We start from the raw sequence: 57,671 nt of genomic DNA on the forward strand, positions 1-57,671 counted from the left end.
ATCTTTATTCTATCTGATTTTATTAGTCTAAAAGAATCCTTGTCTAGCTCTTCTCATAAGAACGGAGATGATACCTAAGAACGCCTCAAATTCCCTTTTACAATTTCGATCCTTCTGAAATACATGTAAAAGCTTTATGAAAAAAATTCTGATCACAGGTGGAGCCGGATATATTGGCTCCCATATGAATAAATATCTCCATAAATTAGGTGTGGATACGGTAGTATTCGATAATCTTTCCAATGGTCATGAGAAAGCAGTCAAGTGGGGAAAGTTTTTCAAAGGAGATCTACTAAATAAAGCGGACCTGGAGCGTGTATTTACCGAACACGAATTCGAAGCCGTCATTCATTTTGCAGCATTAGCATATGTGGGAGAATCAGTTACAGATCCTCAAAAATATTATATTAATAATGTAATGGGCACTCTCCAACTTTTGGAAGCTATGCGAAATCATGGGGTCAAATATTTTATATTCTCTTCTACCTGCGCTACGTATGGTGCTGTTACAGAAGTTCCAATCTTAGAAACTACTCCGCAAGATCCGATCAATCCTTATGGGCAGTCCAAGCTAATGATCGAAAAAATTTTGGCGGACTATTCGCACGCATACGACTTAAAGTTTGTAGCACTTCGTTATTTTAATGCTTCCGGTTCCGATTTGGATATTGGGGAAGAGCATGATCCAGAGACACATCTACTTCCTATAGTGATTGAAAAAGCATTAGGAAAAAGAGATTCACTTACAGTGAACGGAAATGATTACGATACCCAAGACGGGACTGCAGTTCGAGATTATATTCATGTAATGGATTTGGCCCAGGCTCATCATCTCGGATTGGAATATCTAAAAAAAGGTGGGGCATCGGATTTCTTCAATCTGGGAACAGGGCAAGGATTTTCTATTTTGGAGATTATCAAAACGGTGGAGAAGGTTTCTCGCGTGCAGATACCTTACAAAATCGGTCCCAGAAGAGAAGGGGATCCTGCTAAATTGATCGCAGACAATACCAAAGCCAAAAAGGTTTTGGGTTGGGATCCTAAATTTGCAAAAATAGAAGATATAGTTTTTAGCGCCTGGGAGTTTCACAAAAACCATTCTCATTAAAAAGAAAAGGCTTCTTCCCCGATTAGAGAAGAAGCCTAAAAGATCGGTTAATAGTGATTACATTTCCGGAGTTTCGTTTTCTTCTATAATGGACCAAGCACCAGTAATCTTATTCAGTTTATATTTATAAGTTAACTGCTTACCGCAGGTGCTTATACTTCTGTTCAGACTACGAGTCCTTAATACAGTTCCATTCAGTTTCAAATCTATATCCAAAGCAGTTCCGAAACAATTCGAGTTATACAATTCCACTGTGAACTCATGCTCTGAACCAACGCTCATTGCATTATTCAAATTTATCTCAGGTCCTGTATAAACATCAGCTTCCGGATTTGTAGAGAAGAATTCTTGTCCATCCATTAGGAAACGAACCTTATCATCCACTTTTCCAAGTTTTGCAGTAAATACTTGCGGATTTTCTGAATAAGTTGCTTCACAATCTCTTTGGTCATAGACTGTAGTGTAACTCATTTTAGCTACAGATCTATCTTTCAGATAGTTCAATGTATATGCGATAGGAACCCCAGGGTTTGCTGCGGAATAGTTTGCGGCTTCCGGATTTGCTAAGAAATTACGGATAGCTTGGTACATACTTCCTGGCGTAGCGGAATCAGCAGCGCTGATGGGAGCCAGAGCTAAACCTGCATTTCCACCTCTTACAAAGTAAGCAATTCTAGTTCTGTCTAAAACTTGCTCATGAGTTACGGAAACTTCTCCGCCTATTGGAGGAACCGGAGAAACAGCTGAAAGAATTCCTGGATCCCAAGCTACTTCTAATGCTGTTTTAACTTGGAGAGCTGTGTATTCTGATTCCAAAAGGAAATAAACCGCTCTACCATAAGATACTTTAGAAACGTATAATGGAGGGTTGTTTGCAGAAATCTGACCTTCCGGATCTTGGAAGTTTGCTCCATCTCTAAATACGGAAGTGGAAAGTGTAGGATCTTCGAAGTTTACGTCGTAGAACTTTTGAGTGAACTTCATTAAAATATAGTTCTTTTTGCCAAGATTGTCTATTCCAAGGCTGACCTTTAGGCCGACATCAGAGAAACGAGCATCCAATCCAAGATTGAATAAAAGGTGATTTTCATTATAAACTTGCTCTACGCTAAAGGAAGCATCTGCTGCAGTTCCTACAACATCTGTAGATAGAATATCTTGGATCCCTTGTTGGATATTAGATGCACTAACCTGAGGCAATTCCTTAGAGTAGATCGCGTTTGGAGAAAGTTTCAGACCAGTTAGGAAAATTTTGCCGCCTGATCTTGGAATAGTAACTGGAGTATAACCTCCTGCTTCTAAAAACTTACCTTGCAATACCGCGCCTGGATAAAGCACCTCAGAACCTTGGTTCAGGATTGCTCTGTCCACAAGACTTCTTACTTCGGAAGCTCCCCACTTAGTAGTGGTACAGGCATAATGGCCAGTTTTAGAATCAGGGACTGGGATACCTGCTGGAAAAGGAGAAATTGCTTCCTTACTGGAAGAAGAAAGAGCCTGCCCATAAGAAGGTTCTGTATATAATGAGCCTGCATCCGCAATTTTAACTGCTCCAGGACCTGTTTCGTCTACATGTTTAGAAGAGCCTGAGCTTCCTAAAAGACCAAGTAAACCGCTTAAGTTGGATTGATTTGGGGAACAACTCGCTAAGTATCCAGCGGCTAAAACCACTGCCACAGAAGGTTTGATCCAATTTTTCACTATCTTCATTTCTTTCAAAATACCTTGTTTCTACTTCGAACACCTACAGATATATCTGCCCAAATTCTTGTAGCAAGCGCTAAAATAAATTCATGATATTTTTGTTTATTATTAAAACATAATATATAAGAAGAATGCAGAACGGAATGTAAGTCTTCTTTATATAAAGTAAGAGAAGGCCGGAAATATAAGTAAAAATTAAGCGCTTATTTTTCTGGCCAATTTTAAGGGAAATTTGAAGTAGAAGATGAGTTAAAAAAGAAGAAGGTTAAGTAAAAGCGGACCTTCTGCCTGCAAAGCAGACAAGGAAGATCCGCGAAAGTATATTATTATTTTATAAAGGTTAAGAAATGCTCCACTTCTTTTTTGGAACCAACTACGAATGTGGTTCTTTCATGTAGTTCTTCTGGTTCCAGATCCAGGATCCTTTTACCTTCAACAGTAACTGCCATTCCACCAGCTTGTTCTGCAATCAAAGCCATAGGTGCAACTTCATATAAAAGTCTAAGTTTTCCCTTAGGATATTTAGAAGATTTAGTATCGTTTGGATATAGGAAGATCCCACCTTTCAGTAGGTTTCTATGGAAGTCTGCAACAAGAGAGCCAATATAACGTAGAGATTGAGGTTTACGTCCGCCTTCGATAGATTTGATATTTCGGATATAATTTTTGACTTCATCCGACCAATAATCATAATTACCTTCGTTGATAGAATATATCCCGCCAGACTCAGGCATTTTCATTTCTGGGTGAGATAGAATAAATTCTCCGCAAGATGGATCTAATGTAAAACCAGAGACACCTTTTCCAACACAAAGAACAAGCATGGTAGAAGATCCGTAAACGATATATCCTGCAGCTCTTTGTTTAGATCCTTTTTGTAAAAGATCTTCTTTGGTTCCTGGAGTTCCTTGTGGAGAAGTTCTTAAATGGACTGAAAAAATAGTACCGATAGAAACGTTTGCATCAATATTAGAAGAACCATCCAGAGGATCTATAGCGATCGTATATTTTCCGATCTTATAACCTGTTGGGATTGTAATAACATCTTCCTGTTCTTCACTTCCCATTACACATAAGTGGCCACAACGAGTAAGTGTATGAGTGAAAATTTTGTCCGCGTATTCATCCAGTTTCATAACTGTTTCGCCCTGGACATTCGTTTGGTCTGTTGCCCCTAAAATATTTTCTAAAAGACCAGCTTTTCTAACTTCTCTAGAAACAATTTTTGCGGCGTATACGAGATGGCTCATGAGTGCCGTAAAATCCCCGGTAGCTTGGGGAAGTTTGAGTTGTTCCTCGATTAAATATTGGGAAAGACTCATTAATTGGGTAGGGTGGGCGCTCACGGCTTATTCTCCTTTTAGCTTTTAAGCTATACCGGATATAAAATCGCTCCTGGGCAGGTTGACAAGCCTGAAAAAATTGGTTTTTAGAGGGATATCCGGTCGATATTTCTAAAAGAGATGGAAACAGCGAATCAGAAAGAGCCTATCCCGGATGTGTTTGAAGAGTTTACAAACCAGTTCTTACGTGATGTTAAAAATTCACTCAGCACTGAAATGGTTCTGACTCATTTTTATTTCCAGGATCTTTCCCAGTATTTCAAACTACTTGGAGAACAAAAATCAGGCGAAATTGTAGAAGAATTAAAATCAGTTATCCAAGCCCATCTTCGCCCGTACGATAAATTATATGTTTTGAATTCCAGGTCCTTCTTAACTTTTTGCCCTGATTGCAGATTGGATATTGTAAAAAGTAGATTCGACGAAGTGATTTTCCAAGTAAACCATCTGATCATAGATTACGAGATCCGCTTTTTAGAGATCACAGAACCTCTGGATTCTTTCCAGCCGGTTTACGAAAAACTTCTAAAAGCACATTTCTAAAAAAAAACTCTATCGTGAAAATGAACGGTTGTACCGTAAATCAAAACGTAGTGGGGGAGAAGATGAAAGATAGAGCGAAACAATTTAAGGCAACCCTGGAACGTTATATTAGCTACAGGGGAATTGATATCATCCTCACTCTAAAAGACGGAACCGTAATTGAGCTAGATAAAAACAGAAAAATGAAAGGTGACGTGGTCATCAAAAACGGCGATTTCGGAATCGAAGCCGAAATTGAAATTTCCTCCATCCAAAAAGCGGATTTTTTTGCTGCTTAAATCAATCTTTAGTTCTTGTCTGACCTAATTTTCTAGACTACAATTCTTCCCCGCGAGCGGAGGAATTATGGAAGCAATAGGATTGATCTTCGTGGCCGGTTTTGTCGGAACCATTTGTATGTCCCTTTCCATGTGGTCCATTCATTACGCAGGATCTGTAAATGCAGATATGATCCGAGCCGTAGGAAGTTTTTTCACAAAGGATATGAGTAAGGCCCTAATTCCAGGGATAATCACTCATGTTATAGTTGGGGTACTATTTGCATTTCCGTATGCATTCCTGATCAGCCTGGCTCCTCATATTTTGATCGCTTCTATTGTAACAGGAGGGGCAGTGGGATTCTTCCACGGATATTTGGTAGGATTCCTTTTAGTGGTACTCGTAGCCAGAAATCACCCTTTAGAACAGTTTAGAGAGGCGGGGATCAGTGTTGCTGCTGCTCACGTCTTCGGACATTTGGTTTACGGAGTTGGACTTGGAGTCATACTTGGTTTATACGGGTATAACTGGACCTCCATTTTGGCCATATAAGGTCATTTTGGGGTTTTATAGGTTTCAGGCCAGAAAATCGGCCAAATGACCTTGACTTCCAACCCAGTCAACAGAAATTAGTAAATACGGGGTACTTTGTCCCCAGACTCCGGACCTTTGCAATTTGCAGTGGTCGGTATCGTTTTTTTGCGATATTGTTTATCCGGTCCTAAAACAATCCAAACAGGAGAACTCCACCGAATGGTAGGAATCATTGTAAAGGAAGGCGAGTCCATCGAATCCGCTCTCAAACGTTTTAAGAGAGATTGCGCTAACGCCGGAATCATGAGCGAGATCAAAAGACGTGAATTCTACGAAAAGCCTAGCATCAAAAAGAAAAAGGCTTTAGAATCCGCAAAACGCAAATTAGAAAAGAAAAAACGTCTCTTCTCCCGTAAAGACCGCGGTTAATCCCCGGTCTTAGGTTCCTAAGAGATAGGGGAACGGGCATGTCCCTGCAATTAAAAATTAATACCGACCTGAAAGAGGCCATGAAAGCAAAACAGGAGCCTCTTCTCTCCACTTTACGCCTACTCAAGGCTGACATCCAATACGAGCTTACGAAAAACGGAGCCCAGGAATTGAGCGATGAACAAGTCATCGTTTTGATAAAACGGAGCTATGTAAAACGTACTGATGCAATTCAGATGTACGAAAAAGCAAATCGTAATGATCTCGCGGATAAAGAAAAAGGTGAAGCTGAAGTTTTAAAATCATATCTTCCACCTGATGTGCCTGAAGATCAAATCGTTGCCGCTGTAGAAAAATTCGTCATAGAACTCGGAGCTTCCGGGCCCAAAGACATAGGAAAGGTTATGGGAAAAGTTATGGCAGAGTTTAAAGGCGCGAACATAGACGGATCAAAGGTTTCTGCGATCGTAAAATCTAAACTTTCCTAAGCGGGTTACCTTGCAGTTCCAAAGGGAATTTATCGACCGTATTCGTAGGGAAGTTCCCATCGAAAGTTTTATCAGTCGATTTGTACCCTTACAAAAAAGAGGGAGAAATATGGTGGGCCTATGTCCATTCCACCAAGAAAAATCTCCTTCTTTTAACGTTTCAATAGATAAACAATTCTATCATTGTTTTGGGTGTAAAGCATCCGGAGATCTATTCCAATTCGTAATGAGTTACGAAAGAGTAGATTTCCAAAGAGCGAAAGAAATTCTTTCTGAGTATTCAGGAATTCCAATCCAGGAAAAAGCAAAAGAAGAAATAGAAAGAACGGAAACTTTATACAAAGTAAATAAGAAGGCTCTACTTTTCTTTCAAGAAAATCTGCGAGGACCACAGGGGCTTGCAGCAAGAGAATATTTGAATTCCAGAGATCTTGGAGATGAGATCCAAAAATCTTTCCAACTTGGCTATGCTCCAGGTGGATTTAATCATTTAACCGGAAAAGTTTTTAATACTAAAGAAGAAATCAAGGCTGCTCTAGAAGTGGGCCTTATCCGCGAATCTGAAAAAGGAAAAGAACCTTATGATTTTTTCAGAGACCGGATCATGTTCCCAGTTTTTGATCTTTCTGGCAGAGTAATCGCATTTTCAGGAAGAATTTTAGGCCCAGGAAAAGAGTCTAAATATGTGAACAGTCCAGCTTCTTCCATATTTGATAAAGGAAGAACATTTTATCATCTTCACCAGGCAAAAGAATCCATCCAGAAATCCAGAACCTCAATTTTAGTGGAGGGATATTTGGATGTGATCGGTCTCGTAGATAAGGGCTTGGAAAATACAGTCGCGTGTATGGGAACGGCTGTGACTGAAAATCATATCCGGACCATGAAAAAATTCTCGGACAAATTCCTTCTGGTTTTGGACGGAGACTCTGCGGGTAGAAAGGGTGCACTTCATGCAGCGGAACTTTGCCTTAAGGAGGGCCTGGATTGTTTTGTTATATTATTGCCGGAAGGAAAGGATCCTTTCGATCTTTCTAAAGAATTGAATCGCCAAGAATTGCATAAACTTTTGGAAAACCAAATCCCTGCTTCTTCCTTTGTCGTAGAAGAACTTTTGGATAAGGCGGATTCTCGAGCTCTTCCTGAAAAGAAGAGAAGGGCATTGGATAATCTTTACCAATTCCTGAAAGGATTCAATAGGGACTCCGATAAGGAGTTTTTCTTAGGTCTCGGGGCGAGAAGGCTCGGGATCAGTATGGATGCAGTTTTACGAGATTATAAGGGTGGAGGAGCCAAGTTTGCCTCTCCAGGGTCCGATAATAGTAAGGATAAATCCGCCAAACGTGTATCAGGCCCGAATCCTGCGGAAAAATGCGAAAGAGAGGTCATAGCCTTACTCGTTAAGGCTAATCATTTATTCCGTTTTTCCGAAGAATTATCCGGGTTGGAATTCTTAGACTCTAAAAGTGCGTTTTTATGGGACTTTATATATACGAGATACGCAAGCGAGGAAGAAGTTTCTCCCGCGTCTGTTATTTCTTCAGAGATCCCAAACGAATTTAAGGAATCCATAGCTCCTTTTCTGATCTCAGAAGCGGATATGAGTCCTGAAGATTCCGTGAAGGTGTTTAAAGGATTACTAAATCAACAGAAACTTTTCGTGATCGATAAGAGAATGGAAGAGTTGGATTCGGGCTCACCAATGGATGATCCCGAACATTTTACTAAACTGGCATATTATAAGACCGAGAAATCTAAATTATTGGAATTCATCCGTAATGAAAACTCGGGCGTAAGATAGATAGGGGACCGCAGAATGGAAAATCTACAGAGCATGCCGGAAGTGCAGAAGATCATCGCGATAGGAAAAGCAAATAGCGAAATTTCCTACGACGAGATCAATGAGATACTTCCGGATAAGATCTTAAACTCAGAGAAGATTGATGATGTATTCACTCTTCTTCATGAGATGGGAATAGAGATCGTAGAAGAATATACTAGGAAATCTTTGGAGCCGGCTACTTCTATCCTGCCTAAAGATGATCCGGCTCTTCCGGTCAAACCAGCACGCAAAAAGAAAGAAACTGCTTCTTCTGCAGGTGGTTCAGAAGACCCAATCCGTCTTTACCTAAAAGAGATCGGAAAGGTAAATTTGATCTCAGGAGAAACGGAAGTATTCCTCGCTAAAAAAATTGAGAAGGGCGAGAAGATCATAGAGGAAACCATTTTAGGTTCTTCTATCCTTAGAGCGAACTTCATCAAACTTCTTCCTAAGATCCGTAGTAAAAAGACTAAGGTGTATGATCTTGTTAGAGTAGACAAGATGTACGCGATGAACGCGGAAGAAGCTAAAAAGTTAGAAGAACTTTTTTTCAAAAACATCTCTGTCATCCAAGAACAGGAAAAAGTTTTACAAGAAGCTCAATCCAGGATCCGCAAATATTCTGAGAACTCTAAAAAGTTCAAAGAGTTCAAAGAGAAAATTGATATTTCTAAAGGTATCATTGATACCGCTGTTAGGGAACTTGGAGTTTCTCAAAAAGAGATCCAGAAAATTTCCCAAAAGATCAAATCTATGGTCTTCAGGATCAAGGAGATTGATCGTCACTTCTTAAAGATCAAAGCTCAATACGGTTACGACGTTAAAGATATCAAAGCATTTAACCGTTTCATCGAGAAGAATGAAAAGTTAGAAGATATTGAAAAGATGATGGGAGTCTCTATAGACGAGGTTCGCGAAGTCATCAAAGATATTCGTAATAATGAGCGTAAACTTCGCCGCATGGAACAGGAAGCTGGTTCTTCTGTCCAAGAGATCAAGGACTGGGGCGAAAAGATCATCAAAGGTGAGAGAGAGATCGCTCAAGCCAAAAAGGAACTTGTAAAAGCAAACCTAAGACTTGTGGTTTCAATCGCAAAACGTTATGCAAACCGAGGAATGCATTTCTTCGATTTGATCCAAGAAGGGAATATTGGCCTTATCAAGGCTGTAGACAAATTCGAGTATAAGAAAGGATATAAATTCTCCACTTATGCGACTTGGTGGATCCGTCAGGCAATCACCCGTGCCATTTCAGACCAAGCAAGAACGATCCGAGTTCCAGTTCACATGATTGAACAAGTGAATAAGGTAATTCGTGAAACTCGTTTGTTTGTTCAAGAATTTGGTAGAGATCCTTCCAATGAAGAAATTGCAGAACGTTTAGGCTGGCCTGTTCAAAAAGTAAAAGCAGTTAAAAACGTTGCAAGAGAGCCAATCTCTTTAGAGATCCCGGTTGGTTCCGAAGAAGATTCTGAACTCGGAGACTTTATCGAGGATAAGGATGTAGAATCTCCAGTGAACTCTGCAGCTTCGAGCATTCTTGCAGAACAGATCAGACAAGTTTTACATACTCTTCCTGCAAGGGAACAGAAAGTAATTCGTATGCGTTTCGGTCTGGATGATGGTTATCCTCAAACCTTGGAAGAGGTTGGTTATCAATTTAAGGTAACCAGGGAAAGGATCCGTCAGATCGAAGCAAAAGCACTTCGAAGACTACGTCACCCTTCTCGATCTAAAAAACTGAGAGACTATATCGATTAAGAGACACAGAGCGGAAAAAAGCCTCAGAGGTTTTTGCGCACAGAGACACAAAGTCACGGAGTGATTTAATTAAAATAAATCCTCTGCGTCTCCGTGCCTCTGTGTGAGACAACGCTGTGTCTCTTTTAAACTCTGTGTCTTATTTACCGTCGTAAGTAGAACGCAGAGATTCGATTAACTCTAATGCTTCTGCTTCTTTTTCCTTCCTAAAAGCCTCTTTCCAACCTAATTGTTTAGCCAAAATTTTAGAGACTGGTGTTGCTAATTTTGCTGAAAGTTTCAGATCTAAGAATTGTATTCTGAATCTTCTCGCAAGGACGTCAGTGACTGTGAGTGCGAATTCTTCTTTTGCGAACCATTCCACTTCTTCTTGGAAATATTCCACACCTTTAAAGAGAGGAGTTGGTTTTTTGCCTAGGATGATGAAAACTTCTCCGCCATAAAAGTTTTGGAGACGTTTTGCAGAAGTTTCACTTACCTTATACATTTTCTGGATCTCTTTGTATAAGTTTTCGGAATATCCTACTTTTCCCGGGAATGCGTATTTTGCAGTTCTGCTTGTTCCGAAGTCTTCTAATCCGCCTTCTTTCAAAACTCTATCGATCAGGTCCTCAGACATTTTTCTGTAAGTAGACCATTTTCCTCCTCCCATAGTGATGAGTCCGGAAGAAGAGACTAAGATCACTTCTTCTCTGGAAATACTTTTTGTATCTTGGTTCCCTTCTGGTGAGATGAGAGGTCTGATCCCTGAGAATACTGAGATGATTTCTTTTCTTTGAAGCGGTTTTGCTAAATAATCAGAACCTGTTTGTAGTAGGAACTCCACTTCTGATTCTAATGGAAGTGGATCTTGGCTTACTTCGTGGATCGGAGTATCTGTGGTTCCTAAGATTATATGGTCTTCCCAAGGAATGATAAATACAACTCGCCCGTCTTTTGTTTTAGGAATGATGAGTGCAGTATTACAAGGAATGGTTTCTTTTTTGAAAACTAAATGAATTCCTTGGCTCGGAGAAAGTACACGGTAGGTTCTTGGATCGTCCTTTAAACGAATATCGTCCACCCAAGGTCCGGTTGCGTTCACTACAACTTTCGCTTTTACATTATAGGTTTCTCCACTTAAGAGGTCCTTTACTTTTCCACCGGTAATTTTGCCGTCCTTCTTCTGGAAAGATAGAAGTTCAGTTTGGTTCAGTACTAGAGCGCCTTCTTTAGAAGCGGCACGAGCTAAATTTACGTTCAGTCTTGCGTCATTGAATTGAGAATCGTAATATAAAATCCCGCCTGTTAATCCCTTGGTCTGGAGAGCAGGAAAATCTTTTTCTACTTCTTCTTTGGAAACTCTTTTGTGAGAAGGTAGATTTCCTTTCCATGCGAGAATATCGTACATAGTCATTCCGATACTGTAATACGGTTTTTCGTATAGTTTGTATGTGGGAAGAATGAATGGAAGTGGTTTGACCAGGTGAGGCGCATTGTCCAAAAGTCTTTGTCTTTCTGTGAGTGCCTCGTGAATTAGTTTGAAATGGAATTGGGCGAGATAACGAACCCCTCCATGTATTAGTTTTGTGGAACGTGAAGAAGTTCCAGAAGCAAAATCTGATTTTTCTAAAAGTGCAACTTTTAGTCCACGGAGGCTCGCGTCCAGGGCAGCTCCGGCTCCAGTGGCTCCACCCCCCAAAATCAAGAGGTCGAATTGTTCTTCTTTTAATTTTTCAAACCGGCTTTTGCGATCGTGTTTTTGCATGTACAAGGTCTTCCTGCTTTACAGGCTGATTTCGGTGGGTGAAATTGCAATAAAAGAGCCAAATGGAACCTAAAAAACAAATCGAATTGATACGACGCGGGATTGTCGACCTGATCAGCGAAGAGGAACTTACCTCCAAACTTACCAAAAAAAAGTCCTTAAAAATCAAAGCCGGTTTCGACCCGACAGCTCCAGACCTTCACCTGGGGCATTTCGTTTTACTCAGAAAATTGAGACATTTCCAGGACCTGGGTCACGAGGTGAATTTCCTTCTGGGAGATTTTACTGCGATGATCGGCGATCCTACGGGCAAATCAGAAACCAGAAAAAGACTCTCTAAAGAAGAAGTTCTCAAAAATTCAGAAACCTATCAAAGCCAAGTTTTCAAGGTTTTAGATAAGGAGAAGACCAAGATTGTATATAATTCCCGCTGGTGTTCCGGGATGAATTTTGAAGATGTTCTGGTGCTTACTTCTAAATACAGCGTCGCCCAAATTTTAGAAAGAGATGATTTCAGCAAAAGATATAAAGGCGGACAACCAATCTCTCTGATTGAGTTCCTCTATCCACTTGTACAAGGTTACGACTCTGTAGAAATGGAAGCAGATGTAGAACTCGGTGGAACAGACCAAAAATTCAATCTTCTCGTAGGAAGAGAATTACAGAGAGAATACGGAAAAGAGGCACAATGTGTGATCACACTGCCTCTTTTGGTTGGTTTGGACGGGGTCAAAAAAATGTCCAAATCCCTCGGAAATTACGTGGGGATTACAGAAGAACCAATAGACATGTTCGGAAAACTAATGTCCATCTCAGACGAATTGATGTGGAATTATTTCGAATTATTGACTGATCTTCCTATGGAATCCGTTTCTGATCGCAAAAAAGGTATCCAATCAGGGGAATTACATCCTAAAGAAGTCAAAACGGAACTTGCAAAATTAATAATGGACCAGTTCTCTTCCTCGAATGCTAATTCAGAAGCAATCGAAGAATGGAATAAGGTCCATAATCCAAAAGCAAGAGCCATCCCGGAGAATATTCCGGAAACAAAATTAGGTCCTGAATTTTTCCAAGAATCTGAAACTCCACAGCTGATCTGGGTCCTCGCCAAACTGGGATTCGTTCCATCTGCCTCTGAAGCGAGAAGGTTGATCAAGTCCGGGGGGATTTATGTCGACGAAGAGAAACTTTCGGATGAAAAATTTACTGTAACTAAAAACGCAGAATACTTGATTCGCCAAGGCAAAAAAGGAAAATTCATCCGTCTGGTCAGTTGACCGAAATCAGAACATGCTCAGCGAAGAAGAATCTACAGTACTTTCTAAGACGATTAAGGAAATCCAGGACAACGAAGTAGAATCCGAAGTCCTGGAAAAAAAATTTCGTCAGATCCGGATCGGTTCCTCCGTATTCTTTTTCCTGATCTTAAGTATCACCACTATTTTTGCTTTAGCAAGAAGGCTAGATTCTCTCCAAAACACAGTCCAAAAACAAAATGAAGTCATCTCAGTTCTTTCAGAAGACATTACAAGTTTAAGATTAGAAGAACAACAAAGAGAAGAAGAAGTACTTCGTTTTAAGTCTTCGATCTTGGATGACGTTCCCGACGGCGATCTAAGTGAAGAGGTTAATAAAAACTTAAACTCCCTGCAAGCTATCATTCCTAAACCCGGTACCGGCAAAAACATAAGCAGAGGAAATCCGAATTTTAAGGAAATCTCTCTTACATTCGATTTAGGAACCGGAGAAGACCTTCAAATACTTTATGAATTTATGATGAGGTTCCCGATCAAGGTTACCCTATTCGTTTCTAATGAAAATCCTGCTAAAAAAGGTGGATCTTTATTCTCCAAAACCAATTTAGTTTATCTCAAAAAATTAGCAGCATTAGATGGAAGGGTAGTTTTTGGAAATCATACATGGAGCCATTTTAATTTACCTAGAAGTTTGAAAGAGCCTTCTCTAAGAAAAAGAGCACTTCTAAGTTATGTGGCTGATGAGATCCCAGATTTTAATCTTCTTTTAGAAGAATTAACTTCTGTAGAAGATAAATTTAAGACAATTACTGGGCTTACTCTTACTAAATATTATAGATTGCCTTATGGAGCAGTAGACCAGATCATCTTAGATGTATATGCCACCCAAGGTTATGAAAACCATATTTTTTGGAGCAATAATACAGTAGGTTCTTTAGATGTTCCTGACTTCGTTTATAAGAAATACATCACTAAAAAAGATACTGCTACTGGAAAAACAAAACTAGTTCAAAATCCTCATTATAAAACAAAAGAAGAGATGTTGGATTTTTTATATCGTTGGGAAGCTGCTGACAAAAATGGAATGAATGGTGCAATCATCTTGATGCACTTGGGTTCGCCTAGGCAATCTGAAAAATTGATCTATATTCTTCCTGATTTTATCCAGGCGATGTTAAACAAAGGTTATAAATTTACAACTGTTCCGGAAGTATTAAACGAAAAGCAGGATTGACCCCGCTCTTCGTTTAGTTCTTACTTCTTCTTTTTACCTTTATTATTTGTTAAGACAGGTTCAGGCTCACTCGCAAATTCAGGACTTGGGAAATACACCGGTTTTACTACCTGCTTTTTACCAAAGATCCTTTCCAATAATCCATTAAACCAATTCTGGAAATTATAAAGGTGAAGGTAGAATACAGGCACCATTAGAAGAGTGATAATACTTGCAAATGCGAGCCCCCAACCAAAAGCCAATGCCATCGGAACTAAAAATGGATCGTAACCTCCGATACCGTATGCGGTAGGTAAAAGTCCAAGCACTGTGGTTACAGTAGTTAAGGTCACAGCTCTTAGTCTTAAGTTTCCAGTATCTATTAAGATTTCCTTAATGTTCTTATTTGGATTTTCTCTACGAAGGGTATTCGCAAAGTCTACAAGTACAATTGAGTCGTTTACTACAACTCCCGCAAGACCAACAATTCCAAGCATAGCTAAGAATCCAAAAGATTCTCCATGACTTACGAATGCTAAGATCACTCCAATAAAGGAGAAGGGGATTGCGCTTCCGATAACAAGAGGTTGCATCAAAGATCCAAATTGGGATGCGATGATGATATACATGATGAGAAGTGCCATCAAGAATAGAAATCCTAAAGAACCCATAGACTCCTCTGTATCTTTATTCTCTCCACCGAAGCGAACAATATAGCCTGGATACTTATCTATGATTTTTTCTTGTTCCGCTAATAATTTAGCAGAGGCATTTGCTTCTCTGGAGTTGGCTTGTTTTCCGCCAGCTAAGTTTGCCGTAACAGTAAGTAAACGTTTTCCATCCAAATGATTGATATTGGAAACACCTGGAAGTTTTTGCATCGTTACCAATCGAGAAACTGGGATCATCTTTCCGATAGAATTTGAAACATACACTTGATTCAAACTATCCACAGATTTTCTGTATGATTCAGGAAAGCGGACTTTTACTTCTACTTCTTCGTCGGTTCTTTTGATCTTGGTTGCAACAGTTCCTTGGAACGCAGTATTGATCGCTTGTGCAACTCTGAATACTGAAACTCCAGCAGTGGAAGCAAGTGATTCGCTGACTTTGATTCTGACTTCGTCTTTACCTTCATTGAAGTCGTCGGCAATATCAGTGACTCCTTTTACTTTTCCGAGCACTGTCTTGTATTCAGCTGCAATTTTGAGAAGAGTATCATAATTATCTCCTCTGATCTCAATCGCCACAGGTTTTCCTACAGGAGGTCCTCCAGAAACTTTTTCGTATTCTAGAGCGATCAGTTTTCCTCTAAGAGATTCAAATTCTTCTGGGATTACTGTAGGTTCAGGAATATCACAAGGGTTTTTAGTTTCTTCTGCTTCTTTTTGGATCTTCTCCTCTTCTATCTTGCGAGAAGTTTCATTGAGTAACCAAAGAGTTTTCCTTCTAAGTTTTTGGATGATATCGTCAGTTTTATGGCATTTTTTACGGTTTTCTTCCGCGGTCAAATAAGCCATTACCATTCCGTAATGTTTCCCTCTTTTAGTAAAAGGATCATTCGGATTTGCTTGGATAATTCCTACACGAGTTGCATAATTCTCTAGATCTTCCTGAGGAACTTTTGCGATCTCCTTTTCAATCACTTCTAAATAACGATAGGTCTCATTCAAACTTGCACCGGTTTTTGCAGTCACCTTTACATAAAATTGGTCTACTGAACCTGGGAATAATTTGAATTTAGAAAATAATATCTGGATGATAAAACTTACGATCAATAAGGCAACAATTCCGCCTGTCATTTTCCATGGATTGTTTAACGCAAATCGGAGTGCAGGAACATATTTAGTATTTCTAAATTTAGAAAACCATCCAGATTCTTCTTTGATCTCTCCTGCCTTTACTCCACCTTTATTAATATCGTACAAGTGGTTTGGAAGAATAAAAAATGCTTCTGCAAGAGATGCGCAGAGAGCGATAATTACAACAAGTGGAATACTAAATACAAACTTACCGAAAATTCCTGGCATGAATAGAAGAGGAGCAAACGCTGCGATTGTTGTAGTAACAGTTGCGGTAACTGGAGAAACCACTTCTAAGGTTCCCTTTAAAGTGGCCTCATAAGGAGGAAGTCCCTCTTCGATATATCTATATACGTTCTCGCATATAATGATAGCATCATCCACAAGGATACCTACGACCAAGACGAGTCCAAACATCGAGATCAGGTTTAAGGTCAACCCGAACTGATCCATTATGAAGAATGTAGCCCCAAAAGATACGGGGATCCCGAGAGCGGTCATAAGAGCCACTCTCCATCCTAAAAAGAAGAATAGAGATCCGGTTACTAAGATCATTCCGAATGCAGCATTTGAGATTAAAACGTTTAATCTGCGTCTGATATATTTAGAAAGATCATTTACGAATGCGTATTGGAATTCCGGAGAACCTTGGCGGAATTTTTCTACAGTAGATTTTACACTGTCTACTACTTTGATCGCATCTGCACTCTGTCTTTTTAGAACAGTTAGAGCTACAGTTTTAGTTCCATTTACATTCTCTATATAATCAGCTTCTCTTAAACCCTCGGTAACTCTCGCAACATCTTGGATACGGATTGCATTTCCGATCTCGTTTCCTCTAACATGTACTTTGGAAATTTCTTCAGGGGTGTCGAATTCTCCGATTGTCCTAAGGATAATCTCCTTATCTATACCTGTTACATTCCCACCTGGAACGTTTACGTTACGATTTCTTAATGCGCCTATTACATCCTGGCCAGTCAGATAAAAACCGAATAGACTATTCGGTAGAATATCCACTTGCATTTCGGTTTCTCTCCAACCTCTACGAGAAACCTTGGCCACTCCTGAAATATCTAAAAGTGCCTGTTCTACTATTTTTGCTTGTGCGCGTAATTTTTTCTCTGCTTCGACTGATCCATCATCTTCTTTTAATGTGATTGAAACTTCGATTACTGGAGTTCTTGCAGTTGTGATCTCCGTTACAATTGGATCTTCTACTTCTTCTGGAAGATCTTCTACCCGGTCTATGGCAGATTTGATATCATCCACCACCTTTTGGGTATCCTTCGTATCAGGATCTAATGTGATTACGATCCCGGATCTACCTTCGATAGAAGCGGATCTATATTCTTTGATCCCATCCACTTCTTTGATCGCCTTTTCAAGTGGGTTAGTGACTAACTTTTCTACCTCTTGGGGAGAAGCACCCAGATATAAAGTAGAGATAGAAACTATATCGAAGTTGATATTTGGGAATGCTTCTCTGTTCATCTTAACTGCAAGAAAACTTCCGGCAAGAATGATCAGAACAGTGAGTAGGTTTACGAAGATACTTTTCGAGAGGAAATATTCGATGATACTTTTCATAGGGGTATTCTGCTTAATGGGTTAGGGGAGAAGTTTTTTAGTCCAGGATAGGACCGCTTAATTCCATGGAATCATTGAACCCGAACATTTTTGTACTCTTTAATCTATCTACGTACAAAACTCCGTGCAAGTGATCACATTCATGTTGGTATACGATTGCGGAATATCCCTCGATTGTTTCTTCGTGAGAGTTTCCTTTTTCATCCATCCATTTCATTTGGATCTTATTAGGTCTTTCTACAAAACCCCTCATACCCGGAACGGAAAGACAACCTTCCCAGTTACCGTCTACTGAATCAGTAATTGGTTTGATCTCTGGATTAATAAGTATCCTTTCCGGAACTCTAGATGGACTATCATCTTCCGGGTCGGAACCTACTACCACGATCTTCTTCATGATACCGATCTGAGGAGCAGCAAGGCCCACGCCGTCTGCATGTCTCATTGTATCGAACATATCCCGGATCAATTTTTTGAACTCTTTGGTTCCCAGCTCGTCGGGATGAACATCATCGCTGGTTTTTCTTAGGAGGGGATCGCCGATTTTGAGAATTTTACGCACTGACATTTTTCAGAACCTTGTCCTAGAGCTATCCTTCACCGGTTTTTGCCCACCAGATTTTAAGAATGGTTCTAGGATTTTAGACAGCATTCCAGTGGTCGGTTCTGAAAATCTTGGATTTTGAGCTTCCCATCTAAATACCGAAGTTCCGACAGAAATGTTCTGTAATATTTCCGCCTGGGTTTCCAAAGGACCGACGGTCCTAGGGAGAAGTAAACCTATAGGGCATTTCGCCTTTTGGGAATATAGATCTTCTTTTTCCAATCCGTTCCAAAGCTTTTCTAAACCAAATGGGTCCAAAAAGAACTTAGGGATCTGGGTCAAATTTCTCAAAAACCAATCCGTTTTTTCTAAAATGGAAGCAGAGTATCCAGATACTGGCAAAGGATTGGGGAAAATCAGAAATGCTAAAAGTATTTTGTCGTTAGGTTGGGTGAGAAGTGGCCATATCAATCTCGCGGAAAATCCTTCCGCAATTAGAATTTGTTTCTTCTTTCTCTTCCTCAGAAAATCCAAAATATCTTCATTTGAAAATCCTGAAAATTTCTCAGGACCTTCTGCCACAGTAAGATAATAATCGGAAGAAAGTTCTGGGGTGAAGGACCTGTCAAAAGAATGTAAGGGGTCCCGAAGCCAAAGCACTTCGTCTTTTTTGGGATTTCCCCGGCTTGTAAAAGTCCAATGATTCTCTCGCATTAGTCTTGACAGTGATTATGAATGGAAACTATCTATTAGGTTCGGCGTTGGTGTGTGGAGACGAGGGGAATCGAACCCCCGACCTTTTGAATGCCATTCAAATGCTCTCCCAACTGAGCTACATCCCCTCTGATTCCAATATGGTCTCGTTGGGCGCACTGTCAATATATATTATTTTAGGAGCAATCGGATGAGCGATTCCGTCGAGGAGCTACAGAAAAAAATAAAAATCCAAAACGATATCATCAAAGGTTATGAAAAAGTTTTGAGATTGAACGAGCAAGAGTTGGAAAACGCGGATGAGATCATTCGTATGTACGAAACTATCATTCAATATTCCGGACAAGAATTAAAAGATGTTAAAGAAGCTTTCGATGCAACTTCAGTAGTGACTAACTTATCTAGAGATGAATTGATTTCCGCAATGAATCGTATCAAAGAACTTGAGCACGCTAATAAAAGACTGAGGGAAGAATCCCTTAAATTCCAATCCTAATTTTCCGACCTTGACCCAGATAAAAAAACAGGAGACCCTACTCAGAAGTCGAAGTGACGGTTCCTTCTTTTTAGAAGAAGGTTTGGGGGTCTCCTCTATCTTTGATAGTTTTTTGAGAGAGGCAATCGCACTCACTCACGCTGACTTAGGTGGAATATTTTCTACAACAGAGTCTTCTAATATACGACAAATCTCCGGTCGTAATGAAAGAGAACTCATCGAAGCTGCACATTGGGCATTCTCTCAATCAGGAAAAGATCTACTTTTAGAAAAAGGCAAAACACCTCCTTGGGCAAAATCACCTAGCAGTTATCCGCTTTTAGTGGTTCGGTTAAAAGTAGATGATCTTGACTCCAGTCTAAAAGCAAATCGCGCAAGTTACGCAGTTTTAGTTTTACAGGGTAAAACAACTGCAGATCGTTTTTCTAAAACTGATTTTGAACTTCTTCGTACTACATGTAAAACAGTAGGAAGATTATTAAAAGAATCTCATGTATCTGGAGATGCGTCTCTCGTCACTCTTTCCTTGCTTGCTACCACTCAATTGGTCCTAGAAGCCGCGCAAGCAAAAAGACAATCAGAACGTTTTGACTTCTTACTCACTGAAGTAATCAGGGTTTCCGGTCTAATCAATTCTTCCTTAGATCTTTCTCAGCTTTTAGAAGCGATCATGCTTTCTTCTAAGACTGTATTTAGAACGGAAGCATGTAGCGTTCTCCTTTTAGATGAATCCAAAGAATATCTATACTTTCACACGGTACTTGGCGAAAAAAGTGAGGCAGTCACTAAGATGCAGGTTCCTGTTGGAAAGGGTGTGGCAGGTCTTGTAGTTAGAGAACGTAAACCAATGATCATCAATGACGCTCAAAATGATGATCGGGTTTATAAAGAAGTGGATAAGGCTTCTCAATTCACAACACGAAATATTATGGCTGCACCACTCGTTGCAAACGACGAAGTAATTGGTGTAATTGAAGCGATCAACACAGTAGATAGAGAAAAGTTTACTGGAGAAGATCTAGAACTTTTTTTAAGCTTTTCTGGAACTTCCGCGTTAGCGATCCAAAAGACAGGACTTCTTCAAAACTTAGAGAATGCGAACAAGGATCTTCGCAAGAAAGTTTCTGAATTAGAGTCCTTATTTGATTTATCACAAGCAGTTAGTCTTTCTACAAATAGATTGGGTCTAGTCAGAAAGTCGATCCGGCTCATCATTAGAGAGTTGGATGCAAGTGTTGCTGGTATCTTCTTATACAGCCTTTCTAAAGAGAATTATATAAACTGCGCTTATTATGACGGAAAATCTGAAAAGATAGATAGATTTTCAGAAGATGAAATTTCAGGAACTCAGGTTATATCCAGTGTAATAGAAGGTCTCCCAGTCTTAAAAAGAGATATTTTAGACCAACCGTTCGCCCATGAGTTGGACAGAAGATATTTAAAAGGTTCTTATATTATTGTTCCATTATTCTTATCCAGTGGGGAGCCTTACGGGGCCTTGACTGTTGCGGATAGAAAGGATAAACTTTCTTATCAGGATTCGGACTTCCGATTATTGCAAACAATGGCTTCCCAATTTACAAAGGGATTTGAAGCTTTCCGTCTTAGAACGGAGATGTTGGAGAAAAAAGCGATCCAACAAGAAATGGAAATTACTAGGAAGATCCAACAGAATATCCTTCCTTCCGAAAAAGTATTTCATTCCAATTTTGATCTGGGAATTCTATCTGTGCCGGCTAAAGATGTATCCGGAGATTTTTATGATTATTACCAGTACAGCGACGGTCAGTATTCATTTTTGATCGCAGATGTTTCCGGAAAAAGTTTGCCTGCGGCTCTATTTATGGCGATGAGCTCTTCTATCATTAGAACTCTTGCTAGAAATCATGATCTAAGTCCTGAAGAAATTTTAAGACAAGGAAATGAGTTAATTTTCGAAGATTCCCATTTCGGAATGTTTGTAACTGCATTCTTCATACATTATAATCCCTCCTTGTTCACAATTGAATATGCGTCCGCAGGGCATAACGACCAAGTTTGGATCAAAGAAGATGGCTCTTACGAATTATTAAAAGGCCAGGGGCCTCCACTTGGTGTAATCCCGACTGCAAAATACAAGGGTGGAAATTTTACAGTTAAACCTGGAGATATTTTTGTTCTCTATACTGACGGCGCGGTAGAAGAAAAAGACGCCCAAGGAAATGAGTTTGGTCTGGAAAGAATGATAGAAGAGATCAAATCCAGAAGACATCTTCCTGCTAGAAAAATTGTGGAAGAACTCTACGCCACCATTCGCGCCTTCTCCTCAGGAAAAGAACCATTCGATGATTTCACTGTGCTTCTATTGAAGTACAATAACGATTTCCAATTTTTCAGGACTTTTGATGCAAATACCGGTCAAATTCCTATCTTCAGAGAATTTATATATGATGCGATCAAAGTCAGAAATCTGCCTGATTTTCTGAGGGACGATATTCTTTTGGCGGGGGACGAGGCGGCTACAAATATTGTAATGCACGGCTATAAAGATACTCTGCTCAGAAATCCGAAATTCGATTGTAAAATTCGGTTCACTGAAGATTCTATCACGATCGTGCTGACCGATTCCGGAAAAGGTTTCGACAGAACGAATGTGAAAGACCCGTCCATAGAGGAAAACCTCACCGGAAAAAGAAAAGGCGGATTCGGTGTGTACCTAATAGAGACATTAATGGACGTGGTAGATTATAAAATGGAAGAGGGAAGAAACATACTCACCCTCCAGAAATTTTTCCGCTGACTACGAGGGCAAAATGGAACTGACGGTAGAAATAAAAGGGAATTCTAGAGTGATCCATCTTATAGGGAATATGGATGTTCATAATACCCATAGGGTCGAACAGGCGTTCATGGATCATATCCGTAAAGCTACCGAGCCTAATATCGTCTTAGATATGTCCAACGTAGAGTTCGTTTCTTCTGCAGGTTTAAGAGTTATAGTTGGTTCTTTAAGAGTTTGTAAGGAAAGAGAGATCCAACTCAAACTTGCAGCTTTACGCCCAGCAGTTCGTAAGGTTTTCGAGATCATAGATATGGATTCCCTTTTTAAGATCTATGATACTGTAGATTCTAGCCTCCAATAAATCCTTTTACTTAAACCGCGGTTTTTAGCTTTCCTCCCTGGCCTTTCTCTAAAAACTGTGTACCGTATGTCGGAACAAGCGTACTCTATAAATAATCCGTTTCAATCTTCTGATCCATCGGAATCCCAACCCGTTTCCAGTATTTACGACGATGCCAATGCAATGGGCAAAGAGTTATTGGAGAAACCTCTACAAGGTGGAGGAACGGATAGGATCCTAGTACAACATTCTAAAGGAAGAATGACTGTTTGGGAAAGGATCAAAGTCCTTACTAATTCAGAACCTAATATTCTCTACCAAAACTGGGGAAAAAATTTAGATGGGGCTTCCTTAATAACAGGTATTTTAAATATTAACGGAAGGGACGTAGCAATCTACGGACATGACTTCACTCTTAGAGCGGGGTCCATGGATGCTACGAACGGAAACAAACTCGCAAGACTTATCTATATGGCAGGGGAACATGGTATTCCTCTGATCGGTATGAACGACTCTGCAGGTGCATATGTTCCTGCTGGGGTTGGTGGTCTGGACGGATACTCCGAAGCATTCACCGCGCTCAGAAAAATCAGCGGTGTAGTTCCAAGCTTGATGTTAATGTTTGGATTTAACGCGGGTGGTGGAGCTTATCTTCCGAGACAAGGTTCCTTTATGATCCAACCGGAGAATACATTCTTCGGATTGACCGGGCCTGGAGTTGTTAAATCAGTTTTAGGTGAGGATATTAGCGCTGATGATCTGGGAGGACCAAAAGTCCACGGACAAAGCGGTGTAGTTGACTTAGTAACTAATGACGAGTTAGGAGCTTTAAGAACAGCACTCAGACTTCTATCCTATCTTCCTGATAATAGTTCAAGTGCAGCACCTTTCCATCCAACTTCAGATCCTACTGATAGATTTATCTACGAAGAAGAGATCTTATTCAAAAAAACATTCAATTCTCCTACAGGGATGAATACGCCATTTGATATCACATTATATATTCAGAATATTTGTGATCATGGTCAGTATTTCGAGATCCAACCTCAAAGATCCAGAAACCTGGTTACTGCATTCGGTAGATTGGGTGGACATGTGGTGGGATTTGTTGCGAATAACTCTGCAGTTTCTTCCGGTCAGATAGATATCGGTGCGGCAAGAAAAGGTACAAGATTTATCCGTTTCTGTAACGTGTATAATATTCCTTTAGTATTCTTAGAAGATACTACTGGTTTCTTACCTGGAAAAGAGCAGGAACAAAACGGTATCGTTTTAGAAGGAAGAAAACTTTTAGATTCGATCATCGATATCCGCACTCCAAGATTAACCCTTATCATCAGAAACGCATTCGGTGGAGCTTACGCAAGTTTTAACTCTTACCATACTGGTGCGGACATGGTATTTGCACTTCCTACTGCAAGGATTGCGGTAATGGGACCTGCAGGTAAGGATTACGTTTACAAAGACGAAATCACTGCTATCCAAAAAGAATATAAGGAAAATCTGAAGAATGGTGCATCTGAAAAAGATGCTGCAGCAGCCAGGGACAAAAAACTTCAAGTTCTCTCTCAGAAATATGAGAAAGAACTCATGAATCCTAAGGAAGCATTGTCTTTAGGTTCTGTTTCCAGGATTGTTCTTCCGGGAACCACCAGAAACATCCTATTCAAAAATTTAGATTATTTAATCCGACACTACAAACCTGGACCAATGTCCGGACCTCAAAGGGAATTCGAGTAAACTCAGATGATCGACTACCAAAATCGGCGCATTACATTTCGCGAATCTACTTCTCCTTGGATCCATTCTTTCTCCTTAGAGACGATCAAATGTTTGATCGTTTGCCGAGGACCAGTTCGAAAAGAGGCAATGGAAATTTTCGACCAGATCGGGATCAGAGAATACGGTATCTTACTTTCAGAAAAAGATTCAGTTGTTTATCCAATGGCACTCGCTCCGGAACTTAGAGATTTTAGATTCCCTTCTAATATCCACAGAGTTCCTGATTATATGGGAGCAGGTGCAGAAGAAAAAGCTGCAAGGATCAAACAAATCATCCAAATCGCAAAAGATAATGGATACACTCATATCTTTGCCGGTTACGGATTTATGGCAGAAGATTCCGAGTTCATCGAGGCAATCGAAGAAAGCGGAATTACCTTTATGGGACCTTCTTCCCATGTAGCTCACCAAGCAGGATCTAAGGACGAGGCAAAAAAACTCGCACGTAAACTGAATGTTTCCGTAACTCCAGGTGTGGACACAATATCAGCAACTTGCCTTCTTAAAAAAGCAAAAGACGAAAAAGCGTTAGTTGCACTTGCGAAAGAAAAGGGACTAAACTACACTTACGATTCTTCCATTTCTATTGAAGAAAATGCAGAGGCATTATTATATGCTGGTTACGAGAAAATCGTAGAATTAGTAACTATTCCTGAATTGCAAGCTCAGGCAGAAATTGAAACTGCTGAAATCTGGAAAAAATATCCAAGCAACCGTATTCGTTTTAAATACGTAGGCGGTGGTGGTGGAAAAGGCCAAAGGGTAGTTTCCAAACCGGAAGAAGTAAAAACTGCAGTACAAGAAATATTATCAGAATCTAAAGTAACTGCTCCGGGTTCTAACAGAAACTTTTTGATAGAATTAAATATCGAAAAGACCAGACACAACGAGATCCAGTTGATCGGTAACGGAGAATGGTGTTTGGCTTTAGGTGGAAGGGACTGTTCGGTTCAGATGCACGAGCAAAAACTTCTTGAGATCTCTCTTACTCAGGAACTTCTACAAAACGAAATCGCTATTCTAGAAAAAACATCTCCTAAAAAAGCAGAGATCATGAAGGCAGACCTTCAAGTCCTCAAAGAAATGGAAGAGCAATCCGAAAGATTCGGAGAAGCAGTCTCTTTAAATAGTGTTTCCACCTTCGAGTTGATTGTAGAAGGGACCAATCACTTCTTCATGGAGATGAATACCAGGATCCAAGTAGAACATAGAGTTACAGAAATGGTTTACTCTTTGAAGTTCACTAATCCTGAAAACAAATCTGAATTCTTTATCGTAGACAGCTTGATCGAGGCTATGGCACTTATTGCTCTTCACGGAAAAAGACTGCCTAAGCCAGAACGTGTAGTTAGAAATATTTCTGGTGCAGAAGTTCGTATCAACGCGACCAATAAGGCGATCCAACCTCATGCCGGTGGTGTCATCTTAAATTGGTCCAAACCTTTACCGGAAGAGATCAGAGATGACCAAGGAATTTCCGTTAGAAATCCTGATACTGGTTTATTCGTACATTATAAAGTAGCTGGTGCTTACGATTCAAACATCGCACTTTTGATCACCTACGGAACTAGTAGAGAAGACAACCTTCGTAAACTTGGAAATATTCTTAGAAAGACCGAGCTTAGAGGTCAGGATCTACAGACCAACTTACTTGTTCATTATGGTCTAATCCATTGGATCTTAGGAAAAGATCCTTTATTCAAACCTTCTACAGCTTTTATGATCTCTTATCTTGCTGCGGTGGGCGCTCTCGAGAGCCTAGGCAAGGATATTGATTTAGAGGTTGCTTGGACAAAAGTTCTTTCTAATGCTCCAGCAGAAGGGAAGAAGGTTCTATCTCGCAAACTTACCCTGATCACAAGACCTCTTGCCGAACTACTTGCAGACGCTCATGTTTTAGCAGGATTTTTAGGGTATCATGAGAATGTTTCCTGGAAAATTGAAAAAGATCAAGTGGTTTGGGTCCGAAATCCAATCTATATTCTTTCTGACCTTTACTATTATCTGCATATGGAAGGTGAATTACATCAATCTCCTTCTGAACAGATTTGGGATCATGACCAACAAGTTTTACAATCTGCATTAGCATTTTATAAAGAACTAGAAAAACTAACCGGCAAAAAAGCTGATTCTGCAGATTGGGATTCCGTATTTGCGGGAAAAGCTCCTGCCGGTGTTGACGCATCTGTTTGGGCAAATGCTATCTCTTCTCACAAGGGATTCCAAATCGGATTGGAATTACTTAAAATCATTCCGAACCTTGGAAACAAATCAGGTTTCTATAAACTTGGCGTGGATGAGAACTTAGAACCAGTAATCCCTGAAGAATTTAAGAAGGCAGATACAAGAGACGCATTCATTAAATTTTTGGCACCTGCTCCTAAGGCAAGTTCGGATGAGATCGTTTCTCCAATGGGTGGAATGTTCTACTCTAAGGAAGCTCCTGATCTTCCAGCAATGGTGAATGAAGGTGAACACTTCAAAGCGGGCCAACCTCTGTTTATCGTAGAAGTAATGAAAATGTTCAATAAGATCACCGCTCCATTCTCTGGAACTATCAAGAATGTAGTATTGAAAGACAGTGATGGAAAGATCATCCAAAAAGGTCAGACTATCTTTAAGATCGTTCCAGACGAGGTCGTTAAGATCGAAACTCCGGAAGAGATCCAAGATAGAAAGAATAAGGTGACTTTTTCACTTCTATAAAGTTTCAAACCTCTAAGATTCTCGCCTAGGTATTAACCGGCGAGAATCTCGGAAGGAACATCTCCTAAGGAAAGTATCTTTTCCGCAGCTCCTCTTTCTATCGCTTCTCTTGGCATTCCAAATACAACAGAACTTGCTTCATCTTGTGCAATTGTTCTTCCGCCTGCTTGCCTAATTTCTAATAGTCCAGCGGCACCATCTGATCCCATACCTGTAAGTAAAAATGCTTTTGCGTTACGTCCTACATGTTTTGCGACTGAATGGAATAATACATCCACAGAGGGCCTATGACGATTTACGAGTGGTCCATCTGATATCCTGACTATAAATTGAGCTCCACTTCCAACTACTTCCATATGTCTATTTCCTGGAGCGATAAGAGCGGTCCCTTCTTGTATCCGATCTCCGTCTTTTGCTTCTCTTACAGTAATTTTGCAGATCTTATCTAAACGATTTGCAAATGCCTCCGTAAATTTTTCAGGCATATGTTGTACGATCACAATTCCGGGGCTATTTGCAGGAAGAGAAGTCAGAATATCCTCTAATGCTATTGTTCCACCTGTCGAAGTTCCAATTGCTACGATCCTATCAGTCGTTGCAATTTTTGTAAAATCAAGACCATTCGTTTTGGGAGAAGGAGCTGAAATTTGATGTTTCAGTTTGGAAATGGATGCTGAACGAATACATTCTCCCAAATAAACAGCAGAATCTTCTAAAAAATCTTTTAGACCAATTTTAGGTTTGGTCACAATTCCGACTGCGCCTTCTTTCAAAGCAACCCATGCTGTCTCAGAAGATTCTTCTGCAAGAGAAGAACAGATCAACACAGGAGTAGGGTGGGTATGCATGATCTTTTTTAAAAAACTGATCCCATCCATCCTTGGCATTTCAATATCCAGAACGATTACGTCAGGCCATCTTTCTGACTTTCCTAATTTCTCTAAAGCAAACACAGGATCAGGAGAAGATCCAATCACTTTTATATCAGAATTCATTTCAAGGACTTGTTTGAGTACGGATCGGACTACTGCGGAATCATCTATAATATATACGTATATCATGTTTTATTAATTTTTAGGATTTTCCATATAAACTTCCCCGTCCCAAAGAGAAAAATATATTTTCCGGTGGGATTTACCCCCGGTATTAGAAGCGGTCAGATCTATATTTGCTTTACGGACCAAATCCAAGACAGACTCCACATTTTTTTCGCCTATTTCGACGATCTTTTTTACTTCTTCTAATTTGTCTTCTTCCGGAGAAAACATAGAAGCTCCTCCAAATATTTTGCAAACAAATCTGCCTGGTCTTTCTCCCAGCTTTTGGAATTGTTTTAGGAAACTTTCTAAAGCATCATCTGCATATTTTGGATGAGGTTCTGGAACGTTAGAAGGTCTTTTAGGGAGCATGATATGAGCCATTCCTCCAACCTTAGAATAAGGATGCCAAAAACATAATGCGACACATGAACCTAAGAGTGTGCGGATCCTTGTACCATTTTCTCCCCAATAAAAACCTCCTGGTTGGAGAAAAATGTCCTTAACTATCTCGGGTTCCATTTTTAACCCGCGGAGACTGCGTTAGCCGCTTCTTCTTTGGTTTCCTCCAATGCGGTCAATTCTTCTACAGTTAACAAGCGGAGAAGGTTTAGTAATAGAATAAATCCACTCGCTTGCCTTGCCATTCCTGCCAAAAAATCCACGCGTATCCTGGATCCAAATGTAGGAGGAGGTTCAATTTCAGAAGAAGGTATACTCAATACTTCATATACAGCCTCCACGATAAGACCTATATCCATCCTAGCTCCGTTTATTGATTCAGGAACTTCCACGATCACTATACAGGTTCTTTTGTCCGGCGAATGTTTTTTTCTGAAAAACTTATCACATACATCCAAAACTGGGACTACATTTCCTCTTAGATTGATTACCCCCGGAATAAAAGAGGGCATCATTGGAACAGTAGTCACATGAGTGTATTCTAAGATCTCTTTTACGTTCAGAAGCCCTATTCCGAAAGTTTCCTCTCCGATCTTGAAGGTCAAATACTGGTTGTCTTCGAAAGTGCTCACTGTCAGACCTCAGTATTTTTCAAACTTAGGTTTATCATGAACACTTACAGTTCTCACTGACGCTAAACTTTTAGATCCATTACCCGAACTTTCTCTTCCCTGAGATTCTTTGCTCAATCTGAAGAATAGTACGGATTCTCTTAAAGATTCTGCTTGGCTATTCATCTCTTCTGCAATCGCTGCTAATTCTTCAGAAGCAGAAGCATTTTGCTGAGAAACCTGATCCAACTGTCCCATTGCCTTATTGATCTCTACTACTCCGGAAGCCTGTTCTTCGCTGGAAGCTGTGATCTCTTGTACCAAATCTGCAGTTTTTCTAATATTCGGGACAATCTCATTGATTAGTTTTCCTGCTTTTTCTGCGATTGCCACGGAAGACACAGCAAGACCAGAGATCTCATTTGCAGATTTTTGGCTTCTTTCTGCTAACTTTCTAACCTCAGAAGCTACTACTGCGAATCCTCTTCCATGTTCTCCAGCTCTTGCTGCTTCAATCGCTGCGTTCAGAGCGAGTAGGTTGGTTTGGTAAGCAATATCCTCAATAATCGAAATCTTTTCCGCAATCTGTTTCATCGCAGTCACTGTTTCTGTTACTGATTTACCTCCATCTTCTGCATCCTTAGAAGATTGGCTTGCGATCTGTTCAGTCTGTTTTGAATTACTAGCATTTTGATCAATAGAAGCAGTCATCTCTTCTAATGAAGAAGTAGTTTGTTCTACAGAGGCGGCTTGTTCGGATGCACCTTGGCTAAGTGAATTTGCAGTAGAGGAAACTTCTCCAGCGGAGCCTACAAGACTTCCTGCTTTCATAACGATATCACCCATGATCTCGTTCAGTTTATCTACTGTAGTATTTCCATATTCTTTCAATTTTCCGAATGTTCCGAAATATTCGTTCTCAATTTTAGAAGTTAGATCTCCATTCGCCAATCTTTCCAAAGCATCTACTACTTCAGTTAGCCCAGTTTCGCTGACCTGTAAGAATGAATTGATACCTTCTCCTAAACTTCTAAAGAAGCCTTCTTTTCCTTCTAATCGGACTCTAGTTCTGAAATCTCCTTTTGCTGCTGCGCCTACGATCTCCTCGATCTCTTTTTGGACTGCAAGTTCAGCTGTAACATCGGACCATTCTACAACAGCTCCGAGTCTCTGGCCTTCAGCGCTTAAGATAGGATTCGCGATCAGGTTAAATGTCCTTCCGCTAATCACGATAGAAGACTCATACGTTGTGCTCAAATTGCCGACTAAATTCCTTTGGTGAGCAGGGTTCTTATGGAAGGTATCAATATTTGTTCCAAGCAAACTTTGCAAATTGAAAGAAGCTAATTGTTTTCTAATATCTCCTTCGCTGTTCTGGAACATCTTATATACTGCTTTATTCATATACTTGATGTTAAAATCATTATCAGCTATCATCACATTGGTAGAAGTGTTGTCTAATGCTACTTTAATACGAGTAAGCTCGTCATTCTCTAGTTTACGAGCTTCTGCGACTTTCTTCTGTTCAGTTACATCTGACCATTCTACAACCGCACCCAATCTATCTCCATTATCAGTGAGAATTGGGTTAGCGATCAGGTCGAATGTTCTTCCTCCAATTTCTATACTGGATTTGAAAGTGTTAGCAAATGAACCCAGTATTCCTCTTTGGTGAGCTGGGTTTTTATGATAAGAGTCTATATTAGAACCTAACAATTTGTTTAAATGAAAATTGGTAAGTTGTTTTCTAATATCGGATTCACCTATCTCAAACATCTTCACGATCGCCTTGTTCATATATTTAATGTTCAAATGAGTATCAGCGATCATGATGTTAGTGCTGGTATTATCCAAAGCAACTTTAATGCGGGTAAGTTCCTCGTTCTCTAGTTTACGAGCCTCTAACAGTTTCTTTTGTTCGGTTACGTCTGCCCATTCTACGACAGCTCCGAGTCTTTCTCCTGATTCAGTTAGAATTGGATTTGCAATCAGATCAAAACTTCTGCCACCGATATCAATACTGGAACGGAACGTTTGGTTTAGTTCCTTTAAGATACCTCTTTGATGAGCGGGGTTTTTATGATAGCTATCAATAATCGAACCCATCAAAGACTCCACCCGGAATTGGCTGAGTTGTTTTTTGATATCTTCTTCTGCATTTCCAAACATCTTTCTGATGGACTTGTTCATGTATGTGACCTTTAAGTTTTGGTCCGCCATCATTATATTTGTAGTGACATTGTCTAAAGCAGTCTTGATTCGAATGAATTCTTCAGAATCAGACTTTCCTGTACTAACAATATTTCCGGAAGAGAAAGGTTTTAAGTAAATCACCAATGCAGGTAAAAGAAGAGTCCCGAAAATCGCGAAAAGAAAATGATAATAGAGCGGGCCTTCTTTCTGGACAGGAATAGAAATAGAAGACCTTGTTTTTTCCCAATCGGATTTCAATTTTTCTAATTTAGGTAATGAATTTTCAGAAACCTGATTTAAAAAATTCTCTCTCGTATCCTTGGCTTGGATGCCTAAAATACCTTTTGCAGCCAGAATACTTTCCTCAAGTGAATCAAAATCCTTTAGGAATTGTTGTAAATCTTCTGGGTTTTTTAAACCGATAGAAAATTCTTTCAGGTCTGATACAATCGAACTTCGGGTGGTCTTCAGATTTTCCAATTTAGAGGAAAGGGATTCCTTACTTTGGCCAGGCAGAAATAAAGAATACAAACCAGATTCGTAATCTTTTAGTTCTGAATGTATCGTTTCGGAAGAAACCGAAATTTTACCTGAGGATCCGCTTTCGAACCCATGATCGTACAAATAACTCCAACCGGTTGATCCAAATGTAAGAACAATTCCCAACAGCAAAGACCAAACAATTACACTTAATTTTAATTTACCCTGTCCCATACGATTTACCTATATTATAAATTAATTATTTCCATTATTATCAAAATTAGCTTAACGAGCGAATGTTCTATCTCTCAAATTAGTTCTTTGGATTTTTAAAAGAGAATGAAGACCCGGAACGTCTAGGATGAACGCGATCTTTCCTGTTCCTAAAACTGAGGTCCCGCTAATACATTGGATCCCTTTGAAAATTTCATTCAAAGGTTTGATTACAGATTGGATTTCTCCTAGTAGGTCATTGACTAGGATCCCGAAATTTCTACCGTCATGTTCTAGAACTAGTACGTTCTTCCTTCCTTCATCAGGATCAGGGAGTCCGAGAAATCTTCCTAGATGTAAAATCGGGAGAACTTCTCCTCTTAAGTTGATAGAACCTGCGATTTCTTCGGGTAGAAGTTGGAGTTCCGACTCCATTGTCTCTCTTACCCAGTCCATAGGCACTACGAAGTAAGAATCGCAGGCTCTGACTAAAAATCCATCTATGATAGCAAGTGTAAGAGGGAGTCGAATTGAGAATACAGAACCTTTTCCAAATTCTGATTGTACATTCACAGATCCTCGCAGGGATTCTATATTTCTAAGTACAACATCCATTCCAACACCTCTGCCTGATAAACTTGTAACCGACTCAGCAGTGGAAAATCCTGGTTGGAAAATTAGATTAAAAATTTCTTGTTCGTTTAATACTTGGGCAGGATCGATAAGACCTTTTTCGATTGCCTTTTGTCTGATCCTTTCATGATTGATCCCTTTACCATCATCTGAGATCTCTATGGAAATACTTCCGGTGGAATGAGAGGCTTGGATCTTTAATTTTCCTCTTTGGGATTTTCCAAGATTAGCTCTTTCCTGACTGGGTTCTATTCCATGATCTAAAGCGTTTCTTAATATATGAACGATAGGATCGTTTATCTTTTCGATGACTGAACGGTCTAATTCCGTTTCTCCGCCTAAAATTTCAAAATCCACTTCCTTTCCAAGTTCCAAGGAAATGTCTCTCACAGTTCTTCTATATTTTTCGAAAAGTTCTCCGATAGGCACCATTCGAAGTGCCATGGCTGTCTCTCGAATTTCTCCTACGAGTCTCGATAATATTTCTGCAGATTCGTTTAGATCAGAATCCTCTTTATCCACAAGTAATCGACCTAAGCTTGCTTCGGAGATGATTAACTCTCCTACAAGATTGACCAATTGATCTACTTTTGCGGAGTCTATACGTATAAGTTTCGGAACGGTTTGATTCGTTTGTGTTTTTTCTCCTTCAGACTTTTTGGAAGAACTTTGTTCTTTAGAAATTTCTGAAGAATGTGTTGGAACGGGCGACTGAAATTGGAGGCCTTGTAATTCCAGAGCCTTGAAATATTCTTCTTTTTCACAAGGTATCTCGTTTGATATCGTATGAAATATTTCTTCCGAAGAATTTGGAGGAACAACTCTTAAAAATGAAGAATCTTTTACGAATGAAAAAACAGCTTCCAGATCCTTCTTCTCTGATGATGTCTTAAGTTGGACCTCGTAACCTAAATAACAATTTTCTGAATCCCAGTTATTCCAATCTGGCAGTTTTGTTTTATAAACGTATAAGTATTGAATTTCTCCAATAGTTCTAAGATATTTTAAAAATGAGAATGGATCCATTCCATCCTTAAATATATTTTCCCCAGGGAAGAATGTAATTTGCCAATGAGAGTTAACTGATCCTTGTTTTTCGGGTTTACTCTTACTTGTATCAGGATCAGTTACAGAAGTTCTAATTTCCTTTTTTTCAGAAGTTTTGCCTGTAAATGTTTGGGCCTCTTTTATGATTTTTACCTGTTCTGCCTCTAATCCAGGTGGTAAATCTTTGCCCGGAATTGGATCTTCTACAATCTTCTTTAAATGGTCTATCGCTCTTAATAAAAAATCTATTTTAGAAGGATCTAATTCCGTTTTTCCGGATCTAGCGAGATCGAGTAGGGTTTCCAGTTCATGAGAACATTCTTCTATAGATTCATATCCGAACATTCCTGCGGTTCCTTTTACAGTATGGACGGATCGGAACATTGAATGGATTGCTTCCTCATCGAACTCTCCGTTTTCCATGCGCAAAAGATGTAATTCTGCTCCGGACAATAGTTCCAGAGATTCCTGTATAAATGCTTCCTTAATTTCCGAGAGATCCATTACACCTTCTCCAATCCGTATGAAAATTTGAAGGAAGAAGAATCTTTTTTAGAGATACGGATACGGTCTTGAAAAAATCCGATCAAGCCGTAAAGATCATAAAATTCTAATAAACAATTTGGATGATTTAAAATTGCAAGATCCCAAGATTTAAATAGGGAATCTTTTTTAAGCAAAATTAATGACTGAATAAAACTAGAATCTACCTTTTCTAAAGCAGATGTATCAATCTCTATCCGAGTAGGATTCCTTTCTAAAAGAGATTGGAGCTTTGATTTCCAATCAGAGGCATAATATATAGAAGCTTCTCCAGAAAGATCTAAACGAAAGATCGGTCTAGAATTCTTTTGACCTAGTTCTGATACTTTAATTTCCAATGACATAAAGTTTCCTGATTATACGAGTAAAACCTGGATCGTTTTTAAAAGTTCTTCAGGAGAAAAAGGCTTGGTAAGCCACGCTTTGGCTCCTGCTTTTAAACCTTCGGTTTTGAGATCATCTTGGGATTCAGTGGTTAACATGATGATTGGAACAAATTTATGGTTTGAATCTTCTTTGATCGCCTTTACGAAAGAAATACCATTCATGTTTGGCATATTCATGTCGCTTACCACCAGATCCACTTTCCCTTCTTTTAATTTCTCCAAACCTTGTAGTCCGTCTTCTGCCTCGATTACGGAAAAGGAAGCCTGGGAAAGATGGAGGGTAAGTATCTTTCTGAATACGGCTGAATCATCTACGATTAAGATTTTTTTCATATTCTCCTTCTTTTCATTCTCACTGAATGGGTAATAATAATTCGCTCATGACACAAAGACGCACCTGTTCTCCAGTGTGGTCCTTTGCATTATGAATAAAGAATAAACCGTTATGTTTTCTGAGGATTTGGTCTACTGCGGTAAGTCCCAAACCAAGACCGAATCTTTCTAAATGAGATACACTTTCTACAGGCGGATGAATACGGAAGAATGGTTGTAAAACAAGGTTTTCATGTTTTTCGTCCACACCTCCGTAAGGTTTTTCATCTACTATATTTTTTACTACAATGCAGAAATAACCTTGGTTGATACTAGTGAAAACTTCTAAAGAGGTTTTGGGTGCGCAGTACTTATACGCATTTAAGATCACTTCTTCCAGAGCGAGAAGGATTAGATCGGCTTCAATATCCAGATCCACTTCCTTTTTCAAAACGGGCAAAGCAAGTCTAAGAGATTTTTTTTCAAGATAAGGTATAATGAACTCGCTGGAATGTTTAATCTTCTCAACAAGTTCGGATGATTTGATCTTCTGTTTCTCCAGATTTCGATTAATAATCTCTAATAGTTGGGTAAGACCTTTGAGTAGATTTTTAGTGATTTCCTGGTTTTCTATTACCAGGTTCATCATACTTTTATTAATTAAATAATTATCTCCATCTTCCTTCATTTCTACTTTGATCATATCCAAAAGACTGATGATAGCACCAATCCCTGATCCTTGAGAAAGGGAAGTCTGCAATGAATGTATGGAGGATTTTTCCCAGGACTCATCTCCTGCCTTTCTTCTGGTTTCTTTATAAGTCAGCCATTCCAGCTGGTTTCTGAGTTTAAGACTTTCTGCTTCTAGGATAGCGGTCTCGCTAGCCTTTAAAAAACGATAATCTACAGCCTTGCTTAATGCTTTCTGGAATTGATCAGGAAGAATTGGTTTGATTATATAATCGAATACACCTAGTTTCATTACCTCGATCACAGTATCAGTGGAGTCGAGTGCGGTTTGAACAAGTACGGTTGCATCTGGTTGGAATTCCTTCAATCTTTGAATGAAAGTAGGGCCATCCATCACAGGCATCATAAGATCTACTATATAAAAGGAATATTTATTGGCCTTTGCCATCTCCAATGCTTCTTCTCCATTGGAAGCAGACTGGTATTGTATACCAAACTCATCACAAAGAGCTTCGAGCATTAAAGTATTTTCTAACTTGTCCTCGACTATGAGTATAGGATCTCGGACTACACTTTTTCTCTCCTGTTTATTTTTGATCACTGAACTCGTAGAGTTAGTCATGGATTTGGTCCGCCAATTCTTCTAATACTAATTTTAGTTCGTCCAAGGAGATTGGTTGAGAAAGAACAAAGTCAAAATTCTCCTTAGAATATTTTTTTTCAAAATCTTGGGTTTCTTCCGGAAGAATAAGTATTGTTTTCCAAATTTCAGATATTCCTTCCTTTAAAGGGGAATTAGAATCTTGGAATAGAACGATTTTCTTATCCTTTTTTAGTTCCTTGAATAATAATGGTTGGTTTTGTTTTTTAAAAAAATGAGTGAGAAGTTCTGCATTTTTCTCGTTGGATAACTCTAACTGAATAAAGCAGAAATTTTTTAATTTATCAGGATAAGTTCCTGCAAAGTTCTTCCTAGGCTTAAATTGTTTAGGAGTTTGTTCCAATATAGGAAGATTCAGATAAAAAGTAGTGCCAATCCCTTGTTGGCTTTTGACCTGGATATATCCTCCATGAGCCTCTACTAATTTTTGAACGATAGAAAGCCCTAGACCTGTTCCTTCCGTGTCCCGGGATCTTGAATTTCTTACCTGATAGAATGCATCGAAGATTTTTTTCTGCTCAGAATCAGGGATACCGATCCCAGTGTCTGTGATCTCAATCAGCCAATCCTTTGTTTCTCTTTTTATAGAAAGATAAATAGAACCTTGTTCTGCGGTGAATTTTACAGCGTTTCCAACTAAATTCAAAAAGATCTGACGGATTCGTTTGGGGTCTCCCCAGATCATGGATATAAGTTCTTCAGGATCATCCCAAACTAAATGGATATGTTTTCTTATAAGTTCCGGTTCTAAAAATTCTACTACTTGCTCTAACTCCTTTCTAAGATCCATTTCAGAAAAATAGAAGGAAGACTTTCCTGCATTCAGTTTAGAAAGTTCAAGAATATCATTAATTAAACCTAATAGATGTAACCCCGATTTATGGATCAGATCTATATATCTTTTGTCGTTAGAAGTTTCGTCTTCTATTTTGATTAATTTGGAAAGCCCAATGATAGCATTCAAAGGAGTGCGAAGTTCATGACTCATATTGGCGAGAAAATCACTTTTAGCAGTGCTCGCTGCCTCTGCCTTTTCCTTTTGGACAGAAAGTTCCTTGGTCCTTTTAACTACTGTTTCTTCTAGGTTTTCTTTATGGATCTTTAGCTCTTCTAATATGGACATTCTTTCCAGATAAAAGCCGATTAGATCAACAAATGTGCGGAAAGTAAATTGTTCCTCTGGACCTGATTCACGTCCAAAAAATTCCATTCCTAAAAATCCGAACCAATCTCCTGACATTCGGATTGGAAATAAAAAAAATGTATCTGTTCTTCTTCCTTGGTAAAATGACTTTTCGGAATCCAGAAGATCCGAGGAGTGAAATTCAATGATATCATTTCTAAGTAGGTAGGGTTTCCACCTGGCAAATTTAGTAGAGAGTGAAATTTCCGGATGAGTTTCCGCAAGAGTTGCACTCGAGTAGGGACTTTTTATCTCTGCTTGTAATGCGAGTACATCTGGGTTTGCAGTTTTTTTATATAGATAGATCCTTTCTGCTTCTACCAATACCAAAAAATGTTCGATGGCTCTTTCTATAGTAAAACTTTCGTGGGTTGTATTTAATAAGATCTGGGAAGCCGCAGTAAGGCCCATTTCTGATCTAAGTCTTTTTGCGGTTAATTCTTCTCGGATAATCTTTTCGCTAACATCTCTTTGAATAGATAATAAATTCGTAATATTTCCATCTTGGTCTTTAACTGGAGAGACTTTCCACTCAGAATGATATTTGGTTCCGTCTTTTTTATAATTGATTGTGGAAGAAGAGTAGGAATCTCCACGCAATAGGCAATTTTTAAGATTTTGTAATATTCTTCTGTCGGTTTCTTTCCCGAATAAAATTTTAGGAGAGCCTCCGATTAACTCTTCTGAACTGTATCCGGTTAGCTCACAGAATGCTGGATTTACGAAAACAATAGAAGGTCCGTTCTCGTTTAGAACTGCGTCTGTAACAAGAATTGCGTCTGAAGTTTGGGAAACGATAATTTGAAAAAGTCGTGTTTCTGTGTCGAACCGTAGATCTTCCCCGACCATATTGGCCAGAGAATTTAAGCGAAAATAAACTTAATTCAACCATTTTAGCGGAAAATTCCACAAAAATGACTCATTCGGACGTAAATTACTCAAATCTGCAAGATCTGAGACATAACTGAATGTCGAAGTGACTACATCAATAGATTTGCTGGCAACTTGAAGCTCATTGAGTCCTCCCTCGAACCGGGGAAAAGATCCATAACAGCTTTCGGGTAAAATTGTATGAGCTTAGAGATAATCTCATCCACAAGTATTTGAGGAGTAGAAGCACCTGCAGTGATCCCTAGAATTTTGATCCCAGAGTCAGCTATATAATCTTTATTTAATTCTTCGAGAGAACTAACTTTGAAAGAGGATGGTTTGGATTTTTGAGCTAATTGTAAAAGCCTAAGTGAATTTGAACTATTATCCGCTCCGATTACCATCATTGCATCTATTTCTTCCATCATGGAAGAAACTGCTTCTTGTCTTTCAGTAGTTGCGTAACAGATATCATCTTTGGCTGGATGTTCTACGCTTGGGAATAATTCCGCGATCTTCTCCACCACTAATTTAGTATCAGCTACCGACAAGGTGGTTTGCATAAGATAGGTAATTGGTTTATTTATATCTATTCTTCCGACAAGTTTCTGGACATCTTCGGGAGATTCTACAAGGAACATCTGGGCTTCTCCCATGGTTCCTATTGCTTCATCATGTCCTTGGTGGCCTATATAGATGATTTGATGAGAGTCTTTATATCTGCGTGCTTTTCTGTGAACTCGAGTGACCAGTGGGCAGGTTGCGTCTCCGATCTTCATTCCTCTTCGTTTTGCTTCTTCTACAACTTCTGGAGAAACTCCATGCGCGGAGAATACTACTGTGGATCCGTCCGGTGCTTCACCTAGTTCGTTAATGAACTTGATGCCTCTTTTTTTCATATCTTCCACGACTCTACGGTTATGGACGATTTCTTTGCGGACATAGATCTGTTCTTCCGAATTGGACTGGACCTGTTCCACATAGGAAATTGCGTATTTGACTCCGGCACAGAAACCGCGGGGATTCGCTAGATAGATTTTTTCAAGCATCTGCTTTCAGACTCTGGCGCCTCCCGAAAGAGGCAAGCATTTTCGTAGCGGAAAGCTTCGCCAATTGCCCAAAAGCGACATATACACTTAATAGTAGGAAGGGATCTTTTATCTATTTTGGGGAGAAAAAAGTATCTCTTCCTATTTCAGAATCTTCCCGATTTTCAAGGGGAAGAGGTCAAGGAAGACCTCTAGGAAAATCAAACTCTCTCTTCGGAGAGATTCGGATTCAAGGAGGAACCGAATGATTATTAACCACAATATCAGTGCCATCTTCGCTCACAGAACTTTGAAGTTCAATAGCGAAAGCATGAACAAAGACATCGAAAAGTTGTCTTCCGGTATGAGAATCAACCGTGCGGGTGATGATGCATCCGGTTTGGCAGTGTCTGAAAAAATGAGGACACAGGTCGGAGGTTTACGCAGGGCGGAACAAAACACTGAAGACGGTATGTCTTTGATCCAAACGGCAGAAGGGTATCTACAAGAAACCCATGAAGTTGTTCAAAGGATCCGCGTGCTTGCTGTGCAAGCTGCGAACGGTATTTATACCGAAGAAGACCGTCAACAAATACAAGTAGAAGTATCTCAGTTGGTCGACGAGATCGACAGGATTGCTTCTCAGGCCGAGTTCAACAAAATGAAACTCCTTACTGGAGCTTTCGCTCGTTTGAACCCGACTGCAAGTATGTGGTTCCATATGGGTGCTAACATGCACCAAAGAGAAAGAGTGTATATCGAAACGATGAACACAGCGGCTCTGGGATTAAGAAACCCGACCGTTCTGACTTTCATCTCTCTTTCTACGGCGGGAAAAGCGAACTCCGTAATTGGTCTTGCTGACGATGCTCTTAGATTAATTTCTAAACAAAGAGCAGACTTAGGAGCTTATTACAACCGTCTGGAACATGCTGCTAAGGGCTTGATGAACGCTTACGAGAATATCCAAGCGGCTGAATCAAGAATTCGTGATACTGATATGGCTGAGCAAATGACCAGCTTTACCAGATATCAAATTCTGACTCAAGCTGCTACTGCGATGCTCGCTCAGGCGAACATGAAACCTCAAACCGTGCTCCAGCTATTGAAGTAATTCAATAGCTAACCTGCCGGTTTGACTAGTTAGTATTCCGGCAGGGGAGCTGGCTTTAAGCTAATGTTGGTTCTTTCGACGGGACCACGGATTTATATTTATTATAAATCGCCGTACGACTCTGAAGCCTAACTTCTCGTAAGCGAAAGTTAGGCTTTTTTTTGTACTTTGCACTTTATCCAAAATCACATCATAAGCTCGCAAGTTCCGTTCCCATTGTGAAATTTTATTCGATTTGTAATCGAATTCGAATATTAAAGATAAGTTTTAGAATGCGAAAGGTGAGGCCTTTACATTTTTGGAAGGGAAGAAGAATAACTCATCTCTAAAAGGAAACTTTTGCATCGATGCGAAACTTACACTTACCAATTACACTCTTTGTTTATCTTTTGTTATTAATTTTTGGATTGGGAAGTTTCAGCCTAATCGATTGGGATGAGAATATTTACGGTGCAGCTTCCAAGTCAATGCTCGAGACAGGAGAATATTTTAGGATCCAAGTAAACGGACAGGCATTTAGCGAAAAACCTCCTTTTTTCTTTTGGCTCGCAAATCTATTTTATAAAGTTTTCGGCCTTTCAGAATTTTCTACCAGGCTTCCTTCCGTTTTTAGTGGTTTTTTTTCCTTTTTGATCTTAGTTCAATTTGGAGCTATTTTACATTCTAAAAAGTTTGGATATGTTTGGGCATTTCTATATTCAGCTTCTCTTTTGCCTCTTCTTCTTTCAAGAACTGCCTATATAGATCATTTATTCAATACATTCATTTTAGCATCTGTTCTTTCTTTGTATTTATATGAAACAAAGGAGAAGGAGGACTTTAAGTCTAGGGCGATCTGGATCTTATCTGCAGGATTCTTTGGCGGGATTGCAGTTTTGACAAAAGGTCCGCTAGGTTTAGCAATTCCACTTTTTATATTTGGCGCAAACCGATTATTAGATAAAAATTTTAAGATCCGGATTTTTGATTTTATCTTATTTGGAATCGTTTCTATAGTAGTATTAAGTTTTTATTATCTCACAAATTTTCTTTTATATGGAAATGAGTTTATAGTCCAATTTTTCGATTTCCAGAAGAAACTTTTGACCAAGTCTTTAGAATCTCATACAGGTCCTTGGTTTTACCATTTTATAGTAATGTTTATTGGATTTTTTCCTTGGACTGTACTTTTGTTTCCAAGCGCTAAGAATTGGAGAATTTTTACCGACCCTAAGATTTCTAGGATTTCCCGGTATTTTTTAATTTGGTTGGGGATAGTTCTAGTTATCTTTTCGATCGTACAGACCAAACTCCCTCATTATTCTTCTTCTATCTATTTTCCTTTATCCTTCTTTGTATCATACTTGATCTTAGAAAAACCAGAGATCTTAAAATCGAATATATTCTCATTTTCCTTTTTAGGATTAGGTTTAGTTGTAGGTTTAATTTTTATATTTCTACCTCAGATCTCAGAATATTCCAGTTCTTCAATGGGAGTCAGAAAGGAATTATTACCGTCTTTCGATTTCTGGGACTCTTCTTCCGGATTGGTCCTATTTTTAGGCATTCTAATCGGATTTGTGGGATTACAATTATTCAGGAAAGGAAAGGCAGAAGGAAAAGATTTTTTTCTGGCTTCCACTTGGATTTCGATGTTGATCTTTGTGGGAGTTCTATCGTTTACAATCACTCCTAAGATCATTTCCTTTTTGCAAGATGGAAATTTGCGACTTTATGATAAAGCGGAGAAGTCTGGGAATCCAATTGTATATTATAAATATCTTTCCTTCTATCCGATGTTCTATAGAGAAAAGAAAATCCATATGATGGGAAGTTATAAATTCAAAGACGAAACATTTCTTTTAGATTCTAAGGAGAAACTTTCAATTATCTGCAATCGAAACAGCGTGCTTGAGTTGGTATTAACTTATCCACAAAGAAGTTTTCAGGAAGTTTCTGCTGAAAGCGGGGTTGTACTTTTGGATTCTTCTCCGAAGTAACGGAATTCAGAATCTACATTCCGCACTTTGGAGCGCAAGATTTGATTTGCGAAATTCTTATTTTTATGATTTAGAGCTGTAAGGTTTCGCCCACGGGCCTCTCCCCACCACCCAAGCTCAGGGTGGGGGCGGCTTTCGAAATATTGCGGAACGGAGCTTCCATTCCAAATCGAATCAGCCTTAATTCAAAATTTGTTCTCTGGATTTTGGAAACTGTATGCAAAACGAGTCCGATTGCAATCTGTATCCAAGAAAATAACATGAGTCCTGTAGCAAGCACTGCCAAAGGAACATGATACACATATCTATATTCTATATAATCTATAACTGGGGGAGTTCCAGCGACCAAGGACAAGATCCCGGAAACCATAGAAAAAAATCCGAAAAAGTGCATTGGCTTATAATCCTTAAAGATCCATAATATATTTTTCACCACCTTATATCCATCTTTGATGGTATTTAGTTTAGAGAGACTTCCAGCCGGTCTGTCTTTATATGGAACTGAGACCTCTTCCAATCTGAACCTTTTGTCTAATGCATGCAAGGTCATTTCGATCTCTATTTCAAAACCAGACGATAGGATCGGATAATTTTTTACGAATCTTCGTGAGAATACTCTATAACCGCTCATTGGGTCTTTGAGTCTTGTTCCGAATAAAAAGTTAATTAATGTAAGAACAAGTTTGTTCCCAGTAGAATGAAACCTTCTTTTATTCTCTCTTCCGTAATCTCCCTCACTAAGGCGATCTCCTACTATCATATCCAAATCTTTTTCCTTCAAGGTTTGGATCATAGAATGAATCTTAGAAGCGGGGTAGGTCAGATCCGCATCGCACATGATATAAATTTCTGCATCAATCTTTGTAAAAGCAGCTCTTACTGCATTTGCCTTTCCCTGTCTAGGCTCAAAGATCACTTCTCCTTGGATTGAATGTTCTACTAAAAGATTTCTGGAAATCTCAGAGGTTCGATCCTTTGAATTATTATCTACAATTACAAAATATGCATTCGGGATCTCTTTATAAAATTCGATGATTGTTTTTTCAATAGTAAGCTCTTCGTTATATGCAGGAAGAACTAATACAAGAGGGAAGGATTTCATTCTAAAATAGAATTCCTCTAAGCATATGAGAAGAATCATCCAGAATTCGATTCTTCTCTGTTACAGATCCATGAATCCGAAACATCTCAGATTTTAAATCGTATACAAGTTGTAACATTCTAAATGTAGAATTATAGTTTTCGCTTTAAGCCTTCGTTTTGTACTAGCGATAGAATGAAAAGAAGTAGGATAATCCTATTAATTTCTATCTTTCTCGGGACATTATTACTCGGAAATCTACTAACTTGGTCGATTTTCAGAGCGGATACTTTTAGGTCCTCAGTAGATTGGGAAAAATATTCCAATCCTTATAAAAGAAATACCAAGCTCAAACTCCAAAAAGCAGGAATCCATTTACATACTAACCGCACCTGGTTCACTCCCGGCAGGAATTCGCCAGAAGAGATTGAAACAGTATATGCAGCAAATGGTTATAAAATTTTAGGCTTCACTGATTACGAAAGAGTAACCAGTCCAGATTCTCCCAAACTAGCACAGATCAGAGGATATGAATGGGGAACCAATCTTAGAAAAAGACATTTCAGTGTCTTAGGTATAGAAGATGCGAGTTACGATCTATTTCCTCTCTACGCTGATCCAGAAAATCTTCAATGGGTAATTGATAAGATCGAATCCAAAAATGGATTCGTAGTGATTAACCATCCTCTTCTGAATGATTCCTTTCCATTAAAACTTCTATCTCAATTGAAAGAATATGATGCATTAGAAGTGATGAGCCCTTTTGGTGATATTCCAAAGTTTTGGGATAAGTTATTAAGCGAGAAACATCCTTCTTTCTGTATGGCGTCCGATGACCTGCATTATCTCCCAAGAGATGAATACTTAAGAGTTAGAACTTCAGGTATTCCAAACTGGAGAGATCTAAGTTCCGAAATTTACAAACAAGAAGGAGAATCTTTAATGAGATATCTTCTTGTAAATACTGATAGTCTAGATGAAAAAGAAGTCCTCCGTTCCCTGAAAGAAGGAAATTATCTTTGTGTTCGCAAGATGGAAAGAAGTTTAGCAGAACCTAAATTAGGCTCATTAGGACTAAATTCAGATAATGAAATACATTTTGATTTCGAAGACACTCCGATAAGTGTAGACTTCATTGGTCAAAATTCTGAAATTCTATCTCACATTTCCTACCAGAATAAAGGCTCTTATAGATTGAAACCTACTGATCTGTATGTGAGAGTCCAAGTGATTTACCCAACAGCAATTATTCTGAGTAATCCATTCTTTCAGAAACCATAGATCGGGGGACTACGGCACCTTCCTCCTTTTTTTCTTGACTTTTTTAGAAATTCTATAGTCAGATAGAGAAAGGTCATGCGTTTAGCATCTAAAAAGGCAATAACTTACGTATTAGCGATCGGGTTCATTCTTCAGATTGCTTGCGTGTCCATTTATAACCTGACTGGAAATTGCCCGGTAAGCATGTCCTATCTCGAAAAGCAAAAGGAAACTTCCCAGCTTCCTCCTTGCCATAAAACCGAAAAATCGGAACAAAAAAGCGAGTCCTCTTCCAATGAATGTTGCCCCAAAGAGAACAGTTTTGTTTCTTTAGATCTATCTAAACTTTTGGATTGGGAAAAATTAGGATTAAATAAAGTCCTGATCTTTCTATTTATTTCCGAACTCAATTCTCCACAGATCGTATTAGAGAACGTCATATTGGACGATTCTTATATTCCGATTCCGTCCTCACGCTCTCTTAGCTTAAGCACTCTACAAGTTTTCCTAATTTAATCCATATTTCTTTCTTTAATTTTTAGGAGGAAATATGAACGCAAGACTTATTGTCTTAATATCAATTTATACATTATTTTCAAACGCGGCGTACGCAGAAAAAAGGAACCTGGAAGAGATCTTAGATGTTTTAGTAAAAGAACATCCTGAATCCAAGTCACTCGCTGGACTTTCCCAGGCACACAAATCCCACTCAGATGCGACTGGTATATTGCCAGATCCTAAAATAGGAGTGGCTTTCAGAAATTATCCTACTCGAGGAGGATATTCAACCTCCGATCGAGCATTGGACACACCTACAATGACAGGGGTAGAATTATCTGTGTCCCAAGAGTTTCCATTTCCTGGAAAATTGAGCACAGAAAAGAAAATCTCCAAGCTAATGCAGACTGAATCAAACTTTGCTTATATTGCAGGAGTAAATCGGATCTTAGGAGATTTTTTTAGCCGATTAAACAAATACAAATATGGCGAAAAGAAAAAAGCTATCAATGAAAGAATTTTAACTCTTCTTGGCGCTCAAAAATCCATCAGTGAAAACTCATATTCTTACGGAGAAAATACACTATCTGGAGTATTAAAAGCAACTGTTGCCAAAACAGAAGCAATTGAAAAAGAAACAGAATATAATACTCAACTGAAAGACTTGAAGTCTCAGATTGAATATTATCAGATCTCTGATAAGGTGACCTTTGCTGATCTATATTCTATAGATCTGGATTCTTTTTTAGAAAATAAAAACGAAGAATTAGAAGTATTGATTAGCGCACAAACTTCGTTGATTGAAGATTCACCTGAGTATAAGATCCAAGCAGAAGAAGAGAAACGTTTAAAGGAACAGGCAAAACTTACCAAGTATAGTCTTGCCCCCCAAACTGAAGTTTTTTTCTCCTATATGAAACGTAGATCCCAAACTTTCGCTTTGGACCAAGGCCCCTTAAATTATGGGGTGATGGATACCACTGAATATAGAGGAGATCTTTATAGTTTTGGTGTGAATATGAGAGTTCCAGTTTGGTCTGCTCTCAAATGGAATTCGATTACTGGAGAGACCGAACATCTTGCAGAAGTGGGTAAGGACTCTGTCGAAAAAACAAGAGTACAAATGCTCTCCGAACTTAATAGAAACCTAGCCTATATCAAAGGTGTTTCCAATCAGATCCGTTTGGTAGAAAAAAGGCTGATCCCTGAATTAGAAAAATCTGCCAGAGCAGGTTCCTTTCAGTATGCTTCTGGAAAAGTGAATGTACAGGATACACTTCTTGCTCAAACTGAAATTCTAAATACCAAAATACGTTTAGAAGATCTGAAAGAACGTAAAAATGAATCTATCTTAAATACTTTAAAGCTTCTGAGTTTTATCTATAAGGATAACAAAACTCCAGAGCATGATAAACATAACTGAGTATAAACCAATGAAAAAATCACATTATCTATTTTTAATTTTTATTCTAAGCGCAGGAAATCTATTTCCTCATGAAGGCAAAGAAACATTTGTCCTGAGAGAAGTTGTCAAAATCCATTCTTCTATCTTTTCAGAAAATCCTGGAAATTTAAATGTTCAAAAATTACTCCAACTCTTAAAGGAAAATGCAGATCACAAGAAAGATACTGAAAAATTCAAAGCAGCACTCCCGATTGCTGAAGAGTTAGGTAAAACTACAGATCTTTCTAAAAAGAGAGAATTATTCGAACGTTTATCCAATGAGCTGGAATCAATTGTAGGTCATCATGATAAATCCGGAGTTTCCGTTTTTTATTGCCCAATGCTTAAAAAGAAATGGTTAGCTTCTGGTAAAGAGATCAAAAATCCATACGATTCAAAAATGAAAAACTGTGGGGAGATCATACATGAAGCCAAATGATCTTTCTACTTCTTCATTTATAGGATGGACCTGCAAACTTTTAGCCATTCTTATAATTGTATCCTTGGTAGTGGACTGTTCTTCTAAGAAAGATGTCTACTATTGCCCGATGCATCCTCATTATACTTCGGATCGCCCAGGGAATTGCCCGATTTGTAATATGGATTTGGTCAAAAAGGAAGACACCTCAGAACATAAGGATCATTCGAATGCAAGTAACTCCTTGCAAGCGGCTGAATCCATATCCAATGAAGATCATTCTTCTCACTTGTCAGAAACTTCTTCCGAAAAAAATTCAAGAGAGTTAATTCTCTCTTTTGAAAAACAACAATCTATCGGGATTAAAACTGAATTAGTGAGCAAAAGAAATCTGGTTAAAAAGATCAGCGCTTATTCAAGCGTTGCCTATGATCCAGAATTGTATTCTGCATTAAGTGAATATAAAGAGGCAGTTCGTTCTTCTGAATTTCTTTCTCCTGAAATCATTCGAAATCTTCAGTTAAGACTTAGGCAATTGGGTTTAAGTCTGGACCAAATTAGAATTTGGACTTCCGGAGCAAGAGATCCATCCGAGTTGATCTTGGGAGGGAAATCGGGAAGGGCACATATCTATTCTCAGATCTATGAATCAGATTTTACTACGGTGAAGGTTGGACTTCCTATCAAATTTAAAACTGATGTTTATCCTGAGAAAGAATTTATAGGAAAGATAAAAAGTATAGATGTGATCTTGGATAAGAATAATCGCACGCTTAGATTAAGAAGTGAGGTTTCAGATCCAAGCCAACTTTTAAAACCTCAAATGTTCGGAGATACTGTGATACAGGTTTCTCTTCCAAATGTATTATCTGTTCCGACTTCCGCGATTTTAGATACTGGAAAACAAAAGATTGCCTATGTGCAAACCGCTCCTGATAAATTCCAGGCAGTTTCAGTACAAACAGGAAAGAATATAGAGCCATGGGTTGAAGTTTTATCCGGTGTCCAAGAAAACCAAAGAGTAGTGACTGAGTCTACTTTCCTGATCGATTCGGAAGCAAAGATCAGATTCGGCTCTGACTCTCATGCTCATTAAGGAAAATCGAATATGATCCAATCTATCATTCGTTTTTCGGCAGAAAATAAGTTTTTAGTTCTTCTTGTTACTTTGGCAATATTAGTCGCATCTTATGTGTCCATGAAAACAATTCCATTGGATGCGATCCCTGATCTTTCGGATACTCAGGTGATTGTATATTCTCGCTGGGACAGAAGTCCAGACATTATGGAAGATCAGGTCACATATCCGATCATCACTTCTCTTTTAGGTGCTCCTAAGATCAAAGTGGTTCGAGGATTTTCAGATTTCGGTTTTTCATATGTATATGTGATCTTCCAAGATGGAACAGATATCTATTGGGCCCGATCTAGAGTATTAGAATATCTTTCTAGAATACAGCCCTTACTTCCTGCAGGAGTAAAAACAGAATTAGGGCCTGATGCGAGTGCTGTTGGATGGGTATACCAATATGCATTGATAGACCAAACAGGCAATAATTCGCTCGTGGATTTAAGAACTTATCAGGATTTTCACCTTCGATACTTATTAAATTCAGTTCCAGGAGTTTCTGAAGTAGCAGGAATAGGTGGATTCAAAAAACAATACCAGATCACAATACATCCAAATGCATTAAGGTCCTATAATGTAGATTTTGAAACTGTTATTCAGAAAGTCAGAGAAAGTAACCAAGAAACCGGAGGACGGCTACTGGAAATTTCTGGTGCGGAATATATGGTTAGAGGAAGAGGTTATCTTTCTTCTTTAACTGATATAGAGAATATTCCTCTTTCTACAGACGTAAATGGAACTCCAGTTCTCTTAAAAAACGTGGCCTCAGTTCAGTTCGGACCTGATATCAGGCGAGGGATCGCAGATTTAGATGGAGAAGGGGACGTCGTCGCAGGTACAATTGTAATGCGCCATGGAGAAAATGCACTTTCTGTAATCGAAAGAGTAAAAACCAAATTGGAAGAAATCAAAAAGAATCTTCCAAAAGGTGCAGAACTCATCACCACGTACGATAGATCAGAACTGATTGAACATGCAATCAGCAATCTGAAATTCAAATTGATAGAAGAGATGATCATTGTTTCGATAGTGATACTCATCTTTTTATGGCATTTTCCTTCTGCCATTATTCCAATTCTTACGATCCCAATTTCAGTCATCATCGCATTCATTCCAATGAATCTATTCGATATCAATGCGAATATCATGTCTTTAGCGGGCATGGCGATCTCCATCGGTGTGCTTGTAGACGGAGCAATCGTAGAAGTTGAGAATGCTTACAAAAAATTAGAAGAATGGGAAGCAGGAGGAAGAATCGGTGACTACCATGCCGTCCGTTTAGAAGCGTTACTCGAAGTAGGACCTTCCGTATTTTTTTCTCTACTTGTGATCGCTGTGGCATTCTTTCCTATATTCACACTTGTAGACCAAGAAGGGAGGTTATTTCGTCCATTAGCGTATTCTAAAAATATTGCAATGGCGGTTGCTGCCTTCTTGGCGATCACTTTAGATCCTGCAGTTAGAATGTTATTCACAAGAATGGAACCATTCCAGTTTAAGAATGTATTTCTTTCTAAGATAGCAACTACTATGCTCGTCGGGAAATATTATCCGGAAGAGAAACATCCAGTTAGTAAGATTCTATTTAGATTCTATGAACCAGCTTGTCGTTACGTTCTTCATAGACCTAAAATGATTATTGTTTCTGCTTTCACATTGGTGGTTTTGACGATCCCTGTTTATTTCAGTTTAGGTTCTGAATTTATGCCTCAACTATATGAGGAATCTTTTCTATATATGCCTACCACGTTGCCTGGGATCTCCGTAGCAGAAGCAGAAAAACTAATGATCTCTATGGATAAAAAACTCAAAAGTTTTCCTGAAGTGAAACGTGTTTTCGGAAAAGCAGGGCGCTCAGATACAGCCACAGATCCAGCACCATTCTCTATGATGGAAACTGTGATACTTCTTAAACCCCAAGATCAATGGAGAAAGGCAGACAGATTTTATTCAAATCTACCAAGGATCTTCCAATATCCATTTCTTCCTTTTATATCTGAAAGACTGACTAAAGACGAGTTAATAGAGAAGATGAACAAGGAGATGCAATTCCCTGGAGCCACAAATGCATGGACCATGCCGATTAAAACCCGGATCGATATGTTGAGCACAGGTATGAGAACTCCAATCGGAATTAAGATTTTAGGCTCTTCTCTGGAAGAAATAGAATCTATCGGGATCAAAATTGAAACACTTCTTAAAACAGATAAAAATGTAAGAAGTGTATTTGCAGAAAGAACAGCTGGCGGTTATTTCCTAGATCTAAATCTAAGAAGGGAAAAATTAGCAAGGTATAATATATCTGTAGAGACTGCACAACAGATCATAGTAGCGGCAATTGGCGGCGAACCAATTACACAAACCATAGAAGGTAGAGAACGTTTTTCAGTCAATGTGCGTTATCCTCGAGAATTACGAGATTCTTTGGATAAGATCAAAACCATTTTAGTGCCTACAAAAGAATTCGGTCATATACCGATTTCCGAAATTGCAAGTATAGGGGCAAAAACTGGTCCTTCTATGATCCGAGATGAGAATGGATTTTTAGCCGGGTATGTGTATGTGGATCCTTCTACTTCAGATATTGGAGGTTTTGTAGATAAGGCCAAGGAGAAGGTCTCAGAATCCATCGTGCTTCCTCCTGGATATTCCATAGTTTGGAGTGGTCAATATGAGAATATGATACGTGTCAGGGAAAGAATGATGTACATTCTGCCTTTGACAATCTTCATTATATTTTTGTTATTGTACTTCAATACTAAATCTTATATCAAAACAACAATTGTGCTTCTGGCGGTGCCATTCTCTTTGATTGGTGCAGTTGGGCTTCTTTATATTCTCGACTACCAAATTTCAGTAGCAGTTTGGGTAGGAATGATTGCACTAATGGGATTAGATGCTGAAACAGGAGTCTTTATGCTCTTATATTTGGATCTTTCCTATGAGGATGCCAAGAAAAAGGGGAGATTAAGGACTAGAGAAGATCTGATAGAAGCGATCATCCACGGTGCAGTACATAGGATCCGACCTAAGATAATGACTGTACTTGCTGCAATGATGGGACTTCTGCCTATCATGTGGTCCGCAAGCACAGGTTCAGATGTGATGAAAAGGATCGCTGCACCCATGGTAGGAGGACTTGTGACCAGTTTTATTCTGGAACTTTTAGTATATCCTCCAATATACATGCTTTGGAAGGAGGGGAAGCTGGGAGATATTCTACCGGTCCTTCCTTTAACTTTAACCAAGAAAAAAAGAACGAAATCAATTTAAATAAGAGGGAACAAAAAATGAACAATACTACTAAAAAACTGATCATCGGAGCTGCACTCTCCGGGCTATTTTTATCGGGAGAAGTTTATTCCGAAAAACAAGAAGCCATGGGGACAGATAACGCAAAAGGAGAATGCCATGGGGTCAATTCCTGCAAGGGAAAAAGCGACTGCCATACAAACGGAAATTCCTGTTCTGGCCAAAACTCCTGCAAGGGGAAGGGTTGGATCTCCTTAACAAAAAAGGAATGTGATACAAAAAAAGGAACTTTCAAAAAATCTTAAATTTGGTGATATAAATCAATTCGCATTTCGATTAATGTTAATATAAATTCGATCAATTTAATATTGACTGTAACGCATAGTGCCCGTAAACTTAGCGGGCGCATATTAGGAGTTCTTATGAAAAAGACCATCGCAACCATTCTGTTTTCCCTGATCCTAGCAGGTAATATTTCTGCATTTACCGAATTGGATAACCTTCTCATCGCAGAAGCAACCACCCCGGATCTAAAAAAGATCGCAAAAGAGTATTTTAGCAAAAAGGCAAAAGATCATAAAGATCTGGCGGATAAATATAAATCCTTAGCTGGTCAATCCCACGGAGGAAAGGCTACTGCAGATGCAGCAGAGAAGGAAAAATATAAAAAGCTAGCCGATCATTGTGAAAAAGAAGCAGCAGCTTACAAAACACAAGCTGACAAATTCTAAACTACTTCACTCTCACCAAATAGAAAACCCGTCCTCTCGGACGGGTCTCTTCGAATTTTCAGAAAATCTATTCTTCTTATCCGAATCTTTCACTCAGAAGTTTTACCACTTGTTCTGGCCTCATGTTTGCTTGCGCAAGCATTGCGACACCACTTTTGGTTAAAATCTGATTCTTAGTATAGTCCACGATATGTTCAGCCATATCCGCGTCCCTTACTCGGCTTTCTGCAGAAACCATATTAACATAGTTTGCCTGCAGACCTTCCGCTGTAATTTCCAAACGGTTATAATAAGCTCCTAGATCGGATCTTTGTTTATTCACCCTTTGGATCGCGTTATCAAGAATACCGATCATCGCATTGGAAGAAGCGGGAGTAGACAAAGTCTGCTTTTTCCCGTTGGTCTCCAACTGAAGCGCGCCTGCATTCATAGCATCCACGAAAATTTCCAGCTTCTCGTTTTGATTCGGCCCAACGTGCAACTGGATCGGATTTTTAGAATCCTTGGAGTAGGCTCCACTCAATGGACGGATCTTATTGAACTCGGCAGATTTACCTAGCCTGTCCACTTCGTCTATGAGTTGATCTACTTCTAGTTGAACGAGTTTACGATCATCATCCGAGTAAATCCCGTTGGAAGTTTGGATGGATAATTCTCTCAATCTTTGGAGAATATTATTCACTTGCTCCAAGTTACCTTCGGTAACCTGAATAAATGAAACTCCATCCATTACGTTTCTTTCAGCTTGGGCAAGACCGCGAATTTGGGTGCGCATCCTTTCGGAAACAGCAAATCCCAATGCATCATCACCGGCACGATTGATCCTCATACCGGTAGATAATTTTTCTGTAGTCTTATCCAGCTCGTGATTGGTCGTCTTCAGTACGTTATTCGCACGAAGAGCACTGATGTTGTGATTGATAATCATCAACAACCTCCCTGTAGCTAGAGTTCGGATCCGTCCGAACCATTGGCCGGGCTTTTAGGAGGAGAGAGCCTCCCGGGCAACCCGGATATCCACTGCGAATTTCACTCCCTTTGTGTATGTGGGGAGATTTTTTTTACGATTTTTCCTAAAGACTAAAGTCGCAACCGACGATAATCCAAAAGAGGGAAAATCTGCTCTCATTCTACCATTCACTTTAGCAATTTCGCAACTTTTTTTCCGTTAAAACCGCTTTTCTTGCGGGAATTTTCAGAAGTTTTTCGTATTCTGTCCCCTAAATTCAGGCCGAATCATGAAAATTTATACTAAAAAGGGAGATTCCGGAACCACATCCTTGGCTTCCGGGACCAGGGTCTCCAAATCAGATCCCAGAGTAGAGTTGTACGGAACAGCAGATGAGCTAAATTCTGCAATCGGAGTCGCAATTTCTTTCCTAACAAAGGATTCCAAATTAAAAGATCCATTAGAGAGAATTCAAAATTTACTTTTTGAATTGGGATCGGAGCTTGCAGGATATAAGAAGAAGGATGATTCTTCCTGTATCCTAGAAGAGGATATCTCCGAATTGGAGAAGGAGATAGATCTCTGGCAAGATTCACTTCTTCCTTTGAAAAATTTTATACTACCTGGCGGATCATCATCTTCTTCTTTTTTGCATGTCTCCAGGACATTAGCGAGAAGACTAGAAAGAGACCTAGTACATTATAAAGAAGAAGGTCACGAGGTCTTTGCAGAAAATCTTAGATTCCTGAACAGACTTTCTGATCATCTATTCGTTGCAGCAAGATACGCAAATTTTGAATCTAAAATCCCGGAACCAGAATGGAAATCCAGAGCCAAAGGCAAATAACCCATCCTAGAGGTTTATATGTTCTCTTCTTCGTGGAAATGTGGGAGAGATTTTCTTTTTACGGAATGAGAGCACTTCTTGTTCTGTTTTTGACCAAAGAACTTTTGATGCAAGACGCTCAGGCGGGGAGAATATACGGATTTTATAATGGATTTGTATATCTGACACCAATCCTTGGCGGTTTACTGGCAGATAGATTTTTAGGATACAAACGTTCCATCTTCTTGGGTGGAATTCTAATGATGTTTGGTCATCTTTCCTTGGCGTTTAATGGTCTTTGGACTTTTTATTTAGGGCTCGGACTTTTGATCGCAGGAAACGGTTTTTTCAAACCATGCATCTCTACTGTTGTTGGAAGAATTTATGAATTAGAAGGTAAGCCGGAACTAAAAGATTCTGGTTTTACTATATTCTATTTTGGGATCAATTTGGGTGCTATCTTAGGGACCTGGGCATGTGCAAATCTTGCCGAATATAAAGGTTGGCATTATGGATTCGGGATCGCAGCTGTTGGAATGTTAATCGGTCTTATTATCTTTGGATTTTTAGGAAGAAGGGTAAATCCAGATGCATTCTTAGCGAATGGAAATCAAGGGACATCAGATTCAGAAACAGAAGATCCTAAACAAAACAGAGAAAGAATTTTTGCTATTATGGTTTTCTCTGCGATTACGATCACTTTCTGGGCTTCCTATGAACAGATTGGTTCTTCTTTAAGTTTGATCATTGATCGATATGTGGACAGAAATGTTTTTGGCTGGGAAATCCCTGCTGCGAATTACCAATCTTTGAATCCACTTTTTGTAGTGAGTTTGGCACTTGTTGTTTCTTGGATCTGGAAAATATTCGAAGAATCAGGAAGGCATATTTCCACAGTGACTAAGTTCTGTTTAGGACTGATCGTTTTAGGATTAGGATACCTTCTTCTTTCTTTAGTAACTTTTGGATCGAGTGAAAAATTTTCCTCTATTTGGATCATTCTTTCTATTCTACTTTTAACGATCGGGGAATTGTTTTTGTCTCCAGTTGGTTTGTCGTTAGTTACAAAATTAGCTCCTGTAAAAGTCGCTTCTATGATGATGGGATTTTGGTTTTTAGCAAACTTCTTCGCTCATGTTCTTGCCGGAGAATTAACTAGGTTCATGGGAGGAAGAGAATCCTTATCAGGATTTTTCCTGATCTTCTTCTTTTTACCTACAATCACTGCGATCGGTCTATTTCTGTTCCGTAAAAAACTAGAATCTTGGATGCATGGTGTAAAATGAGAGTTCGGATCTTAACAGTTTACCTTCTTCTTATATTCTCCGTTCCAATATTTGCAGATCCCTTCGAGGATTTACTTAAAAGCGATTGGGACAAATCACAAACACTTCTAATCAAAAACTCTGTTTTTCAAAAATTAGGACAAAGAGCTGGAAGCAAAGAAGTTCTGAAGATCACTAAAAATGTGATCCCTTGGGCCATCTTAGAAGGTGTAAGCCCAGAAAAAACAGCAGAACTCATCGTAAATCTGGACTTCGCAGTAAAAGAAGGTCTTACATTTGAAGAAGCAGAAGATGCAATCCCTGTCGTTTCTAAAAGAGAAATTTCAAAAGAAGATTTCAGCTATATAGGTTTATACTTTAAAGAAACCAAAAAAGCAGGAATCAGAGAAGAAGTCAGAAACCGTTTTGTAGAAGCCGCCATGGAAAAAAAATGGGACGGATTTTCAGTACTCGCAGGCGGAAGAGCACTCATCGCAGGTAAATTAGTAGATTTTCCGGAAAACCGTTTAGCTTCCAAAATACTGACCCAATTTCCTGCAAAAGGAAGAAGTATCCCTTTTGCAAAAACGGAAAGCACTTTTAAATCTGTGCTCGATTCAAAGCTGGATGGGGCTTCCTATATTCTTCTTTCTAATTTAAAAAAACTGCATGAAGGGGAGAAGGTAACATCCGCTCAAAAATATGCATCTGCCCGTGCTGTGGAAACTTCATTAGAAGAAGTGGGTGGGATCGTTATTGGAGATAGACCCAGAATTGAACCTCTTCCTGATCCACCTTTAGTTCCGAATCTGCCTGAACCTGGAGAACCAACCGAACCGGATAAGCCGAGTAAAGAGAGTTGGGAAACTTTATCTTCTAGCATACTGCAAAAGGTCGCGAAAGAATGGGTTGGAACTCCTTATAAATGGGCGAATGCGGCAAAAACTGGAACTGATTGTTCAGGATTTACTTTCAGAGTTTTGACAGATGGTCGTATAGGTGTTCCTGAAAAAATGGTATCTCGTGCTTCCAGTGCTCAAACCAAAATGGGAACTGGGGTTTCTCACAATGAAATGAGATCCGGAGACCTAATTTTCTTTTCTGCTTCTCCCAACCAATCGAAAGTAACACATGTAGGTATGGTCTTAAATGGAGAAGAGTTTGCTCATGCTTCTTCTACACGAGGTGTAGTGATCGACAAGATCCGAATGAAATGGTGGATCGATCGATTCGTGATGTCCAGGCGAGTTTTTAAGAAAGTTATAAATTAAGACTAAGAGTTTGAAAATAGCTGCGAAACTATTCTCCCAGATTCATTTCTTCTACAATTCCAACAAGAAGTTGTGCTTTCAGGATTTGATCCGTGCTTGAGAGGATTTCCTGCTTCTTCTTAAAATTGAAATTTAGAATAGAAGAAATAAAATCTACAGGGAAAGGATGAGACCAAAGATCGTTCATTCTTAAGATCAATTCTTCTTTGGCGCCTTCTGAAAGTAGAATTCGTTTAGTGAGATATAAGATCCGATCAAAGATCTCTACGAATATTTTATCTTCGATATATTTGGAATCAGGTTCTAATTTTTCTACAATTCCAATCCGGAAAGGTTCCATAGTATCGTAAGATTCCAGTTTCGCGATACCTTTGCCTTCGAGTAGAATATTGGACCTTCCATCAGGAAGTGGATCTCTTCGAACAATCGTGCCCCAACCAAAAATAGTTTCGATCTCAGGTTGAGGACTTTTTAAATTACCCGGCTCCATTTTGATAGGTGCGATCGCCATTTCGTCGCCGGACTCGGAACAATAATCCAACATCATCCTGTATCGAGGCTCGAAAATATGAAGAGGAAGAAATGTGCCTGGAAATAAGATGACTTCGGGAAGAGGAAAGATCGGAATTGTAGTTCTTGACACCTAGGATTTATCCTAACCTGTTGAAGTGAAAACGCAAATCAAATTGTAAGACCGGTTTAAAATTGTACTACTTAGATAAAAAGCGATATTTGGAAGCGGCTTCTAAATTAAAAACCACTAAAATTATAGTCATCGGAGATCTCATCCTGGATGAGTATCTGATCGGAGAAGTAAACAGAATTTCTCCGGAAGCTCCTGTTCCTGTGGTCTGGGTCCGAAATGAAAAGACCACTTTGGGTGGCGCGGGAAATGTTGTAAAAAATCTTTCTCGTCTAGGAGTTCAATCTTTTGTGCTCGGTAGAGCTGGAAACGACTCAGCTGCGAAAACTCTGGATGATCTTCTTTCTACAGAAAATACAATCTCCTCCAAAAACACAATTATCCGTTCTGAAAAAGTTCCCACCATTCTAAAAACAAGAGTGATCGCGGGTCACCAACAAGTTTGCCGTATAGATAGAGAAGAAACATTTCCTTTAAGCGATGTTGAAGAAAAACAATTATTAGAAAGTTTTTCTAAGATCATTCAAGAAGCTGACGCAGTTGTTCTTTCCGATTATGATAAGGGGACTTTAACCGCT

Annotated in this window: 49 protein-coding genes and 1 tRNA gene (2 of these 50 running past the window's edge); 30 read left to right on the forward strand and 20 right to left on the reverse strand. The window is 39.1% G+C overall.

The window, feature by feature from the left end; genetic code table 11:
* Positions 1 to 78: the end of an ion transporter gene (locus CH362_RS09745; RefSeq protein WP_100710153.1), read on the forward strand. The gene continues 483 nt to the left of window position 1, outside the view; the window shows 78 of its 561 coding nt (coding positions 484–561); its start codon lies off the left edge, out of view; it ends in the stop codon at positions 76 to 78.
* Between the two features lie 58 nt (positions 79 to 136).
* Positions 137 to 1,108 carry a UDP-glucose 4-epimerase GalE gene (galE, locus tag CH362_RS09750; protein WP_100710154.1) on the forward strand — a complete coding sequence of 324 codons (972 nt, stop codon included), beginning with the start codon at positions 137 to 139 and terminating at the stop codon, positions 1,106 to 1,108.
* A 57-nt stretch (positions 1,109 to 1,165) separates the two neighbouring features.
* On the opposite strand, the gene CH362_RS09755 is transcribed toward galE, so the two are convergent.
* On the reverse strand, positions 1,166 to 2,818 hold the full coding sequence (locus tag CH362_RS09755; RefSeq protein ID WP_100710155.1) for a thiol-activated cytolysin family protein: 1,653 nt from the start codon (positions 2,816 to 2,818) through the stop codon (positions 1,166 to 1,168).
* Between the two features lie 320 nt (positions 2,819 to 3,138).
* A complete protein-coding gene (fbp, locus tag CH362_RS09760) occupies positions 3,139 to 4,158 on the reverse strand; it encodes a class 1 fructose-bisphosphatase (protein WP_100710156.1) in 1,020 nt (339 codons plus the stop codon).
* Positions 4,159 to 4,275: 117 nt separating this feature from the next.
* On the opposite strand from fbp, the gene CH362_RS09765 reads away from it, so the two are divergent.
* The 7 genes from CH362_RS09765 to rpoD all read left to right on the forward strand — a co-directional run bounded on the left by CH362_RS09765 (position 4,276) and on the right by rpoD (position 9,990).
* Entirely contained in the window at positions 4,276 to 4,698 is a 423-nt protein-coding gene (locus tag CH362_RS09765; RefSeq protein ID WP_100710157.1) for a hypothetical protein, read from the forward strand.
* Between the two features lie 62 nt (positions 4,699 to 4,760).
* Entirely contained in the window at positions 4,761 to 4,976 is a 216-nt protein-coding gene (locus tag CH362_RS09770) for a hypothetical protein (RefSeq protein WP_100710254.1), read from the forward strand.
* A 67-nt stretch (positions 4,977 to 5,043) separates the two neighbouring features.
* A complete protein-coding gene (locus CH362_RS09775) occupies positions 5,044 to 5,508 on the forward strand; it encodes a DUF6789 family protein (protein ID WP_100710158.1) in 465 nt (154 codons plus the stop codon).
* Between the two features lie 201 nt (positions 5,509 to 5,709).
* A complete protein-coding gene (rpsU, locus tag CH362_RS09780) occupies positions 5,710 to 5,919 on the forward strand; it encodes a 30S ribosomal protein S21 (protein ID WP_008591132.1) in 210 nt (69 codons plus the stop codon).
* 38 nt (positions 5,920 to 5,957) lie between these two features.
* Complete coding sequence (locus tag CH362_RS09785; RefSeq protein WP_100710159.1) at positions 5,958 to 6,407, forward strand: GatB/YqeY domain-containing protein; 450 nt, start codon at positions 5,958 to 5,960, stop codon at positions 6,405 to 6,407.
* Positions 6,408 to 6,417: 10 nt separating this feature from the next.
* Positions 6,418 to 8,208, forward strand: coding sequence for a DNA primase (gene dnaG, locus CH362_RS09790; RefSeq protein WP_100710160.1), 1,791 nt, complete (start codon positions 6,418 to 6,420; stop codon positions 8,206 to 8,208).
* A 15-nt stretch (positions 8,209 to 8,223) separates the two neighbouring features.
* A complete protein-coding gene (gene rpoD, locus CH362_RS09795; protein WP_086448759.1) occupies positions 8,224 to 9,990 on the forward strand; it encodes an RNA polymerase sigma factor RpoD in 1,767 nt (588 codons plus the stop codon).
* Positions 9,991 to 10,129: 139 nt separating this feature from the next.
* On the opposite strand, the gene CH362_RS09800 is transcribed toward rpoD, so the two are convergent.
* Positions 10,130 to 11,737, reverse strand: coding sequence for a glycerol-3-phosphate dehydrogenase/oxidase (locus CH362_RS09800; RefSeq protein ID WP_100710161.1), 1,608 nt, complete (start codon positions 11,735 to 11,737; stop codon positions 10,130 to 10,132).
* A 62-nt stretch (positions 11,738 to 11,799) separates the two neighbouring features.
* On the opposite strand from CH362_RS09800, the gene tyrS reads away from it, so the two are divergent.
* Together tyrS and CH362_RS09810 are read left to right on the forward strand one after the other, a co-directional pair.
* Complete coding sequence (gene tyrS, locus CH362_RS09805) at positions 11,800 to 13,017, forward strand: tyrosine--tRNA ligase (protein WP_100710162.1); 1,218 nt, start codon at positions 11,800 to 11,802, stop codon at positions 13,015 to 13,017.
* Between the two features lie 13 nt (positions 13,018 to 13,030).
* A complete protein-coding gene (locus CH362_RS09810) occupies positions 13,031 to 14,230 on the forward strand; it encodes a polysaccharide deacetylase family protein (protein WP_100710163.1) in 1,200 nt (399 codons plus the stop codon).
* Between the two features lie 20 nt (positions 14,231 to 14,250).
* On the opposite strand, the gene CH362_RS09815 is transcribed toward CH362_RS09810, so the two are convergent.
* From CH362_RS09815 to CH362_RS09830, 4 genes are all read right to left on the reverse strand, one after another.
* Positions 14,251 to 17,601, reverse strand: a complete 3,351-nt coding sequence (locus CH362_RS09815; RefSeq protein WP_100710164.1) for an efflux RND transporter permease subunit — start codon at positions 17,599 to 17,601, stop codon at positions 14,251 to 14,253.
* Between the two features lie 37 nt (positions 17,602 to 17,638).
* Positions 17,639 to 18,169, reverse strand: a complete 531-nt coding sequence (def, locus tag CH362_RS09820) for a peptide deformylase (RefSeq protein ID WP_100710165.1) — start codon at positions 18,167 to 18,169, stop codon at positions 17,639 to 17,641.
* A gap of 3 nt (positions 18,170 to 18,172) precedes the next feature.
* Positions 18,173 to 18,859, reverse strand: coding sequence for a hypothetical protein (locus CH362_RS09825; protein WP_100710166.1), 687 nt, complete (start codon positions 18,857 to 18,859; stop codon positions 18,173 to 18,175).
* A gap of 55 nt (positions 18,860 to 18,914) precedes the next feature.
* Positions 18,915 to 18,987 (reverse strand) — tRNA-Ala (locus tag CH362_RS09830).
* Positions 18,988 to 19,049: 62 nt separating this feature from the next.
* Between CH362_RS09830 and CH362_RS09835 the strand changes: the two genes are divergently transcribed.
* The 5 genes from CH362_RS09835 (at position 19,050) to CH362_RS09855 (ending at position 26,944) form a co-directional block, all read left to right on the forward strand.
* Positions 19,050 to 19,355, forward strand: coding sequence for a hypothetical protein (locus CH362_RS09835; protein ID WP_100710167.1), 306 nt, complete (start codon positions 19,050 to 19,052; stop codon positions 19,353 to 19,355).
* A 10-nt stretch (positions 19,356 to 19,365) separates the two neighbouring features.
* Positions 19,366 to 22,134: a SpoIIE family protein phosphatase gene (locus tag CH362_RS09840; RefSeq protein WP_100710168.1), complete on the forward strand. Its 2,769-nt coding sequence runs from the start codon at positions 19,366 to 19,368 to the stop codon at positions 22,132 to 22,134.
* A 13-nt stretch (positions 22,135 to 22,147) separates the two neighbouring features.
* Entirely contained in the window at positions 22,148 to 22,477 is a 330-nt protein-coding gene (locus CH362_RS09845) for an STAS domain-containing protein (protein WP_008596558.1), read from the forward strand.
* 66 nt (positions 22,478 to 22,543) lie between these two features.
* Complete coding sequence (locus CH362_RS09850; protein ID WP_100710169.1) at positions 22,544 to 24,196, forward strand: acyl-CoA carboxylase subunit beta; 1,653 nt, start codon at positions 22,544 to 22,546, stop codon at positions 24,194 to 24,196.
* Positions 24,197 to 24,202: 6 nt separating this feature from the next.
* Positions 24,203 to 26,944: an ATP-binding protein gene (locus CH362_RS09855; RefSeq protein ID WP_100710170.1), complete on the forward strand. Its 2,742-nt coding sequence runs from the start codon at positions 24,203 to 24,205 to the stop codon at positions 26,942 to 26,944.
* A 32-nt stretch (positions 26,945 to 26,976) separates the two neighbouring features.
* On the opposite strand, the gene CH362_RS09860 is transcribed toward CH362_RS09855, so the two are convergent.
* The 10 genes from CH362_RS09860 to ispH form a co-directional block, all read right to left on the reverse strand.
* The gene (locus CH362_RS09860; RefSeq protein WP_100710171.1) at positions 26,977 to 28,005 is read right to left on the reverse strand and encodes a protein-glutamate methylesterase/protein-glutamine glutaminase; all 1,029 of its coding nucleotides are present in this window, start codon (positions 28,003 to 28,005) and stop codon (positions 26,977 to 26,979) included.
* A gap of 6 nt (positions 28,006 to 28,011) precedes the next feature.
* Positions 28,012 to 28,503, reverse strand: coding sequence for a chemotaxis protein CheD (locus CH362_RS09865; RefSeq protein ID WP_100710172.1), 492 nt, complete (start codon positions 28,501 to 28,503; stop codon positions 28,012 to 28,014).
* Positions 28,504 to 28,505: 2 nt separating this feature from the next.
* The gene (locus tag CH362_RS09870; RefSeq protein ID WP_100710173.1) at positions 28,506 to 29,015 is read right to left on the reverse strand and encodes a chemotaxis protein CheW; all 510 of its coding nucleotides are present in this window, start codon (positions 29,013 to 29,015) and stop codon (positions 28,506 to 28,508) included.
* Between the two features lie 9 nt (positions 29,016 to 29,024).
* Entirely contained in the window at positions 29,025 to 31,901 is a 2,877-nt protein-coding gene (locus tag CH362_RS09875; protein WP_244280539.1) for a methyl-accepting chemotaxis protein, read from the reverse strand.
* 51 nt (positions 31,902 to 31,952) lie between these two features.
* Positions 31,953 to 34,064: a chemotaxis protein CheA gene (locus CH362_RS09880; RefSeq protein ID WP_100710174.1), complete on the reverse strand. Its 2,112-nt coding sequence runs from the start codon at positions 34,062 to 34,064 to the stop codon at positions 31,953 to 31,955.
* Positions 34,064 to 34,447, reverse strand: a complete 384-nt coding sequence (locus tag CH362_RS09885; RefSeq protein WP_100710175.1) for an STAS domain-containing protein — start codon at positions 34,445 to 34,447, stop codon at positions 34,064 to 34,066. Before CH362_RS09885 ends, CH362_RS09880 begins: the two co-directional genes overlap by 1 nt.
* Before the next feature lie 12 nt (positions 34,448 to 34,459).
* Positions 34,460 to 34,822, reverse strand: coding sequence for a response regulator (locus CH362_RS09890; protein ID WP_100710176.1), 363 nt, complete (start codon positions 34,820 to 34,822; stop codon positions 34,460 to 34,462).
* Between the two features lie 19 nt (positions 34,823 to 34,841).
* On the reverse strand, positions 34,842 to 36,113 hold the full coding sequence (locus CH362_RS09895) for an ATP-binding response regulator (RefSeq protein ID WP_100710177.1): 1,272 nt from the start codon (positions 36,111 to 36,113) through the stop codon (positions 34,842 to 34,844).
* The gene (locus tag CH362_RS09900; protein ID WP_100710178.1) at positions 36,106 to 38,184 is read right to left on the reverse strand and encodes a PAS domain-containing sensor histidine kinase; all 2,079 of its coding nucleotides are present in this window, start codon (positions 38,182 to 38,184) and stop codon (positions 36,106 to 36,108) included. The genes CH362_RS09895 and CH362_RS09900 overlap by 8 nt, the downstream gene beginning before the upstream one ends.
* A 131-nt stretch (positions 38,185 to 38,315) precedes the next feature.
* Entirely contained in the window at positions 38,316 to 39,254 is a 939-nt protein-coding gene (gene ispH, locus CH362_RS09905; RefSeq protein WP_100710179.1) for a 4-hydroxy-3-methylbut-2-enyl diphosphate reductase, read from the reverse strand.
* Between the two features lie 244 nt (positions 39,255 to 39,498).
* Between ispH and CH362_RS09910 the strand changes: the two genes are divergently transcribed.
* Together CH362_RS09910 and CH362_RS09915 are read left to right on the forward strand one after the other, a co-directional pair.
* Positions 39,499 to 40,347 carry a flagellin N-terminal helical domain-containing protein gene (locus CH362_RS09910; protein ID WP_010515586.1) on the forward strand — a complete coding sequence of 283 codons (849 nt, stop codon included), beginning with the start codon at positions 39,499 to 39,501 and terminating at the stop codon, positions 40,345 to 40,347.
* Positions 40,348 to 40,694: 347 nt separating this feature from the next.
* Positions 40,695 to 42,326, forward strand: a complete 1,632-nt coding sequence (locus tag CH362_RS09915) for an ArnT family glycosyltransferase (protein WP_100710180.1) — start codon at positions 40,695 to 40,697, stop codon at positions 42,324 to 42,326.
* Positions 42,327 to 42,396: 70 nt separating this feature from the next.
* On the opposite strand, the gene CH362_RS09920 is transcribed toward CH362_RS09915, so the two are convergent.
* Positions 42,397 to 43,428, reverse strand: coding sequence for a glycosyltransferase family 2 protein (locus tag CH362_RS09920; RefSeq protein ID WP_244280540.1), 1,032 nt, complete (start codon positions 43,426 to 43,428; stop codon positions 42,397 to 42,399).
* Positions 43,429 to 43,602: 174 nt separating this feature from the next.
* On the opposite strand from CH362_RS09920, the gene CH362_RS09925 reads away from it, so the two are divergent.
* The 8 genes from CH362_RS09925 (at position 43,603) to CH362_RS09960 (ending at position 52,139) form a co-directional block, all read left to right on the forward strand.
* Complete coding sequence (locus tag CH362_RS09925) at positions 43,603 to 44,688, forward strand: PHP domain-containing protein (protein ID WP_100710181.1); 1,086 nt, start codon at positions 43,603 to 43,605, stop codon at positions 44,686 to 44,688.
* A 75-nt stretch (positions 44,689 to 44,763) separates the two neighbouring features.
* Positions 44,764 to 45,183, forward strand: a complete 420-nt coding sequence (locus CH362_RS09930; RefSeq protein WP_100710182.1) for a hypothetical protein — start codon at positions 44,764 to 44,766, stop codon at positions 45,181 to 45,183.
* Between the two features lie 34 nt (positions 45,184 to 45,217).
* Positions 45,218 to 46,588: a TolC family protein gene (locus CH362_RS09935; protein ID WP_100710183.1), complete on the forward strand. Its 1,371-nt coding sequence runs from the start codon at positions 45,218 to 45,220 to the stop codon at positions 46,586 to 46,588.
* A gap of 10 nt (positions 46,589 to 46,598) precedes the next feature.
* Positions 46,599 to 47,048 (forward strand): LIC13259/LIC11441 family protein, encoded by a 450-nt coding sequence (locus CH362_RS09940; protein WP_100710184.1) that lies wholly within the window; start codon positions 46,599 to 46,601, stop codon positions 47,046 to 47,048.
* Positions 47,035 to 48,123 carry a heavy metal-binding domain-containing protein gene (locus CH362_RS09945; RefSeq protein WP_100710185.1) on the forward strand — a complete coding sequence of 363 codons (1,089 nt, stop codon included), beginning with the start codon at positions 47,035 to 47,037 and terminating at the stop codon, positions 48,121 to 48,123. The genes CH362_RS09940 and CH362_RS09945 overlap by 14 nt, the downstream gene beginning before the upstream one ends.
* Before the next feature lie 12 nt (positions 48,124 to 48,135).
* Positions 48,136 to 51,429: an efflux RND transporter permease subunit gene (locus CH362_RS09950; protein WP_100710186.1), complete on the forward strand. Its 3,294-nt coding sequence runs from the start codon at positions 48,136 to 48,138 to the stop codon at positions 51,427 to 51,429.
* Positions 51,430 to 51,446: 17 nt separating this feature from the next.
* Positions 51,447 to 51,713: a BufA2 family periplasmic bufferin-type metallophore gene (gene bufA2 / locus CH362_RS09955; protein WP_100710187.1), complete on the forward strand. Its 267-nt coding sequence runs from the start codon at positions 51,447 to 51,449 to the stop codon at positions 51,711 to 51,713.
* Between the two features lie 117 nt (positions 51,714 to 51,830).
* Positions 51,831 to 52,139, forward strand: a complete 309-nt coding sequence (locus CH362_RS09960) for an LIC_10421 family protein (RefSeq protein WP_100710188.1) — start codon at positions 51,831 to 51,833, stop codon at positions 52,137 to 52,139.
* A gap of 76 nt (positions 52,140 to 52,215) precedes the next feature.
* Here CH362_RS09960 and CH362_RS09965 read toward each other — a convergent pair whose 3' ends face one another.
* A complete protein-coding gene (locus tag CH362_RS09965; protein ID WP_100710189.1) occupies positions 52,216 to 53,067 on the reverse strand; it encodes a flagellin N-terminal helical domain-containing protein in 852 nt (283 codons plus the stop codon).
* A 310-nt stretch (positions 53,068 to 53,377) separates the two neighbouring features.
* Here CH362_RS09965 and CH362_RS09970 point away from each other — a divergent pair, with 310 nt between their 5' ends.
* Genes CH362_RS09970 through CH362_RS09980 form a run of 3 tightly spaced genes read left to right on the forward strand, consistent with a single transcriptional unit; the run spans position 53,378 to position 56,450 of the window.
* Positions 53,378 to 53,935 (forward strand): cob(I)yrinic acid a,c-diamide adenosyltransferase, encoded by a 558-nt coding sequence (locus tag CH362_RS09970; protein ID WP_100710190.1) that lies wholly within the window; start codon positions 53,378 to 53,380, stop codon positions 53,933 to 53,935.
* Positions 53,908 to 55,200: a peptide MFS transporter gene (locus tag CH362_RS09975; protein WP_100710191.1), complete on the forward strand. Its 1,293-nt coding sequence runs from the start codon at positions 53,908 to 53,910 to the stop codon at positions 55,198 to 55,200. The genes CH362_RS09970 and CH362_RS09975 overlap by 28 nt, the downstream gene beginning before the upstream one ends.
* Complete coding sequence (locus CH362_RS09980; RefSeq protein WP_100710192.1) at positions 55,197 to 56,450, forward strand: C40 family peptidase; 1,254 nt, start codon at positions 55,197 to 55,199, stop codon at positions 56,448 to 56,450. The genes CH362_RS09975 and CH362_RS09980 overlap by 4 nt, the downstream gene beginning before the upstream one ends.
* Before the next feature lie 28 nt (positions 56,451 to 56,478).
* Here CH362_RS09980 and CH362_RS09985 read toward each other — a convergent pair whose 3' ends face one another.
* Positions 56,479 to 57,093 (reverse strand): LON peptidase substrate-binding domain-containing protein, encoded by a 615-nt coding sequence (locus CH362_RS09985; protein ID WP_100710193.1) that lies wholly within the window; start codon positions 57,091 to 57,093, stop codon positions 56,479 to 56,481.
* A gap of 62 nt (positions 57,094 to 57,155) precedes the next feature.
* Here CH362_RS09985 and rfaE1 point away from each other — a divergent pair, with 62 nt between their 5' ends.
* Positions 57,156 to 57,671, forward strand: partial view of a D-glycero-beta-D-manno-heptose-7-phosphate kinase gene (gene rfaE1, locus CH362_RS09990; protein WP_165780247.1) — the 5' portion only. It continues 495 nt past the right edge of the window; 516 of the gene's 1,011 nt are visible here — the first part of the coding sequence; it begins with the start codon at positions 57,156 to 57,158; its stop codon lies off the right edge, out of view.

The organism is Leptospira saintgironsiae, assembly GCF_002811765.1.
GTDB classification, from domain to species: Bacteria; Spirochaetota; Leptospiria; order Leptospirales; family Leptospiraceae; genus Leptospira_B; species Leptospira_B saintgironsiae.

What these genes read in the sequence shown, in the direction of transcription:
- galE (WP_100710154.1), top strand. Translation starts at nt 137, where the DNA reads ATGAAAAAAATTCTGATCACAGGTGGAGCCGGATATATTGGCTCCCAT.
- CH362_RS09755 (WP_100710155.1), bottom strand. Translation starts at nt 2,818, where the DNA reads ATGAAGATAGTGAAAAATTGGATCAAACCTTCTGTGGCAGTGGTTTTA.
- CH362_RS09765 (WP_100710157.1), top strand. Translation starts at nt 4,276, where the DNA reads ATGGAAACAGCGAATCAGAAAGAGCCTATCCCGGATGTGTTTGAAGAG.
- CH362_RS09770 (WP_100710254.1), top strand. Translation starts at nt 4,761, where the DNA reads ATGAAAGATAGAGCGAAACAATTTAAGGCAACCCTGGAACGTTATATT.
- CH362_RS09775 (WP_100710158.1), top strand. Translation starts at nt 5,044, where the DNA reads ATGGAAGCAATAGGATTGATCTTCGTGGCCGGTTTTGTCGGAACCATT.
- rpsU (WP_008591132.1), top strand. Translation starts at nt 5,710, where the DNA reads ATGGTAGGAATCATTGTAAAGGAAGGCGAGTCCATCGAATCCGCTCTC.
- CH362_RS09785 (WP_100710159.1), top strand. Translation starts at nt 5,958, where the DNA reads ATGTCCCTGCAATTAAAAATTAATACCGACCTGAAAGAGGCCATGAAA.
- rpoD (WP_086448759.1), top strand. Translation starts at nt 8,224, where the DNA reads ATGGAAAATCTACAGAGCATGCCGGAAGTGCAGAAGATCATCGCGATA.
- CH362_RS09800 (WP_100710161.1), bottom strand. Translation starts at nt 11,737, where the DNA reads ATGCAAAAACACGATCGCAAAAGCCGGTTTGAAAAATTAAAAGAAGAA.
- tyrS (WP_100710162.1), top strand. Translation starts at nt 11,800, where the DNA reads ATGGAACCTAAAAAACAAATCGAATTGATACGACGCGGGATTGTCGAC.
- CH362_RS09810 (WP_100710163.1), top strand. Translation starts at nt 13,031, where the DNA reads ATGCTCAGCGAAGAAGAATCTACAGTACTTTCTAAGACGATTAAGGAA.
- CH362_RS09815 (WP_100710164.1), bottom strand. Translation starts at nt 17,601, where the DNA reads ATGAAAAGTATCATCGAATATTTCCTCTCGAAAAGTATCTTCGTAAAC.
- def (WP_100710165.1), bottom strand. Translation starts at nt 18,169, where the DNA reads ATGTCAGTGCGTAAAATTCTCAAAATCGGCGATCCCCTCCTAAGAAAA.
- CH362_RS09825 (WP_100710166.1), bottom strand. Translation starts at nt 18,859, where the DNA reads ATGCGAGAGAATCATTGGACTTTTACAAGCCGGGGAAATCCCAAAAAA.
- CH362_RS09835 (WP_100710167.1), top strand. Translation starts at nt 19,050, where the DNA reads ATGAGCGATTCCGTCGAGGAGCTACAGAAAAAAATAAAAATCCAAAAC.
- CH362_RS09845 (WP_008596558.1), top strand. Translation starts at nt 22,148, where the DNA reads ATGGAACTGACGGTAGAAATAAAAGGGAATTCTAGAGTGATCCATCTT.
- CH362_RS09850 (WP_100710169.1), top strand. Translation starts at nt 22,544, where the DNA reads ATGTCGGAACAAGCGTACTCTATAAATAATCCGTTTCAATCTTCTGAT.
- CH362_RS09855 (WP_100710170.1), top strand. Translation starts at nt 24,203, where the DNA reads ATGATCGACTACCAAAATCGGCGCATTACATTTCGCGAATCTACTTCT.
- CH362_RS09860 (WP_100710171.1), bottom strand. Translation starts at nt 28,005, where the DNA reads ATGATATACGTATATATTATAGATGATTCCGCAGTAGTCCGATCCGTA.
- CH362_RS09865 (WP_100710172.1), bottom strand. Translation starts at nt 28,503, where the DNA reads ATGGAACCCGAGATAGTTAAGGACATTTTTCTCCAACCAGGAGGTTTT.
- CH362_RS09875 (WP_244280539.1), bottom strand. Translation starts at nt 31,901, where the DNA reads ATGGGACAGGGTAAATTAAAATTAAGTGTAATTGTTTGGTCTTTGCTG.
- CH362_RS09880 (WP_100710174.1), bottom strand. Translation starts at nt 34,064, where the DNA reads ATGGATCTCTCGGAAATTAAGGAAGCATTTATACAGGAATCTCTGGAA.
- CH362_RS09885 (WP_100710175.1), bottom strand. Translation starts at nt 34,447, where the DNA reads ATGTCATTGGAAATTAAAGTATCAGAACTAGGTCAAAAGAATTCTAGA.
- CH362_RS09890 (WP_100710176.1), bottom strand. Translation starts at nt 34,822, where the DNA reads ATGAAAAAAATCTTAATCGTAGATGATTCAGCCGTATTCAGAAAGATA.
- CH362_RS09895 (WP_100710177.1), bottom strand. Translation starts at nt 36,113, where the DNA reads ATGACTAACTCTACGAGTTCAGTGATCAAAAATAAACAGGAGAGAAAA.
- CH362_RS09900 (WP_100710178.1), bottom strand. Translation starts at nt 38,184, where the DNA reads ATGGTCGGGGAAGATCTACGGTTCGACACAGAAACACGACTTTTTCAA.
- ispH (WP_100710179.1), bottom strand. Translation starts at nt 39,254, where the DNA reads ATGCTTGAAAAAATCTATCTAGCGAATCCCCGCGGTTTCTGTGCCGGA.
- CH362_RS09910 (WP_010515586.1), top strand. Translation starts at nt 39,499, where the DNA reads ATGATTATTAACCACAATATCAGTGCCATCTTCGCTCACAGAACTTTG.
- CH362_RS09915 (WP_100710180.1), top strand. Translation starts at nt 40,695, where the DNA reads ATGCGAAACTTACACTTACCAATTACACTCTTTGTTTATCTTTTGTTA.
- CH362_RS09920 (WP_244280540.1), bottom strand. Translation starts at nt 43,428, where the DNA reads ATGAAATCCTTCCCTCTTGTATTAGTTCTTCCTGCATATAACGAAGAG.
- CH362_RS09925 (WP_100710181.1), top strand. Translation starts at nt 43,603, where the DNA reads ATGAAAAGAAGTAGGATAATCCTATTAATTTCTATCTTTCTCGGGACA.
- CH362_RS09930 (WP_100710182.1), top strand. Translation starts at nt 44,764, where the DNA reads ATGCGTTTAGCATCTAAAAAGGCAATAACTTACGTATTAGCGATCGGG.
- CH362_RS09935 (WP_100710183.1), top strand. Translation starts at nt 45,218, where the DNA reads ATGAACGCAAGACTTATTGTCTTAATATCAATTTATACATTATTTTCA.
- CH362_RS09940 (WP_100710184.1), top strand. Translation starts at nt 46,599, where the DNA reads ATGAAAAAATCACATTATCTATTTTTAATTTTTATTCTAAGCGCAGGA.
- CH362_RS09945 (WP_100710185.1), top strand. Translation starts at nt 47,035, where the DNA reads ATGAAGCCAAATGATCTTTCTACTTCTTCATTTATAGGATGGACCTGC.
- CH362_RS09950 (WP_100710186.1), top strand. Translation starts at nt 48,136, where the DNA reads ATGATCCAATCTATCATTCGTTTTTCGGCAGAAAATAAGTTTTTAGTT.
- bufA2 (WP_100710187.1), top strand. Translation starts at nt 51,447, where the DNA reads ATGAACAATACTACTAAAAAACTGATCATCGGAGCTGCACTCTCCGGG.
- CH362_RS09960 (WP_100710188.1), top strand. Translation starts at nt 51,831, where the DNA reads ATGAAAAAGACCATCGCAACCATTCTGTTTTCCCTGATCCTAGCAGGT.
- CH362_RS09965 (WP_100710189.1), bottom strand. Translation starts at nt 53,067, where the DNA reads ATGATTATCAATCACAACATCAGTGCTCTTCGTGCGAATAACGTACTG.
- CH362_RS09970 (WP_100710190.1), top strand. Translation starts at nt 53,378, where the DNA reads ATGAAAATTTATACTAAAAAGGGAGATTCCGGAACCACATCCTTGGCT.
- CH362_RS09975 (WP_100710191.1), top strand. Translation starts at nt 53,908, where the DNA reads ATGGAAATCCAGAGCCAAAGGCAAATAACCCATCCTAGAGGTTTATAT.
- CH362_RS09980 (WP_100710192.1), top strand. Translation starts at nt 55,197, where the DNA reads ATGAGAGTTCGGATCTTAACAGTTTACCTTCTTCTTATATTCTCCGTT.